41 protein-coding genes and 3 pseudogenes (2 of these 44 running past the window's edge) are annotated in these 57,671 nt (G+C 65.6%); 15 read left to right on the top strand and 29 right to left on the bottom strand.

The window, feature by feature from the left end:
- Window positions 1-386, bottom strand: a pseudogene (locus AC50YC_RS06065) (TadA family conjugal transfer-associated ATPase); its annotated part reaches 226 nt to the left of the window's first position; the annotation flags it as partial.
- 19 nt (window positions 387-405) lie between these two features.
- Between AC50YC_RS06065 and AC50YC_RS06070 the strand changes: the two are divergent.
- On the top strand, window positions 406-1,809 hold the full coding sequence (locus AC50YC_RS06070; protein WP_494952665.1) for a recombinase family protein: 1,404 nt from the start codon (window positions 406-408) through the stop codon (window positions 1,807-1,809).
- Window positions 1,810-1,990: 181 nt separating this feature from the next.
- Here the strand turns inward: AC50YC_RS06070 and AC50YC_RS06075 are convergent, their stop codons facing one another.
- The 5 genes and pseudogenes from AC50YC_RS06075 to AC50YC_RS06095 form a co-directional block, all read right to left on the bottom strand.
- Window positions 1,991-2,794, bottom strand: coding sequence for a rolling circle replication-associated protein (locus AC50YC_RS06075; protein ID WP_494952666.1), 804 nt, complete (start codon window positions 2,792-2,794; stop codon window positions 1,991-1,993).
- Between the two features lie 231 nt (window positions 2,795-3,025).
- Entirely contained in the window at window positions 3,026-4,204 is a 1,179-nt protein-coding gene (locus AC50YC_RS06080) for a hypothetical protein (RefSeq protein WP_494952667.1), read from the bottom strand.
- A gap of 141 nt (window positions 4,205-4,345) precedes the next feature.
- The gene (locus tag AC50YC_RS06085; protein ID WP_494952764.1) at window positions 4,346-5,197 is read right to left on the bottom strand and encodes an SRA domain-containing endonuclease; all 852 of its coding nucleotides are present in this window, start codon (window positions 5,195-5,197) and stop codon (window positions 4,346-4,348) included.
- Between the two features lie 44 nt (window positions 5,198-5,241).
- Window positions 5,242-5,553: pseudogene (locus AC50YC_RS06090) on the bottom strand (ScoMcrA-related endonuclease); the annotation flags it as partial.
- 67 nt (window positions 5,554-5,620) lie between these two features.
- Window positions 5,621-6,247, bottom strand: a pseudogene (locus AC50YC_RS06095) (ATPase, T2SS/T4P/T4SS family); the annotation flags it as partial.
- Between the two features lie 293 nt (window positions 6,248-6,540).
- Here AC50YC_RS06095 and AC50YC_RS06100 point away from each other — a divergent pair.
- The 3 genes from AC50YC_RS06100 to AC50YC_RS06110 all read left to right on the top strand — a co-directional run bounded on the left by AC50YC_RS06100 (window position 6,541) and on the right by AC50YC_RS06110 (window position 11,541).
- A complete protein-coding gene (locus tag AC50YC_RS06100) occupies window positions 6,541-9,252 on the top strand; it encodes a GH25 family lysozyme (RefSeq protein WP_494952668.1) in 2,712 nt (903 codons plus the stop codon).
- 97 nt (window positions 9,253-9,349) lie between these two features.
- Window positions 9,350-10,978 carry a DUF2142 domain-containing protein gene (locus AC50YC_RS06105; RefSeq protein WP_494952669.1) on the top strand — a complete coding sequence of 543 codons (1,629 nt, stop codon included), beginning with the start codon at window positions 9,350-9,352 and terminating at the stop codon, window positions 10,976-10,978.
- Window positions 10,975-11,541 carry a GtrA family protein gene (locus AC50YC_RS06110; RefSeq protein WP_494952670.1) on the top strand — a complete coding sequence of 189 codons (567 nt, stop codon included), beginning with the start codon at window positions 10,975-10,977 and terminating at the stop codon, window positions 11,539-11,541. The genes AC50YC_RS06105 and AC50YC_RS06110 overlap by 4 nt, the downstream gene beginning before the upstream one ends.
- 72 nt (window positions 11,542-11,613) lie before the next feature.
- Here AC50YC_RS06110 and AC50YC_RS06115 read toward each other — a convergent pair whose 3' ends face one another.
- Window positions 11,614-13,017 (bottom strand): sugar nucleotide-binding protein, encoded by a 1,404-nt coding sequence (locus AC50YC_RS06115; RefSeq protein ID WP_494952671.1) that lies wholly within the window; start codon window positions 13,015-13,017, stop codon window positions 11,614-11,616.
- 2 nt (window positions 13,018-13,019) lie between these two features.
- Window positions 13,020-14,018, bottom strand: a complete 999-nt coding sequence (gene rfbB / locus AC50YC_RS06120) for a dTDP-glucose 4,6-dehydratase (RefSeq protein WP_494952672.1) — start codon at window positions 14,016-14,018, stop codon at window positions 13,020-13,022.
- Window positions 14,019-14,075: 57 nt separating this feature from the next.
- On the opposite strand from rfbB, the gene rfbA reads away from it, so the two are divergent.
- Entirely contained in the window at window positions 14,076-14,945 is an 870-nt protein-coding gene (rfbA, locus tag AC50YC_RS06125) for a glucose-1-phosphate thymidylyltransferase RfbA (protein WP_494952673.1), read from the top strand.
- 116 nt (window positions 14,946-15,061) lie between these two features.
- Window positions 15,062-16,513 (top strand): DUF2142 domain-containing protein, encoded by a 1,452-nt coding sequence (locus tag AC50YC_RS06130; RefSeq protein ID WP_494952765.1) that lies wholly within the window; start codon window positions 15,062-15,064, stop codon window positions 16,511-16,513.
- Window positions 16,514-16,569: 56 nt separating this feature from the next.
- Here the strand turns inward: AC50YC_RS06130 and AC50YC_RS06135 are convergent, their stop codons facing one another.
- From AC50YC_RS06135 to AC50YC_RS06150, 4 genes are all read right to left on the bottom strand, one after another.
- Window positions 16,570-18,525, bottom strand: coding sequence for a DUF7657 domain-containing protein (locus AC50YC_RS06135; RefSeq protein ID WP_494952674.1), 1,956 nt, complete (start codon window positions 18,523-18,525; stop codon window positions 16,570-16,572).
- Between the two features lie 88 nt (window positions 18,526-18,613).
- Entirely contained in the window at window positions 18,614-19,051 is a 438-nt protein-coding gene (locus AC50YC_RS06140) for a DUF2304 domain-containing protein (RefSeq protein ID WP_494952675.1), read from the bottom strand.
- A gap of 2 nt (window positions 19,052-19,053) precedes the next feature.
- Window positions 19,054-19,755: a glycosyltransferase family 2 protein gene (locus tag AC50YC_RS06145; protein WP_494952766.1), complete on the bottom strand. Its 702-nt coding sequence runs from the start codon at window positions 19,753-19,755 to the stop codon at window positions 19,054-19,056.
- A 61-nt stretch (window positions 19,756-19,816) separates the two neighbouring features.
- Entirely contained in the window at window positions 19,817-22,045 is a 2,229-nt protein-coding gene (locus AC50YC_RS06150) for a hypothetical protein (RefSeq protein ID WP_494952676.1), read from the bottom strand.
- A gap of 227 nt (window positions 22,046-22,272) precedes the next feature.
- Between AC50YC_RS06150 and AC50YC_RS06155 the strand changes: the two genes are divergently transcribed.
- The 4 genes from AC50YC_RS06155 to AC50YC_RS06170 all read left to right on the top strand — a co-directional run bounded on the left by AC50YC_RS06155 (window position 22,273) and on the right by AC50YC_RS06170 (window position 25,773).
- On the top strand, window positions 22,273-23,328 hold the full coding sequence (locus AC50YC_RS06155) for a glycosyltransferase (protein ID WP_494952677.1): 1,056 nt from the start codon (window positions 22,273-22,275) through the stop codon (window positions 23,326-23,328).
- Window positions 23,329-23,338: 10 nt separating this feature from the next.
- Window positions 23,339-24,274, top strand: coding sequence for an NAD-dependent epimerase/dehydratase family protein (locus tag AC50YC_RS06160; protein WP_494952678.1), 936 nt, complete (start codon window positions 23,339-23,341; stop codon window positions 24,272-24,274).
- A 129-nt stretch (window positions 24,275-24,403) separates the two neighbouring features.
- A complete protein-coding gene (locus AC50YC_RS06165; protein WP_494952679.1) occupies window positions 24,404-24,916 on the top strand; it encodes a GtrA family protein in 513 nt (170 codons plus the stop codon).
- Entirely contained in the window at window positions 24,913-25,773 is an 861-nt protein-coding gene (locus AC50YC_RS06170; protein ID WP_494952680.1) for a glycosyltransferase family 2 protein, read from the top strand. Before AC50YC_RS06165 ends, AC50YC_RS06170 begins: the two co-directional genes overlap by 4 nt.
- Before the next feature lie 101 nt (window positions 25,774-25,874).
- Here the strand turns inward: AC50YC_RS06170 and AC50YC_RS06175 are convergent, their stop codons facing one another.
- The 5 genes from AC50YC_RS06175 to glf are packed head-to-tail and all read right to left on the bottom strand — an operon-like array spanning window position 25,875 to window position 32,902.
- A complete protein-coding gene (locus tag AC50YC_RS06175; RefSeq protein WP_494952681.1) occupies window positions 25,875-28,088 on the bottom strand; it encodes a glycosyltransferase family protein in 2,214 nt (737 codons plus the stop codon).
- Window positions 28,085-28,855, bottom strand: a complete 771-nt coding sequence (locus AC50YC_RS06180) for an ABC transporter ATP-binding protein (RefSeq protein WP_494952682.1) — start codon at window positions 28,853-28,855, stop codon at window positions 28,085-28,087. The genes AC50YC_RS06175 and AC50YC_RS06180 overlap by 4 nt, the downstream gene beginning before the upstream one ends.
- Before the next feature lies 1 nt (window position 28,856).
- Window positions 28,857-29,726 carry an ABC transporter permease gene (locus tag AC50YC_RS06185; RefSeq protein WP_494952683.1) on the bottom strand — a complete coding sequence of 290 codons (870 nt, stop codon included), beginning with the start codon at window positions 29,724-29,726 and terminating at the stop codon, window positions 28,857-28,859.
- Window positions 29,727-31,718, bottom strand: a complete 1,992-nt coding sequence (locus AC50YC_RS06190) for a glycosyltransferase (protein WP_494952684.1) — start codon at window positions 31,716-31,718, stop codon at window positions 29,727-29,729. It lies immediately after the preceding gene.
- A complete protein-coding gene (glf, locus tag AC50YC_RS06195) occupies window positions 31,715-32,902 on the bottom strand; it encodes a UDP-galactopyranose mutase (protein ID WP_494952685.1) in 1,188 nt (395 codons plus the stop codon). Before glf ends, AC50YC_RS06190 begins: the two co-directional genes overlap by 4 nt.
- 187 nt (window positions 32,903-33,089) lie before the next feature.
- Here glf and AC50YC_RS06200 point away from each other — a divergent pair, with 187 nt between their 5' ends.
- Complete coding sequence (locus AC50YC_RS06200) at window positions 33,090-37,073, top strand: FtsK/SpoIIIE domain-containing protein (RefSeq protein WP_494952686.1); 3,984 nt, start codon at window positions 33,090-33,092, stop codon at window positions 37,071-37,073.
- Window positions 37,074-37,122: 49 nt separating this feature from the next.
- On the opposite strand, the gene AC50YC_RS06205 is transcribed toward AC50YC_RS06200, so the two are convergent.
- A complete protein-coding gene (locus AC50YC_RS06205) occupies window positions 37,123-37,614 on the bottom strand; it encodes a hypothetical protein (RefSeq protein ID WP_494952687.1) in 492 nt (163 codons plus the stop codon).
- Window positions 37,615-37,854: 240 nt separating this feature from the next.
- Here AC50YC_RS06205 and AC50YC_RS06210 point away from each other — a divergent pair, with 240 nt between their 5' ends.
- A complete protein-coding gene (locus AC50YC_RS06210) occupies window positions 37,855-38,103 on the top strand; it encodes a WhiB family transcriptional regulator (protein ID WP_003804966.1) in 249 nt (82 codons plus the stop codon).
- Window positions 38,104-38,260: 157 nt separating this feature from the next.
- Here the strand turns inward: AC50YC_RS06210 and AC50YC_RS06215 are convergent, their stop codons facing one another.
- Genes AC50YC_RS06215 through AC50YC_RS06230 form a run of 4 tightly spaced genes read right to left on the bottom strand, consistent with a single transcriptional unit; the run spans window position 38,261 to window position 46,649 of the window.
- On the bottom strand, window positions 38,261-39,730 hold the full coding sequence (locus tag AC50YC_RS06215; RefSeq protein WP_494952688.1) for a sensor histidine kinase: 1,470 nt from the start codon (window positions 39,728-39,730) through the stop codon (window positions 38,261-38,263).
- A gap of 36 nt (window positions 39,731-39,766) precedes the next feature.
- Window positions 39,767-44,635, bottom strand: a complete 4,869-nt coding sequence (locus AC50YC_RS06220) for an NAD-glutamate dehydrogenase (RefSeq protein WP_494952689.1) — start codon at window positions 44,633-44,635, stop codon at window positions 39,767-39,769.
- Window positions 44,636-44,694: 59 nt separating this feature from the next.
- The gene (locus tag AC50YC_RS06225) at window positions 44,695-46,008 is read right to left on the bottom strand and encodes a CpaE/TadZ family protein (RefSeq protein ID WP_494952690.1); all 1,314 of its coding nucleotides are present in this window, start codon (window positions 46,006-46,008) and stop codon (window positions 44,695-44,697) included.
- Window positions 46,005-46,649, bottom strand: coding sequence for a CpaB family protein (locus AC50YC_RS06230; protein ID WP_494952691.1), 645 nt, complete (start codon window positions 46,647-46,649; stop codon window positions 46,005-46,007). The genes AC50YC_RS06225 and AC50YC_RS06230 overlap by 4 nt, the downstream gene beginning before the upstream one ends.
- A 148-nt stretch (window positions 46,650-46,797) precedes the next feature.
- Between AC50YC_RS06230 and AC50YC_RS06235 the strand changes: the two genes are divergently transcribed.
- A complete protein-coding gene (locus AC50YC_RS06235) occupies window positions 46,798-47,013 on the top strand; it encodes a helix-turn-helix domain-containing protein (RefSeq protein WP_056425852.1) in 216 nt (71 codons plus the stop codon).
- Between the two features lie 33 nt (window positions 47,014-47,046).
- On the opposite strand, the gene AC50YC_RS06240 is transcribed toward AC50YC_RS06235, so the two are convergent.
- Window positions 47,047-47,664, bottom strand: coding sequence for a hypothetical protein (locus tag AC50YC_RS06240; protein ID WP_494952692.1), 618 nt, complete (start codon window positions 47,662-47,664; stop codon window positions 47,047-47,049).
- Window positions 47,665-47,785: 121 nt separating this feature from the next.
- Between AC50YC_RS06240 and AC50YC_RS06245 the strand changes: the two genes are divergently transcribed.
- Together AC50YC_RS06245 and AC50YC_RS06250 are read left to right on the top strand one after the other, a co-directional pair.
- On the top strand, window positions 47,786-48,601 hold the full coding sequence (locus AC50YC_RS06245; RefSeq protein ID WP_494952693.1) for a LysM peptidoglycan-binding domain-containing protein: 816 nt from the start codon (window positions 47,786-47,788) through the stop codon (window positions 48,599-48,601).
- Window positions 48,602-48,726: 125 nt separating this feature from the next.
- Entirely contained in the window at window positions 48,727-49,218 is a 492-nt protein-coding gene (locus tag AC50YC_RS06250) for an Rv3235 family protein (RefSeq protein ID WP_494952694.1), read from the top strand.
- 155 nt (window positions 49,219-49,373) lie between these two features.
- Here AC50YC_RS06250 and secA read toward each other — a convergent pair whose 3' ends face one another.
- The 6 genes from secA to mtrB all read right to left on the bottom strand — a co-directional run.
- Window positions 49,374-52,112 carry a preprotein translocase subunit SecA gene (gene secA / locus AC50YC_RS06255; protein ID WP_494952695.1) on the bottom strand — a complete coding sequence of 913 codons (2,739 nt, stop codon included), beginning with the start codon at window positions 52,110-52,112 and terminating at the stop codon, window positions 49,374-49,376.
- Between the two features lie 69 nt (window positions 52,113-52,181).
- Complete coding sequence (locus AC50YC_RS06260) at window positions 52,182-53,441, bottom strand: winged helix-turn-helix domain-containing protein (protein ID WP_494952696.1); 1,260 nt, start codon at window positions 53,439-53,441, stop codon at window positions 52,182-52,184.
- Between the two features lie 32 nt (window positions 53,442-53,473).
- Entirely contained in the window at window positions 53,474-54,199 is a 726-nt protein-coding gene (hpf, locus tag AC50YC_RS06265; RefSeq protein ID WP_494952697.1) for a ribosome hibernation-promoting factor, HPF/YfiA family, read from the bottom strand.
- A 143-nt stretch (window positions 54,200-54,342) separates the two neighbouring features.
- Window positions 54,343-55,581, bottom strand: a complete 1,239-nt coding sequence (locus AC50YC_RS06270; protein ID WP_494952698.1) for a ComF family protein — start codon at window positions 55,579-55,581, stop codon at window positions 54,343-54,345.
- A 187-nt stretch (window positions 55,582-55,768) separates the two neighbouring features.
- Window positions 55,769-57,490 carry an LpqB family beta-propeller domain-containing protein gene (locus AC50YC_RS06275; RefSeq protein WP_494952699.1) on the bottom strand — a complete coding sequence of 574 codons (1,722 nt, stop codon included), beginning with the start codon at window positions 57,488-57,490 and terminating at the stop codon, window positions 55,769-55,771.
- Window positions 57,487-57,671: the final stretch of an MtrAB system histidine kinase MtrB gene (gene mtrB / locus AC50YC_RS06280; protein ID WP_494952767.1), read on the bottom strand. 1,627 nt of this gene lie beyond the right edge of the window; the window shows 185 of its 1,812 coding nt (coding positions 1,628-1,812); its start codon lies beyond the right edge, outside the window; its stop codon occupies window positions 57,487-57,489. Before mtrB ends, AC50YC_RS06275 begins: the two co-directional genes overlap by 4 nt.

The following is a 57,671-nucleotide window of genomic DNA, read 5'->3' on the forward strand; positions in this document are numbered from 1 at the left end:
GCGACCGTCGGGACCACAAAGGCACTGGAAATGTTCTCCCCTGCCAGCAGCGGGAGTGTGCAAATCTTCGTGACTGCGTCGCGGGCGGAATTCGCATGGACGGTGCACATTCCGGGCAGTCCGGAATTCAGGGCGATCAGCATGTCCAGGCTTTCGGCCTCCCGGACCTCGCCCACCACCAAACGGTCGGGGCGCATGCGCAGGGCCTCCTTGACCAGCCTGCGCATCGGGATTTCGCCGTCGCCCTCCAGATTTGGCTGCCGGCACTGCAGCCCCACGACGTCCCGCAGCGGGAACTGCAGCTCGAAGATCTCCTCGACCGTGATGACGCGCTCGCGGGTCCCGATGCTCGCCGCCAGACAATTGAGCATGGTGGTCTTAGCAGCGAATCGATAAGGTACCTACATGATTCGCACCGCTATGTATGCCCGCATTTCCGATGATCGATCCGGCGAACGATTAGGTGTCGAGCGTCAACGGGCCGACTGTCGGAAGATTGCGGAAGCCCGAGGGTGGACCATTACAGAGGCATACGTCGACAACGACATATCCGCCTACACGGGGAAGTCGCGTCCGCGGTTCGAACAGATGCTGGCTGATATCGAATCAGGACAGTTTGACGCTGTGGTGGCCTATCACCAGGACCGTCTGACACGGCAGCCCGCGGAATTTGAAAAGTTTCTACTGACCTGTGACGGCGCCGGCGTGAGGCACTTCGCAACTGTGACTGGCTACACGGAACTTGGCCACGGCGACGGGATCATGGTCGCGCGCATCTATGCCGCCGTGGCCGCCAACCAGTCCGACGCCGCATCACGTCGAATTCGACGGAAGAACGACGAGAGAGCGTCCGAGGGGCTGCCGCATATCTCCGGTTCGAGGGCTTATGGATACGAGATGGACCGACGGACGGTCATAGAGTCCGAGGCCGAAATTATCCGCGACGCCGCGGCAAGGTTCATCGCCGGAGAATCGCTGAATTCGATCACTGCGACGCTCGCGGCGGCCGGCGTCAAGACAGCCACAGGGCAGAACGAGTGGCGGACGCCTACGTTGCGCAATCTCCTGAAGTCCCCGAGGCTGGCTGGACTCCGAGAGCACCGAGGCGAAGTAGTGGGCAAAGCCGCATGGCCCCCGATCCTTACGCTTCAACAGCACGAGCAGATCAAACACAGGCTGACCGATAATGCGCTCGCCGGAAAGAGGTCGCCGCGCCGGTATCTCTTGTCAGGGAAAATCTTCTGCAAGCTGTGCGGTGGCAAAATGTTCTCCGCCTCTTCGGACAAAGGTCGCCGGAGATATGCCTGCCTGAGCGGACCGGACTTCGGAGGCTGTGGAAAGATTTACATCGCGGGTGAGAGCTTGGAAAGGCTCATTGCGGACGCGGTGCTGCTTCGCCTGGACACGGCAGAGATGGCCCAAACCATAGCCAACGCCCCGGATTCAGACGCTGAGTCGGCAACGCTCCGCGCCATGATTGCTGACGGCACCGAACAACTCGACGAGCTTCTCGGCCTCTACACCTCCCGTCAGCTGCCTGCCCGCGAATGGATCAAGGCTCGCGCGAAGATCGAGGAACGCGTCGAGACCGCCAAAAAGAAGCTCGGAAGGCTGGACAGAGGATCGTCCATCGTCTCCTATCTAGGTCAAGGAAAAGCCCTCGCCGAAGCGTGGGACGCGGACGACATGACTCTCGGCCGCCAGCGCGCAATCGTCGACCTAATACTGGATCGTGTCCTCATAGAGCCAGCCAAACGAAAGTCGAACCGGTTGGACCCATCCCGCGTGACCCCAATCTGGCTGCTTTGACGCCCGACGGTTTCGGGCGGTGCTCGCCGCTCCGCGGCGTGCGCTCCGTCCTAAACCGCACGGCCATTCAAAAGCGTGCCCACCTTACGCAGCACGAGGGGATCTGTCACAGCGATCTCGAAACCTTGCGCCGCCAGGGACTCACCGACCCACTTGGCCAGCGTTTCAGCATCCAAATGACTCAGGCCCACTGGTACCACCTAGTCGGGGGACCGTCCCAGCTCTCCTGCTCGTCCGAGCTCCAGGACTTCGCCGGTCGTGCGCCCATCAGCTCGCAAGCGGCGCCTAGGGTCTCGTGGGCGGTAACCCCTTCAAGACGCTCCGACAAGGGCTGAAACCCCTGTGCCACTTCGTACCGATGCAACCCACCAAGGTCCTCAGCGGAAAATGTCTTGGCGACGTACTTGGCGAGATAAGCGGCAGCAATACGCGCAGAATCTCGACGCCCGGCGCCCATGCGTTGACCCGTGATGCGCTTGATCGAAACGAAACCATGGCCCCATGCGTCGGCGATCACGGACTGGCGAACAAACTGGCTCAAAGCAAAATGAAGGTGCAACCCGTGGCCGGATTTATGCCACTCAGGAACCCAAATGTAGGGGAAGGGTTCTCCACCCAGTTCTGCGCGGAGACTTCGGAAGAAGTTACCCACGTCGACGCGCGCTTGGGCGGGATCGTGGCAGCCGCTCCCCCGGTACGTGAGTGTCCCGAACCTGTCCAAACAGTTAGCCGCAGCATACCGCCGCAGTTTTGACCTCGCACGCCGTGCGGCCTCTGCACGCGAACGCTCAGGATCAGCAGCCGACCCGGGCGGCACGTATAAGGATGGACGGCGATAGGAGCTTCTAAACGATCCGCCGGCTTCACCAGCGGTGGGATAGAGCGTCAGGTACCAGCGACCTTGACGAGGCAGAAGAGAAGAGAACAAGAGCGCAACCTCATAGACAGCAGGAAGAGATCCCAGTGTCGGCGACACAGGGACCACCTGAGGCCGTGGCCCCTTGTTCTTGCGCTGTCTACGTTTTCCGGCTGGCCCTGCGGTTGCTTTAACCCTCGGGAGGGGTGCGCTCTAATATCATGTGATTTGTCTGGCGCGGTGGAGCGCCAAACAGCCGGTCACCTTGTTCATTGTTCGTTATGTCCGCGTTCCGATCTTGGCATGAACCTCCCAAGAAAGTACAGAGAAACGCGAAACGAGTTACGTTGCTGATTCAAGTCAAGACGCACCGCTGCCCGCTATCGCGGTCAGCGCTGCGCCAACGGCGCCACCTCCAAGGGACGCACCCACTACAGCAACGATTTCCACGCTGTTCGAATGCCTGGCTGCGAGCAGCCCAGCCATTTCTCTCAGGTCAGAACGCCGATCATTCTGCATCTTCTTGAGTTCATCCATGATCCAAGGTTCAAAAGGCTTCATGGTGTGAAGCGCATAGTGCTCTTCAAGGCCATCCGAGAAACTCCGGTGGAATCTCGCAGCGCGATTTTCGGTGTGGAGTATTTGCAGGCTAAGGGAGAGAGAATTTTTTCCTGATGACCAAAGCCTCGTAAACCATGCCTTGATGCCTCCACGCTGCTGCAGTTCCAAAAGCTCTTCCAGCTGGTGGTTGTTCCAGGCGTCCTGGCTGAGCAGAAGGTTACGTTCAGATACGAGAGAGTAGAACTGAGCTAGTTCATGAACCACTTCTTCTTTTACACGATCAAGGAGCAATTGAGCAGAATCCGCCTGACCGCTAAACACCATGTCGTCGTATCCCTCTTGCCGTGTATGCTCCAGCTCAAACTCAAGAGCAACCTCGTTTCCAGTGTCCGCATCTTCCTCGGGAGTAGCCTCCACCCAACAGTCCACCCAGAAAGGGCTCGGACCTAAACAAGTAAAACTGATCGGAGCGACGAGCTCTTTCCGCTGCTCAAACTCCGACCTCAAGAACTCACGAACGATCATCACAGCAATGGAAGGGCTGTTCGCGTCACCATCCATGGAAACGAACGCGACTGGATATCGCCCTTCGAAACGGATATCCACATGGAACTCGGTCGTCGTGAATTCAGTGCCGCGTGAGAGCTTTTTTTGTATGTGCTGGGGAATCGTCACACGAAAAGTGACCTGGCCGTCTACTGGGTGCGGGAAAAAATGACCTCCCGGATGCAGCCCGTTGTCACTGCGAAGCACTTCGGTAGGGATCTGCAGGACGGACGCCCCACTGGCCCGCCCTGTGACCGCACGTGGCGTCTCAATGACAATCGAATCCACACTGGGAATTGCTTCCAGAGCCTTGCGTAAGTCTCGCGCCCAATCTGACGTTAGGTATTTGCCATCCTGATTATCAAGCCCAAGGAGATCCTCACCGTGCGCCTCGAACATGAAACAACCGATACCGAACGATACTGTTTGCACGGATGAAGGTACCTCTCTATTGACCCAATTTCGACCGTAGTTCCTAAGTCTAAGGGCGTAATTTTCCTAATTCTGCGAGACTCGTCGCTCTGTGACCGTTCGCGCTTCCCCCTGCAGTCGCTCATGCCAACTGGGAGGAACCTACCGCAGGGCGTTCTTGTGCGCCGACCTCACCACTTTCGCCAGCTCGGCTCGCCAACGTCTCGTATCGGCGCCCCTGGTCTTACATGCGTGGCAGTTAGGGCAAAGAGCAACCATGTTCGCGGGGTGATCGTCTCCACCAAGGCCTAGGTCCATGATGTGGTCCACATCCAGGATTGGCTCACCTCTGCGGTTCATCTCGGCCGGCATCCCGGTGCACCTGGCGCTCTCACAACGACCGCTTGACCTTGCCAACACAGCTTGACGGGCGGCAGCGCTACGCGCGAAGTCGGTGCGCACGACTCCGTCTCGGCGACGGGGTTGCCCGCGGCCTTCAACACGCATTAGCAAGTCCGCATAGGAGGACCCGGTCTTGGCTTCAGGCACCTCTGGCCCATCATCGGATGCCGAAGCGGCTTCGGCGAGAGCAGTAGTAACGTCCTCTGGCCAGCGGCCCAGTTTCTGCCCCGGCACTGCTTCCAATCGCCACTCTATCTCCGGCCGGGCAACCTTGTTTTCACCGATTCCTTGGACCCACGCACGGCCGAGGACCGCAGCCCACGTCAGAAAAGTAAAGGACCCCCCCAAAGGCTTGTACCAGAACCGGACGGCAGAGTGCGATACGCGAGCCTCCTCCAGTAGGGAGTTACCGCCAGCAGTCAGCCTATGAGGACCATTAAGTCCTTCGCCGCGGTACCCGAACTGTTCGGTCAATGTGGGAGGCTCATCTGCGTACGGCCCGGAAGCATCCGAGAATACGTTGACGACATTCTCCCCCGGGAATCTGACGATGCCGGCTTGTTTGTTGCCGCCGAAAGCCATGTAAATGTGAGTTCGGCTAGGGAACTCGATGCCGAGCTTGGGCGGGTTGAGCTGTGCGGGGAAACGACTTCAAAGCCGAGTCGCAGGAGTGCGCGAACCGCTCCCTGAGCTCCCCCGCTGAAGTCACCCGCTTTCAGTGGGCCGAGACCGGAGTGTTCGTGACCGAAGGCGGCCGCGACAATCGGCTTGGAGTCGAAGAGCTCTCCTCCCACTCTCAGGAAATAATCGCGCGACTCCCCAAACCCGTATTTCGCTAAAAATGCGGTGCGGCCAAGCAGGCGAAACTCCGAGATCGCCTCATGGACGGCATCCGGCTTGGTTAGCTGAGTAAGTCGAGCCACAACACTCCTATTTTCAAGTTCAGGCGCTGACAGCGGGGACGCCATGACTCAGCCCTGTAGCTTAGCCTACGACCTCCAACGAGCGGGGCGTCGAGTGGGTGTCTTAGCGATTTGTGGCCTTGCCCGCCTGCGTGGCGCCGGAGACCAGAATGTTCAGCCCACTGGCCACGGCGGCGCCGAGAAACCGCGCTGCCTGCGGCGTCAGCGTGCCCAGTTCCACCAGGTGTTCGAGCCGGCTGGCCTTCACCACGAACTTGCGGATATTGACGGCCCAGTGCCGCCGCGTCACGTCCGGGATGACGACATGCAGGCGGGAGCCGTCGGGCAGCGCGGCATCCACGAACGGGGAGGACATGTCGAGGCGGCGCCCCGAGCTCTTGAGCATCCGTTCCACGAGGTCCCGGACCTGCTGGTCCGTGAGCGAGACCGAGGTCAGTTCGGATTCGCCGTTCCGTGCCACATAGATTTCGTTGGGAGCATTAAGCCAGATTTCCTCAATGGCCGGATCGTCCAGCAGCGGCTGAAGGGCACCGAACCCGGCCACGGCGTCGAAGACGAACCTTCGGGCGGTTTCCAGCGGACCGATCGGCGGCAGGGGCGCCAACAGGGCCCGCTCGTCGTAATCCAGCACCGCTGCCTCAACGAGGCGGCGGACTTCACCGGTCTGCCTCAGGGGATCGAGTCCGCGCCGGCGGATCAGCTCGCGGACTTCGTCCTCGACAATGCGTACAGCCTCCACAATGGCCCCCAATATGACTGCTTGCCCTGTCCCCCGGGCGCTGCAATTGGGTTAAAGCTATGGGTGGGCGGGCCGCCGGACAAGGGCCCGCAGGGCCGCATGTGGAAAACCGCCGGTCGATTTCATAACAATTTTCACACCAGTAACACCAGGAACTCTGGTTCCGTTTAACTGGCGGTGTTAGGGTGAGCGCGACAAGTCAGACATTCTCACATCCGGGCAGCTTCGTCTGCTCTCCACCGGGCGCGAGATCACTATGACACTGCCATGAGCGTGTTGTTCCGGAGCGACAAATGAAGCGGACTTTCCTTCCCCCCAACAGTCACCTCGGCAGCCGGGTCGGGGCCACACTGCTGGCCGTCTCCCTGATCGCCGGTCCCGGCCTGGCCACGCCGGCAGCCGCCGTCGAGCCGGCACCAACGGCAACCGCGGCCGCGACGGGTGCCGCAACAGCGACTCCGGCGATGGCCACACCGACGGCTTCGCCTGCTCCGGCCCTAGCCACCACCGCGCCGGAACCCACACCCTCGGCGGGCAGTGCCCAGCAGACGGTTGATAAGTCATCGGAGGTTTACCGGAGCGCCATGGCCGAGGCCACCAAGGCCGGCGGGGCCGAGATGGGGCAGGGAACGCGCGCAGCCGACGCACCGGCCGACGGGGACAAGGCTGCGGGCACCGAGGCACTGGCCACGGAAGGCACCTGGATGCCCAGCTTCGGCGTCCAGGGACTCGACGTCAGCAAGTACCAGGCCGGAATCAACTGGCAGACCGAGTGGAACATGGGCGCCCGCTTCGCCTACATCAAGGCCACCGAAGGAAATTACTACACCAGCACCACGTTCAGCGACCAGTACCTGGGATCCAGGGCCGTTGGCATGATCCGCGGCGCCTACCATTTCGCCAACCCCGCGGCGTCCTCCGGCGCCGACCAGGCCCGGATCTTCGTTCGAAACGGCGGCGGCTGGAGCGCCGACGGCTACACCCTCCCACCCGTGCTCGACTTTGAGGGGAACCCCTACGCCGGCCAGACCATTGGCGGCTATTACCAGGGCAACACCTGCTACGACATGTCCCCCGCCCAGCTGACGTCCTGGGCCCGCGACTTCGGCAACACCATGCTGGCCCTGACCGGGCGGCTGCCGGTCATGTACACCACCACCACGTGGTGGAACTACTGCACCGGCGGACCCTCCGGTTTCGGCGACTGGCCGCTCTGGATCGCCCGCTGGCCGAGCTCGCCCAGCGACAGCCCGGGCGGCCTGCCCTCCAGCTGGGCCAACTTCAGCTTCTGGCAGTACAGCGAGTCCGGCCCCTTTGCCAACGGCGGCGACTCCAACGTCTGGAACGGGGACTACACCTCGCTCAAGCGCTTCGCCACGGGCACTGCCCCGGCTCCTCCCCCGCCCCCGCCCGCCCCGCCGGTCCCGACCGATCCGACCCGCAGGCTCGTCTCGCCCGGCGACTTCGACGGCGACGGCCTGGCCGACAAGATCCAGCGCAGGGCCGACGGCGAGCTCTGGTTCTACCCCGGCAACGGCGCCGGACAGTATCTGGCCGGACGGCGGATCGGTTCCGGCTGGGGAATCTATGACCGGGTCCTCGGTGTGGGTGACTACAACTCCGATGGAAAGAACGACCTGGTCGCGAGGAAACTGGACGGCTCCCTCTGGTTCTACGCGGGCACCGGACGGGTGTCGGCCACCGACGAGGGCTACCGCCCCGTCGTGAAGATCGGGGAATTCGGCTGGGATGCCTTTGACAGCCTCCTCGGCGTCCGGGATTTCGACGGCGACGGAAAGCCCGACCTGGCGGCACGCACTCCGGACGGAAGCCTGTACCTCTACTCGGGGACCGGCGCCGGCCAGACCGGGACGGCACGCAAGATCGACTACGGCTGGCAGATCTTTGACCAGCTCATCTCCATCCAGGACTTCGACGGCGACGGCACCAACGATCTGGCGGGCCGCCGGTCCGACGGCACCTTGTGGCACTACTCCAACACCGGCCGTGCCGTGATGGTCAACGGACGCCAGATAGGTTCAGGCTGGGGAATCTACGACGAGATCGTCGGGACCGGGGACGGCAATGGCGACCGGATGGCGGACTTCGTGGCCAGTGACCCCGCCGGGGCGGTCTTCTTCTACGCGGGAACCGCCATGAAGGACCAGGGCTACGAGGCCGCCCGGAAAATCGGCGAGTACGGCTGGGGTGCCTTCAACGCGCTCACGGCGGTCCAGGACTTCAACGGGGACGGAAAGGGCGACCTGCTGGCCCGCAAGCCCGACGGGACCCTGTGGTTCTACCCCGGCAACGGGGCAGGCGCCTACGGAACCCCGAAGAAGATCGGCGACTACGGCTGGAACGCCTTCGATGCCTTTGCCGGCGTCGGGGACTTCAACGGCGACGGCAGGAACGACCTCGTGGCGAGGAAACCGGACGGGACGCTGTGGCTTTATCCGGGGACAGGTCGCGTTGATGCGGGCAGCAACGGCTATGCCGGGGCAATCAAGATCGGTCTGGCCGGCTGGGAGGTCTTCGACACGATCACCGGGGTCGGGGATCTCAACGGCGATGGCCGGAACGACCTCCTCGCCCGCAAGCCCAACGGCTCTTTGTGGCTCTACAAGGGCTCCGGGAAAGTCGATGCCTCAAACAATGGCTACCAGGGTGCAGTAAAGGTCGGGGATTACGGCTGGGAGGCCTTCGATCAGCTCTGGGGCGCCGGCGACTTCAACGCTGACGGAAGGAACGACCTTCTCGCCCGCAGGCCCGACGGCACGTTGTGGCTTTACCCCGGAGACGGCAGCGGCAGGCCCGGTGCCACCATCCGGATCGGAACCGGCTGGAACGTCTACGACAGGATCCTCACCGGCTGGAACCTCAACAGCGACGGGAACCCGGATCTGGTGGCACGGCGGCCGGACGGCTCCCTCTGGGCGTACTCAGGAACCGGCATGAAGACCAGTGAGGGCTACCTCCCCCGCATTCTGGCCATGGTTCTCTGACTTAGACTACTTAGAGCCATGACTTGAGGCAGAGCCGTCGGCAGCACGGATGATGCCCGCCATTCCCTGAGGAGCCCGCACCTTGAAGCACGCCATCATGAGTCCACCGGACCGCAGCCCCGGTGCCAGATGGTTCTGGTGGCCGCTGCTTGTCATCTTCGTGATGGGCTCCGGATGGGCGCTGGCGTCGCCAATCTCATCCATCCCCGACGAACCGGCCCACATCGTCAAGGCTGCTGCGGTGGTCCGCGGCGAACTGGTCGGCACCCAGTCAGGTGAGGGCGGGCCGCTCCTGGCGGTCCAGGTCCCCCGTTTTATAGAGCACACCAACCAGATCACGTGCTTTGTGAGGGACCTCACGGCCACCCCGAAGTGCTCGCCGGCAATCCCCGGAGATCCCGCCGAAATAGTGTCGGGACTGACGACCGCCGGCCTGTACAACCCCGTCTACTATGCCGCCGTCGGCTGGCCTTCGCTGGTGGTCAGCGGCTTCAAGGCCGTCTATGGCATGCGGCTCGTGAGCGCCCTCCTTACCAGCATCTTCCTGGCGCTGGCGTTTTCAGCATTGTCCCGCCTGCCGCGGAACAATTGGGCCATCGCCACCCTGGCCGCCGCCGTCACCCCTATGACTCTCTTCCTGAGCGGCTCCGTCAACCCGAACAGCCTGGAATACGGCACAACAGCAGCCATTGCGGCGAACCTGCTGCTCCTGCTGAAGGGGTCCCTGCAGGGCCGAGCTCTCGTGGTGCCGGTGGTCGCCACGACGGTCGCGGCAGCGCTGCTCGCCAACACCAAGGCGCTCTCACTGCTCTGGCTGCTCGTCGTCGTGGTCGCTGTCCTTATCCTCGGCACCGCGGCCGAGCTCAAGGCCCTGCTGCGCCGGCCGGCGGTGTGGGCCGGCGCCGCGGTCATCGGGGCGTCGTGCGCCTACGCGCTCTGGTGGGTCGCCAGCCACAACAGTCTCGCCAGCAAGCCGTTCGACGGCGCCGGGCTGGGTTTTGATGCCGGGGCTGAAATCATGATCGATAAGACATTCCTCTTTATGCACGGCTACATCGGCCAGTTCGGCTGGCTCGAGCTGGACGCGCCCACCGGCGCCATGGCGCTGTGGACTGCGGTCTTCTTCTCCGCCGCCCTCGCGGGAATCATCTACGGCCGGGGCCGCTACCGCATCTCGACCATTTTCGTCTCCGCGGCCCTGCTCCTGCTCCCCATTGTGCTGCAGGCCGTTATCATCACCGACCAGGGAATGGTGTGGCAGGGCCGGTACATCCTGGCGATTTTCGTTCCCTGCCTCATGATCGCGGGCGTCGCGCTGGACAACGCGAATCCCCGGCCCTGGCCCGCGCCCGCCGTGCCCGCCCTCAACACCCTCATCGTGCTGCTCGCGGTGTGCCACGTCGTGACCTTCATCTGGGTCCTGCGGCGCTATGTCACCGGCCTGGCTATGGACATCCGGTGGGGTGAAATGTTTGACAACCCGCAGTGGCAGCCGCCGCTGGGGACCCTGGTCGTCGTGACAATCTTTGCCGCCGGCACGCTCCTCGGCGCGTTCTTGATGCTGCGGCATGTTCGCTCCAACTCCGTGCCCGCGGCCACCCCGGACGCCGCCCTGGCGGACCCGGCCGTTCCGGCCACGGACTCCCCCCTGCCCGACGCCCCCGGCGCGGCGTCCCCCGCCGGCGAGCGGGAACGCCGTGCGCCGGTCAGGCTGGGCAAGCCATGAGCCGGACGACTCCCGCCGACGCCACGGCCGCGAAAAAGCCCCGGGGGCTGCTGGCGAAATTCTTTGGCCACAGCGCCGTCCGTTACCTGATCGTGGGCGGGCTCTCGTTCGCCGTCGATTTTGGCCTCCTCGTTCTCCTGCGCGAGGTCTTCCACTGGGATGTCGGGATTGCCAGCGCCACGGCCTTCCTCAGCAGCCTTGTCTTCAACTTCCTGGTGAACCGGAAGTTCTCCTTCGACTCCGGGCACCGGACCCACGTCAGCATGATCCGCTACGGACTCCTGGTGGTGGCCAATACCCTGGCCACAGTGCTCATCGTGCAGCTGCTGACGCCAACGCTCCTGGGTTACATGGGCGGCAAGGTCATCTCCACAGCGGCCATGACGGTCTGGAACTACTTCCTGTACCAGCACTGGGTGTTTGGGGGAAAGCCGGCGCACCACGGCGCCCATGAGCACAAGCACCTGCTGGCGGAGGCTGACGACACCCGGTCCCAGGCCCCGGAGGCGGGAGAGCCGACGTCGGACGGGGAACCGGCGCGGACGCACCCGGAGTCCTCATAGGAGCAGCGGCCCAACGACGACGGCCCGGACTGGGATCCAGTCCGGGCCTTCGTTATGTCCAACGGCGTCGCGCTAGGCGGGGTTGCGCAGGTATTCCGCCAGCCGCTGCGAGGCGTCAGCCGGGGCAAACCCGGTCGCCTTGATCTTGTCCAGCTCCAGGACGCTGTTGAGCGGCCGGGGTGCCGCAGCCTTCCCCCGGAAGTAGTCTTCGGTGGAGACCCCGGTGACATCCCCGCGGGCCGCCCCCGCCAGCTCAAAGACGTCAGCGGCGATGTCGGCCCAGGACTGGGGCTCGCCGTCGTTGGTCAGGTTGTAGATGCCAAAAGGCGCCTTGACCTCCAGGAGATGCCTGATGCCCGCGGCCAGGTCATCGGCAAACGTCAGCCTGCCCACCTGGTCGTCGACGACCGTCGGGGTGACTCCCCTGGCTGCCAGCGACGCCATGGTGCGGACAAAGTTGTTGCCTTCCCCAATGACCCAACTGGTGCGGACGATGTAGTGGCTGGGAACAACGCTGACGACGGCGTCCCCTGCGGCCTTTGTCTGGCCGTAGACCCCCAGCGGAGCCAGCCCCTCGTCCTCACGGTGGCTCTTCATGGAGCCGTCAAACACGTAGTCGCTGGAAATGTGCACCAGCACGAGCCCGTAGCGCGCGGAAATTTTGGACAGTTCGGCGACGGCTGTGACGTTGAGGGCCCACGCCGCGCTCCGTCCCTCGTCCGTTTCCGCCTCATCCACCGCCGTGTACGCAGCCGCGTTGATGATGGTGGAGTACCGCTGCCAGTTCCGGCTGGTAAACGACGCAGGATCGGCCACATCGAAGTCACCGCGGTCCGCGAACTCCACGCTCGTATCGCCGGCATAGGCGGCCCGCAGTGCCTTGCCCAGCTGTCCGCCGGCTCCCAGCACCAGCGTGCGCCGGGCCGCCATCGGGACGACATCCTGCAGCCGCGGGTGGGCCTTGTCCTTGTCCGACAGCTCGGCCTGGTCCAGGGGAATGGGCCACGGGATGCTGACGGTCTCGTCCGCGAGGTTGAGGAAGGTGTATTCCGCGTCCGCGGACCAGTGATCGTTGACCAGGTAGACGTACGAGGTGTCGTCTTCAAGGGTCTGGTAGGAGTTGGCGACCCCGCGCGGAATGTAGATGGCCTTGCTGGCGTCCAGCTCGGCGGTGAAGACCGTGCCGAAGCTCGGGCCCTCCCGCAGGTCCACCCAGGCGCCGAAGATGCGTCCGCAGGCCACCGAGACGAATTTGTCCCAGGGCTCGGCATGGATGCCGCGGGTGGTTCCGGCCTTGTCGTTGAACGAGATGTTGTTCTGGACCGGCCCGAAGTCGGGGAGACCGGCGGCCAGCATCCGTTCGCGCTGCCAGTTCTCTTTGAACCAGCCGCGGTTGTCCCCGTGGACCGGGAGGTCGAAGAGGAGTACCCCCGGGATGGGGGTTTCCGTGACGGAGAGCTTTTTCTGGAACTCCATTCCTACTGGCCCTGCTCCTTGTACTTGGCTTCCGTGGCGGCCTTCTGCGGCCGCCACCAGTCCTCGTTGGCCCGGTACCAGTCAATGGTGTCCTCAATACCGGCGTCGAAGTTCGAGAACTGCGGCTGCCAGCCGAGCTCGTTGCGGAGCTTGGTGGAGTCGATCGCGTAGCGCAGGTCGTGACCGGGCCGGTCGATGACGTGAACGTAGGCGTCCCGCGGCTGGCCCATGTGCTGCAGGATGAGCTCAACCACGTCCTTGTTGTTCTTCTCCCCGTCAGCGCCGATCAGGTACGTTTCGCCGATCAGGCCCTTGTCGATGATCGCCAGCACGGCCGAGGAGTGGTCATTGGCGTGGATCCAGTCGCGGACATTCTCGCCCTTGCCGTACAGCTTCGGGCGGATCCCGTCGATCACGTTGGTGATCTGGCGCGGAATGAACTTCTCCACGTGCTGGTACGGGCCGTAGTTGTTCGAGCAGTTGCTGATCGTCGCCTGCAGCCCGAAGGACCGCACCCAGGCACGCACCAGCAGGTCCGAACCGGCCTTGGTGGAGGAATAGGGGCTGGAGGGGTTGTACGGGGTGTTCTCCGTGAACCGCTCCGGATCATCGAGTTCCAGGTCCCCGTAGACCTCGTCGGTCGAGATGTGGTGGAAGCGCTTATTGTGCTTGCGGGCCGCCTCGATGAGGGTGTACGTGCCGATGATGTTGGTGTCCAGGAACGGACGCGGATCCTGCAGGGAGTTGTCATTGTGTGATTCCGCGGCGTAATGCACCACGACGTCATGGGCTGCCACCAGTTCATCGACCAGCGGCTGGTCGCAGATGTCCCCCTTGACGAACCGGAACCGGTCGGCCGGAAGATGCTTGAGCGACTCCAGGTTGCCCGCGTACGTCATCTTGTCGAGGACAGTCACGAAGTTGTCCGTGGTGGACATGACGTAGTGGACAAAATTGGAGCCGATGAAGCCGGCGCCGCCGGTTACTAGTAGTCGCTGCATAGTTTCAAAGGTTACCGGATTTGGCCGATACACGAGTGAGCAGGAAAGATGGCCTGTATGCGCGGAATCATTTTGGCCGGCGGTACCGGCTCTAGGCTCCATCCGATTACACTCGGCGTCAGCAAGCAGCTGATGCCGGTCTTCGACAAGCCGATGATCTACTACCCGCTCTCCACCCTGATCCTGGCCGGCATCCGGGACATCCTGATCATCACGACCCCGCACGACGCGGAGCAGTTCCAGCGCCTCCTGGGCGACGGCTCGCAGTTCGGTGTGAACCTCAGCTACCTGCAGCAGCCCTCCCCTGACGGCCTCGCCCAGGCCTTCGTGCTCGGAGCCGAGCACATCGGCAACGAGCCCGTTGCGCTGGTCCTTGGTGACAATATCTTCTACGGCCCCGGGATGGGCACCCAGCTGCGCCGTTTCGAGAACATCGACGGCGGCGCTGTCTTCGGATATTGGGTGTCCGACCCGAAGTCGTACGGCGTGGTCGAGTTCGATGCCAGCGGCAAGGCCATCTCCCTCGAGGAGAAGCCGGCGAAGCCCAAGAGCCACTACGCCGTGCCCGGCCTGTACTTCTATGACAACGACGTCGTCGAAATTGCCCGGAACCTCAAGCCCTCCGCCCGCGGCGAGCTGGAGATCACGGACGTCAACCGAACCTATCTCGAACGCGAGAAGCTCCACGTGGAGATCCTTCCCCGCGGCACGGCCTGGCTCGATACCGGAACGTTCAACGACCTGAACGACGCGTCCAACTTCGTCCGGACGACGGAAAACCGCCAGGGACTGAAGATCGGCGCCCCTGAAGAGATTTCCTGGCGCCTGGGCTTCCTCAGCGACGACGAGCTCCGCCAACGTGCCGAACCGCTGATGAAGAGCGGGTACGGCAGCTACCTCCTCGGTCTGCTGGAAAACGGTCGTTGATCCAGGCGCCGGTGCGTCGACGGCAGGACTCTGACAGCGCAGGCGACGAACGCCCGGCTGACCGTACGACCGGGTCCGGCCGACGTCGAACGTTCTGGTGGGCTTTCCTGGTGCTGATGGGTCTTTCCGGCGCCTGGACCTTCGCCACGCCCCTGATGGGGGTTCCGGACGAACCCGCCCACGTCATCAAGGCTGCCGCCGTGGTCCGCGGAGAGCTGACCGGCCGTGAAATGCCCGACGGCGGCGCGTTCCAGCTTGTTACGGTGCCGGCCGGCATCGGCTATTTCGACACGTTCGGCTGCTTCGCCCAGAAGAAGGACACTCCACCGTCCTGCGTCCCGCCCTTCAGCGGCGACCCGAGCGCTCTGGTGGACGCCCGGACGTCCGCCGGGAACTACAATCCCATCTACTACGCAGTTGTTGGGCTGCCGTCCCTGGTCAACAACGGCGCCGCCGCCGTGTACGGGATGCGCCTCGTCAGCGCCCTGCTCAGCTGCCTGTTCCTGGCCTCGGCGTTCTCGGCGCTCTCACAGCTGCGGCGCCGGAAATGGGCCGTGGCCGCCACAGCCGCGGCCATGACACCGATGGTTCTGTTCCTCAACGGGGCCGTGAACCCGAATTCCCTGGAGTACGCCACCTCGGCCGCGCTGCTGGCCAACCTGGTGTTGCTGCTGGAGCGCTCCGCTGACCCGGGAGCCTACCGGCGGTATGTCCCCGTCATCACAGCGGCGGCCTGCGTACTGGCCAACACCAAGGGTCTGTCCCTGCTCTGGCTGGCCCTCATGGCCGCCACCGCCGCCATCCTTGGCACCTGGCCACAGATCAAGGCGTTGAGCCGCAACGCCTGGGTGTGGGCCGGCTCCGCGGCTATTGGCTTGTCCTGTGCCTTCGCCCTCTATTGGATCACCCGGCACGACAGCCTCTCCAGCAATCCGTTCGAGGCAGCAGGGTCCTCCCCGCTCACCGGAGCCGAGATCATGCTGGACCGGACGTTCGACTACGCCACCGGATACGTCGGACAGTTTGGCTGGCTGGAAGTACCGGCACCGATGGGCGCGTTTGTGCTCTGGCTGGGGCTCGGCACGGCGCTCGTGATGGCCGCCGTCGTGCTGGCCAGGGGCCGCGGCCGGACCGCAACGGTCGTGCTGCTCGCCGCCCTGCTGCTGCTTCCCCCGCTGCTCCAGGCCCAGGCCGTTGGGACGATCGGGATCGTCTGGCAGGGCCGGTACATCCTTGCCGTCTTCGTACCGCTGCTGATGGTGTGCGGCCTCGCCCTGGACCGTATGGATGCGCGTGGTTTCTCGCCGCAGGCCGCGGCGCTCCTCAATGCCACGGCGATCCTCGTTGCGGTCTTCCACTTCTGGACCTTCGCGCACACCCTGCGGCGCTACGTCACCGGGTGGGCAGTTGACCGCCGCTGGTTCGAGATGATCACCGAACCGTCATGGCAGCCGCCGGGCGGAACGCTGCTGAGCCTTGCCGGCTTCGCCGTGCTGCTGCTCGTGGCGCTGTGGCTGCTGCGCCGTGCCGTCCGCGCGGAGCTCCGCGCCCTCGAGCCGACGGTCTGAGGCCCTCCCCCGGCCATACGGTCGGGAGAGGACGGGTCCGGTGAATCCGCCGGACCTTATCGGACGGCGTAGACGTAGGCGGGTTTCCCCTCCCATTGAAGTTCAGAATCCAGGGTCAGGCACGCTGCTTCGAGCGGTAGCGAGGAGACGATCTTGTCCAGATTCTGCCAGGCACTCTTGAGCGTGCAGGGATCGATGCTCACCCCGACGGCGTCGAAGTCGTTGGTCACATAGGTCGTAGGGTGGCCGGGAGTCCAGGCGAAGAAGATGTAACCGCCCCCGCGGTTCCACTTGTTGGCGAAGGCCGACTCGGGATCCAGCTTCTGCCACGCCGCCACGTCCGGGCCGGAGCGCTGGAGGCCCGAGAGTGAAGGCATGCCGTTGGTCAGCAGCAGGGTGTTAAGCGCCGGGGTGTCCGCCGCCCAGAGCTTGCCCTCGGCCCTTGCCGCAGGTGCCTGGGCCGCCACGGCCTTGGCAGTCTCCGACGCCCGCAGGTCGCCCAGGCCGGCCAGCACCGGATTCGCCCGGGCAACGGGCAGCGCTGCCAGGACAATGCAGAGCGCCAGGGGCCACAGCCGCCGGGGATACTTCGTGACGGCGGCAACCGCCACGCCCACCGCTGCTGACACCAGGAGAATGACCGTCGTGGTCAGCGATGGCAAATCCGACGCCTTCAGCAGCGACGCCGCGTACCCGGTGGCAAGGGCGCACGCGGCACCGGCCACGAGCGGTACGCGCCACGAGGCAGGCGGGGTCCAACGGCTGAGCAGGAGGCCGAGGAGGATCACCGCGAGCACGCCCACCACCTGGCCCGCCCGCGGCGGCGTGACGAGGTTGAGCAGCGGGAACTTCTGGCTCATGGGGCCCAGGTCCAGGGTGATCCAGACAATCCACAATGCGGACCAGGTGCCGAACGTCCATTCGACGATGTTGTCCCGGAAGGTCAGTCGCCATTGCGCGGCCAGCAGGATGACGAGGATCCACACGAAGAACACGGTGAACGAGGAGGACAGCTCGCTGGCGTTAATGCCAACAGGTTCGCTGTACTGCAGCGGCCCAAGGGCTGGCGCCCCGAGAAGGCGGCCGAGAGGCTGGGGATCAGATTCGACCCGCCGCGAGCCCGGATAGACCGTGCTGAACAGGGCCTGGAGCCCTTCCCTGTTCTCAAGCAGGGTTCCGACGCCAAAGACCACGGCTGTGCCGCCGGTGATAAGGATGGACTTCAGCCGGGGTGCCCAGCCGCCGCCTCGAAGCAGGATCCACGCGGTCGAGGCAATCAGGACCGGGAGGCCGAGCAGCAGGGACCACGGCGCGTAGAAGCTGGGAAGGCCCGCGATCAGGATGCCCCCGAGGACCGCCATCGCCACGGGTGCGAACCGCTGCCCTTTTTGGAATCGCTGGAAAGCGGCGATCATCAGCACGCAGCCGCCGAGCGTGTAGGCGATCAGCGCCACCGGCATCAGGGACCACCACGCGCTCGACGGCGACAGCACGATCAGGATCGCAGCGAACCAGCCGAACCGGCGGGAGCGACCGAGCTGGTGGAACCAGGTCGGCATGGCGAGCAGCAGGATCAGCGACGGGAGCCACCAGTGCGCGGCGAACAGCATGTGCTCAGGAATGACCGCCGCGGCGCGGAGCATGGTCGAGTCGAAAAAGACGAACTGCTCGAAGAAACCGTCGGTCGGGAACCGGTGCACCAGATCGGCCCGGGCGGCGAGGGGACTGAGGCTCGGGGCGCCGTGAGTTGCCAGGATGGAGATGACAATGGCCGAAAAAGCGTGGATCTCATCGGACCGGATCGGCCGGGACTTGCCGAACTGCCAGCCCAGCGGGTTGGCGGGATCCTGCCGCAGGTCAGAAATGCCGACGTTCGACGTCGTAATCCCCAACAACACGAGGACCATGAAGCCCAGCCCCGCAATCAGGCGCGCCGCCCGGTCATTGACACAAACCCAACGGTGGAATCTGCGGCCTGCCTCGGCAACAGGCGTGGGAATTCGCGTTTTCAACTTAATTCCTCCATGCGCTCCACACCATCGCGGGCACGTCCACCCGGACGTGGTGCTGGGAGGCTGCTAGTCAGATCGATCCTGCAGATCAATCAGTTGGCCGCTGAGACTGCCACTCCGCCGTCGCCGACGGCACGTCCGGCGCGTTCCGTCGAGCCTCGCCGACCGCAGACGACAAAGCCTCAACCTTACGCTCGAGCTCTTCCAGCCGGACACGCCCAATGGCGGCCTCCTCGGACAGGGTGCGCGCTTCTTCCTCCAGGACGGAGACCTCCCACGAGAGGTGCAGGGCGACGCCGGTCAGGAAGATGATGCCCATGGCAAAGAGCAGATTGGACGGCACCTGCACGCCGATCAGGGCAGTCACCCCGCGCAGCATGCCCGGGATGGCCGTCAGCACCAGGCACGCGATGCCGACCAACAGCCACAAGAACGCGTACTTTTCACGCAGGCCCTTGCCCCGCAGCAGGAAGACGACACTGCCCAGGACAAGCAGGGAGAAGATCAGGGCTGCAATGCTTTCCACGGTCAGACGTCGCTTTCGTGAGAGGTGCGGGCCTTGCCCCGGGTCATGGCAAACAGGAGTGCCAACAGTGACCGGACCAGGTAGATTGCCGACTTCGCCGGGTTGTGGCTGGGCTGCCCGCCCTGACGGGGCCGCATCTCGACCCCGGTCTGGGAGACCACGCACCCTGAGCGGATCGCCACCACGAGCGAGTCGATGGTGTCGCCCAGGTATTCGGCGGGATAGTGCTTCAGGTACTGGGAAATGGCGCGGACGTTGCCGGCGCGGAACCCTGAGGTCACATCCGTCAGCTCTGTCCCCGCGATGCGGGAGATCACGGCTGCCAGCAGCCGCATCGCCCATTTCCTGGGGCCGCTGACGGTGTACTGTCCCTTGTCCGCGAACCGGGCACCGATCGAAATGTCCGAGTGCTCCAGGCCGGCAATGACCGACGGAATGTCCTTGGGGTCGTGCTGCCCGTCCGCGTCCACCTGGACGACGGCGTCATAGCCCATCCGGTGCGCGTATTTGAACCCTGCCCGCATCGCACCGCCGACACCAAGGTTGAAGGGCAGCCGGAGAACATGCGCCCCGGCAGCCTCGGCTAGTTCCGGGGTGCCGTCTTCCGAGCCGTCGTCGACGACGAGAACGTCGTAGTTCCGTCCGAGGTCAATGACTTCCCGGACGGTGTTGCCAATACAGGCCCGTTCGTTCCACGCCGGCATGATCACCAAGACCCTGGTCGCGGCTGGAAAACGCACTTTGCTCCCGACTTCTGTCATGTTGCTACTTCGTCCCCTCGTGTACTTTTTCCGGCTGCCCTGACGGATCCCGGCGTGAACGCCACACGGCCACCAGGCTCCAGCCCAGCATGCCTACGACCGCAACAGCCCATACGGGAATGCCGATCCGCCAGCCGGGCGGCTCAAAGCTGATGGTGATGAGCTCGCCCTGGGAATCTGCCGGGACTTCCAGTCCGAGCAGGTACCCGCCCACGGGACGCTTCATCAATTCTGCCCCATCCACGGTGTAGCCCGGCCACGGCAGCCGGCTCAGGGCAACGCGGCCGCCCCCTGCCGGGACCTCATCGACCTTCAGCACGATTTTCGTGTCGTCCCTGGAGACCTCGGTCACGCGGGTGCCGGGCTGGCTCCAGCTCAGGCCCCCGGCCGGGCCAAGCGGTACGTCCCTACTCCACAGCACAGTGCCTTCGCTCTCTGCGGCGACGTGCCATCCGGCAGGAACAGCAGGGATCTCCAGTTCTTCATCCCGCGTCACGTAGTTGTTGGACGCCTTGGCTACCTGCGGCTTATTAAAGGACTCCTTGAGAATCTGCACATTGTCGATGTGCAACTCATCCACGAGCATCAGGCCAGTCTCTGCCCTGCGGTTGAAGAGCCGCTCTGCCAGCTCCGGGCAGGTGCCCCCCAGGTAGCGCAAACACAGGAGCTCGTTGAACTTCGAAAAACCCACCAGCTGGTATCGGTTCATCACGTTGGCGTCGCTCAGGTACCAGGCATTGGCCATGAGGGTCTGCTCCCACGTCTCCTTCTCTTGGGGGTAGTCCAGGGCGTCGCCGACGACCAGCACATCGTTCTGGACACCCTCGAGCACGCCCTTGTAGGTGGAGACATCTGCCGGCTGGTTCGCGATGGAGAGGCCACTCTTGTTGGACGTCCGGTGCTGCAGCACGGTGGTCGCGGTCGTCGCCAACAACACCCCGATGGCAATCAGCGACAGCGAGCTCAGGCCGTATTTGTTCCACCGGTGGGTTTGCGCTTCAGGGTGATTCAGGAGCCACCACAGCGCCACGAGCGCTGCTGCGACGACCACGGCCGCAGCAAAAATTGTGAAATAGCGCGAGGGGACCTGAGCCCAGCCGAGGTAGGACCCGAGCACCACCAGGCCGAGCGCGAAGTACAGGGAAGGGCGCCCGATATGCGGCCGCCGTGCGCGCGCCAGGGACACGATCACCAACAGCACCGCCCCGGTTGCCACGTACGGCATGAACCGTGCGGGGTACCGAAGGGGCCCGATGGTCGTCGGCAGCAGGACGAAGGCGACGGCCGCGGCCAGGAAAAAGAAGAGGTCGCGCAGCTCGGGAGTCAGCTTCTTGAAACGGCTCCAGCTCACGAAAGCGATGGCCGGCAGGAACCACGCGATGTACGCAGCGGGGCTCGTGGCGCCGGTCCCGTCCCACCACCACGACAGCAGCTGCGGATACGCGGTGGCAATCGGGGCCATCAGCAGGCTGTTGAAATCGATGCTCATGTAATCGTCGTTCCAGATGCCCGTGGTTCCACGCGTCGTCACCGCCGCGGTCAGCACGCCAGGCAGGAACACGACAACCGCCACGAGCCCCATCGAAACGCCGGTCACCGCAATGCGGATGGCAGGCTGCCATGCCCTGCGGATCAGCGTCTCGATGCCAACTGCCAGCAGGATAAACCCGATCGCGACAGTGCCGGCCACATAGCCCACGGTGACAATCAGGTACCCGGTGACAAAAGCCCAGAACGGGTTCCTCTTGCCGGCCATCAGTTGCCGCAGCTCGGCCCAGAAGAAGGGGAAGATGGCCCATACCAGCGCGCCCGTCACCCACGAAGGGGCATCGAAGTACATCGTGAAACCGTTCAGCGGCACGGCAATGCCGGCGATGAACGCCCACTCCGGGGACAGCGAATAGCTCCGTGCCAAAACGAAGGTTCCCATGCCGGCAGCCACCAGAATGGCGACCTTCAGGATTGTGGTCAGGACCACCGTGTTCGGGCTGAGGTAGGCGAGCACGCCGAAAAGCATGACCAAAGGGTTCCAAGTGCCCCATTGCCCCTCAGCAATATAATTGCCGCTGGACCAGACGGAAGGATTGAGTACCGGCACTTCCCCCCGGAACAGGCTTTCGCCGAGGTGATACCAGACGCCGTAAGCACCATTTTCGGTATCGTCCTGAAAATAGAAGCGTCCGTAGAATACAAGCGGAATCAGACTCAGTACCAACACTGATCCGGCGGTCAACAATAGCCATTTCCTGTTGCTCGACGAGGACGATAGGGAAGGCTGCAATTCACGATCCGTTCAGTTTGGGCATGCGTCCACCGCAGGACGGCGCGCGAGGGACAGGTTCATATTACCCGAGTGGACTTTCCCGGTCTCCAAACAACGGCCGCGGCACGGCGCGGACCGGCCCCGCCGGAAGGCCCCTGCGACGCCGGTGATGACGGGAGCCGGTAGAATCTCCTGATATGACACTCGCTCAACCAGAGACCAACTCGACGCCCCATCGCATATCAGTGGTCATACCCGTATACCAAGGCGAAAAGACTCTGGTCGGAGTGGTCAACGAACTTCTCCCCTACCGGGACGTGTCCACCACCAAGGGTGGCCACGATTACGTGATCTCGGAAGTCCTGCTGGTCTTCGATCACGGACCCGACAACTCAGCCGCCGTTATCCGGTCCCTGACAACTTCCATCGACATCGTCCGTGGCGTCTGGCTGAGCCGGAACTTCGGGCAGCACGCGGCGACCCTGGCCGGGATGGCCTCGGCCGGCGGCGACTGGGTGGTCACCATGGATGAGGACGGACAGCATGATCCCGCGGCCATCGGGGATCTGCTCGACACGGCCATGGCCGAGAACGCGTCTGTCACGTACGCGATGCCCAGCAACCCCGCCCCGCATGGATTCCTCCGGAACATGGCGTCCAAGAGTGCCAAGCGGACAGTCCGATTCCTGCTCTCCAGCGACGACGCCACGAGCTACCAGAGCTTCCGTCTGGTCACCGGCGAAGTCGCACGCTCGGTTGCCGCCTACGCCGGCCACGGGGTTTACCTCGACGTTGCTATGGGCTGGATTGCCGATAAGACGGCAACCTGCCCGGTGATGCTCCGCGAGGAAGGCGACCGCCGCTCCGGTTACCGCCTGCGCTCGTTGCTCTCCCATTTCTGGCGCATGGTGATCTCCAGCGGGACACGTGGACTTCGCCTGGTTAGTTTCATCGGCGCCGTCTTCGCGCTCGCGGGCATAGGGCTCGCCATCTACTTCGTGATCGCGTACCTGACCGGCCACGGAGCCGGACAACAGGGCTGGACGTCGACCATGGTGGTCCTTCTCGTCAGCACCGGGGCAATTCTGTTTGCCCTGGGGGTCATCGCGGAATACGTCGGCGTGAACGTCAATATGGCCATGGGGAAGCCCGCGTACCTGATTGTGAGCGACCCGGCGTTAGGCCCGCTCGGCAAGACCGTGCACAAATCGCCGGCGACGTTGCCCTCCGGCCCGGTGGCCGATGCAGGCTAGGCCCACTTGGGTGATCGGCGCCGGTGGACTCCTCGGCAAAGCCGTCGTCAGAGAACTCCAATCCCGCGGCGGCGCTGTCCTGACCAGCACGATCCCATGGTCCGATCCGGAGCCTGCGCTCACAGCGTTCCGGGAGGGTGCCGAAAGTCTCCGTGAAGCTGCGGCTTCCGGGCCATGGACGATTGCATGGTGCGCAGGCGCAGGCGTCACCGGAACGTCGCTCGAGGCCCTCGAGGCAGAGCTCTCCCTGTTCGCCCGGGCACTTGAAGTGTTCGAGGAAATACTCGGCGACGCTGGCGGGGAAAACGGGGCAATGTTCCTGGCGTCCTCCGCCGGCGGAGTCTACGCCGGGGCCAGCACACCCCCGTTCACCGAGCACAGCCCTGTGCAGCCCCTGGCACCCTACGGCTTCGCCAAACTCCGGGCCGAAGCGACGGTCGCTGACTTCGCGCGGCGTACCGGGGTCCGGACCCTCGTCGGCAGGGTCAGCAACCTGTATGGCCCCGGCCAAAACCTGCAGAAGCCGCAAGGCCTCATCTCGGTGTTCGCCAAGGCACACCTCACGGGCGCGCCGGTTTCGGTCTACGTGTCATTGGACACCCTGCGGGACTATCTCTTCGTCGACGACGCGAGCCGGCTGGTCGCGGACGGGCTGGACCGCCTGGTCCTCCCCGACGTCCGCCCGGGTGAGACTGTCGTGAAGATCCTGGCGTCCCAGCGGGCCGACACCATCGGCAACCTCATCGGTGCCTGCCGTGCGATCTTCAAGCGCCGGCCGCTGATCATTCTGGGTGCCTCCCCGTTCGCGAAGGCCCAGGCGCACGACCTTCGCCTGAGATCCGTCGTCTGGCCTGAGCTCGACGCGCACCCCGTAACGCCGCTTGCGGTGGGGATCAACACCACTGTGCAGGAGGTCCAGCGGCTGGCCCTCTCCGGGCAACTCTGAGCCCGCCCGAAAGGTCTTCCCAACGCCCGGCCAGGCCGCCCTGTTGGCACGGCGTTGCCGCTCTTCGGTAGTCTAGAGTGTGTCTTTGCCGGTTATCGGCCCCAAGAGTTCAAGGAATAGGTGCGTACCATGAAGCAGCCCGAAAAGCCCGGGGAGGCTGTCCCCGAGGAGGCTGTTAAGGGTATCCATGGCGGCCCCCCCGGCCCCCTGCTAAGGATCATCAAGGACCAACGCGTGGCGTTTGTGCTGGTGGGCGGCGCCAACACCGCCTTCAGTACAGGCCTCTTCATCGCTGTTGCGTGGTTCTATCCGGACCTGCCGTCGCCGGTGGTTCTGAGTATCGCCTTCGTCATTTCCCTCGTCGCCGTATTCTTCGTCTACCGGAAGCTGGTCTTCCGGGTCAAAGGGCACTTCTGGCTGGATCTCGGGAGATTCACCCTGGTCAACCTCACGATGTTCTTCACCAACATGGCGTTGCTGCTGGTGGCGCACGAGGTACTCGGGTACCCCCAGATTCCGGCCCAAATCGCCATCACCTGCGTGACGGTCATCATCAACTACTTCGGCCACAAATATTTCTCCTTCCGCCGAAGCCCTGAACCCGTGTCCCCGAAGAAAGCCACCGAGGAAAGCACCCCATGAGCCCCAAAGTCTCGATCGTCATCCCGGCGTACAACAATGTCCAATACATCGAAGAGACCCTCCACTCGGTGTTGAACCAGACCTTCGACGATTACGAGGTGGTGATTGCCGACCATTCCTCAATCGACGGCACTGCTGACGTGATTGCCCGGTTTGCGGACAATCCCAAAGTACGTATCCTGACGCCCACGCCGACCGGCGGCGGCGCCCAGGCGAACTGGAACCGCGTCAGCCAGGCGGCCTCCGGTGAATACCTGAAGCTGGTCTGCGGCGATGACCTGATCACGCCCGACGCGCTGGAGCTGCAGGTCAAGGCTCTCAATGACAACCCGGGCGCCGTCCTGGTTTCGTCCCGCCGCGATCTCGTCGACGCCGACGGCGGGCTGTTCCTGAAGGGCCGCGGCCTGCAGGGCGTCAAGGGGCGCGTCACCGGACGCCAGGCCATCCGGGCGACGGTCCGCGCCGGGTCCAACATCTTTGGTGAGCCCGCCTGCTCGCTGTTCAAGCGTGAGCTGCTGGCCAAGGAAGGATGGTGGGACAACTCCCACCCCTATCTCATTGATGAGGCGACCCTGGTGCGCATCTGCCGCCATGGCGACTTCGTTGCCCTCCGGGAGACACTGGCATCCTTCAGGATCAGTGCAAGCCAGTGGAGTGTCCGGCTGGCCCGCCAGCAATCCGACCAGGCGATTGCGTTCCATAACCAGCTCCGGAAGGACGACCCGTCACTGTTGAGCCGGGTCGACGTCACGATTGGCAATGCCAAGGCCATTGCCATGTCGTACGCCCGCCGGCTCGCATATATCCGGCTGAACCGGCGTATGGGTCATCAGCACGCCGTGCAGAGCACGGTCTAAGCCGGCAGCACACTAAAAAGCACTCCGGGGCGTATCACGATGTGATTCGCCCCGGAGTGCTTTTTGTTGTGGCAATGTTTCCGCTGCACCGGGGTGACGGCCTAGGTGGCCACTCTCTCTGCTGCCACGGTGCCCGCGGCTCCCACAGCGGGCGTGGAACGCCTCCGCCGGCGACGCCGGACCAGTTCCGCGACACTCCACGCCGCGGTCACCCCCACGGCCAGAATGATGCAGGCGACGACAGCCGGCCACGCGGGCGGATCGAAACGCACGGTGATGGTTTTCCCTTCAGAACCGGCGGGGATGTCCAGTGCGAGGAGGTACCCGCGGAGCGGCGCCGCGACAGCAGCCCCGTCGGCGTCGTAGCCGGGCCACGCCAACCGGCTGAGCACGGCCTTGCCCGGCCCATCGTCCATCCGGTCCACGCGGATCACAACCTCCTGGCTGCTTTCCGAGACCAGTGAAAGCTCTGTTCCGCCGGATGTCCAGACGAGCTGCCCGGTGTTCAGCAGGGGTTGGTCCCGGACCCACACGACCGAGTCCGCGGACCTGCTGGCTTCGTGCCACCCGCTCGGAGGGGCGCCATTAAAGGCTTCGTTGGACGCGGGGTCCGGATCGCGGAGGAGCTGGACCGTGTCGATGGAAAGGAGATCCGCCAGAACCTTGCCCGTCGAAGCGTCAGTCTCAAAGAGCTTCCCGGCTGCCGCTGCGCAGGTCCATCCGTGGCTCGCGATGCACAGGTCTTCGGCGTATTTGGCAAACATGATGGGCGAATACAGGTTCTGGACTTCGGCCGCATTCAAATACCAGGCGTTCGATGCCAGCGTCTCGTTCCAGATCTCCGGTCCCAGCTTGGTCGGATCGCCGACGATGAAGGTGCCACCTTTGGCGTCCGGAAGCTGACGGGAGTAACTGCCCGGGTCATCAGGCATCCGGTAGTCAGGCAACGGCGAGGACTTGAAGGCCACGTGCTGTCCGGCGGCAACGACCATGCTCATGAGCACCACCCCCCCGGCCAAAACCACCGGCCTTTTGAAGCCGGACGGCAGGCGGGGGGAATACAGGAAGGTGAGGAGGGCCGCGATTCCCGCGACCGCCAGGACCCCGAAGAGCGCCGCCACGCGGAAGGACGGGAACTGGCTCCAGGCGAGGTACAGTCCGGAGAGCACCGTCGCCGCCGTGACGATCAGGCGTCCGCGGCTGAGGACGGACACCCTGAAACGTGAGACCATCACCGCCAGCGCCAGCAGGACAGCCAGGGAGACATACGGCATGATCCTGATGGGGAAGCGGAGCGGCCCCAGGTCGCTGGGCGCCAACGTGAGGGCCAAGGAGATCAGCCCGACAACCCAGAGCGCTGCCAGTTCCCTGCTGGCTGCCTTCACCTTGGAGTAGTCCACAATTGCGAGGACCGGGAGGAACCATGCCACGTACAGCAGGGGCACCGTCGCAAACCCGCCCCACCAGCCGGTGACCTGAGGCAGGCTGCCCGGCACCCAGGCGGTAAAAAGCCCGGTCAGGTCGGGCGTCAGGAAACCGCTGTTCGCGATCCCGCCGGAGCGTGCCGTCACGGGCGCTGTGAGAACACCGGGGAGGTACACCGCCGTCGCGATCAGTCCGCACACCAGTCCGGCGAGGAGCAAGCGGAGGGCAACCCTGCGGTCCCCGTGCAGCCAAGCCTCCAGCAGCAGCCCCGCGAAGACGATGACGAGCATCAGCGTCCCGTGAACGTAGCCGACGGTGATCAGCACGTAGGCCGGGGCCAGCGCGAAGAACGGATTGCCGTCGTCGAAAGCCATCCGGCGCAGTCCGTACCAGGTGAGGGGCAGCAGGCTGAACACCATCAGTCCGGTGACCCACGACGCCGCGTCGATGTACACGGTGAATCCGGTCAGGGTGACCGCGACCCCGGCGATGGCTGACCATTCCGGTCCGGCCTTGTAGCTCCGGGCCAGCAGAAACGTGCCGGCAGCCAGCACGCACAGGAAAGTGATCTTAAGGATTGTCGAGAAGACGACAATGTTGTCCGACCGGCTCGCCACCCAGCCGATGAGGAGGATGAGCGGGTTCCAGATCCCCCACTGCCCTTCGGCGGCATAGTTGCCGGCCCCCCATGCGCTGTCACTGAAGAGCGGCCACTCCCCTGCACTGAGTTTGGTTCCAATTTCGAACCAGATGCCGAACGCCCCGGCCTGGGTATCGTCGTAGTAGTAGAACCTGTTGTTGGTGATGAGCGGAATCAATGAACCGAGGAAGGCAGCGACCACCGTTGCCGTCAGCCAGGTGAGATCGCTGCGCTTGCGCAAGTGGGTCACAAACTGTCCTCGGACTCCGCGTGCGCCGAACGCCGCCTCAGCTCTGCCACAACGGCGTGCACTTCCCCGTCCATGACCACCTTGCCGTGCTCAAGCAGTACGCCGCGCTCACAGACGGTGGCGACCAGGTCCAGGTCATGGCTCACCACAAACAGGGTCTTCCCTATTTCCGAGAGTTCCTTGATCTTCGCGATGCACTTGCGCTGGAACGGCTCGTCCCCCACTGCGAGAATCTCGTCGATCAGGAAGACCTCCGGATCCGTGTGCACCGCGATGGAAAACGCCAGCCGCAGGTACATGCCGGAGGAATAGAACTTCACCTCGGTGTCGATGAACTCGCCGATTTCGGAGAATTCCACGATCGAATCGAACTTCTCATCGATCTGCTTCTCGGTCATGCCGAGGATGGCGCCGTTGAGGTAAACGTTGTCCCGCCCGCTGAGGTCATGGTGGAAGCCTGCGCCGACTTCGATGAGGCCGGCCACGCGGCCGCGGGTGCGGACCGTCCCGCCGTCGGGCTGCAGGACGCCGGAGATGAGCTTCAGGAGGGTTGATTTTCCGGAGCCATTGAGGCCCATGAGCGCCACGGTTTCGCCCTGTTTGACCTCCAGCGAAACGTGGTCGAGTGCCAGGAATTTCTTCGACAGGTCCCCCTTCCGGCCCTTGACGAGCCAGACCAGGGCCTCTTTGAGCGAACGGGTGTGGCGCAGGACGAACTGCTTCCGGAGGTCGATGCAGCTGATGGCTACCTGGCCATGCGAGGTCATGTCAGAGCTCCTGTGCGAAGTGGACGGCGAGCCGGCGGAACGTCAGCTGTCCGAGGAACAGCAGGCCGAGGGAGATCAGCATTGCGATCGGAAGCCAGACCGTGAGCAGGCCCGGCGGAATGGTTTCAATCACCAGTTGCTCGGCGGTGAGGGTCGGTTCCCAGAAGACCCAGTGGAAGACCTGGACGGCGACCGTCATGGGGTTGAGCTGGTAAACCCAGAACCAGGAGCCCATAACGTTCTCGACCATCGTCCATACGTAGAGCACGGGTGAAGCCCACGTCACCACCATGACGATCATGTCGACGATATTTTCGGAATCGCGGAAGTAGACGTTGATGGCACCGAAGATCAGGCCCAGGCCGGTGGCGAGCACCGCAACCATAAGGAAGATCAGGACCGCGGCGGCCACCTGGAGGATTGACGGCGTCCATCCCACCACGAGGCAGGCCCCGACCAGTACCAGGAGTTGCGGCAGGAAGTGCGCCGCGGACACCCAGACCGTGGCCACCGGGAAGAGCTCCCGCGGCAGGTAGATCTTCCGGATCAGATCCCGGTTGTCGACGATCGACCGTGTGGCGTTGGAGAGGCATTCCGTGAAGAAGTTGACCAGGACAATGCCGGCGAAGAGATAGATCGCGTAGTTTGGCGTGCCCCGCTGGAGGTCCATGAAGACGCCCAGCGCCACGAAGTAGATCAGGAACTGCACGAGGGGCTTTACGTACGACCACAGCAGCCCCAGGACCGAGCCGCGGTACCGCACCTTGATTTCCTTGCGCACCAGCAGCTTCAGGAGAAAACGGTCCCCGTAGACATCCAGGAGCCCCCGCCCGCTTCCGGGCTTCACCAGCTGGTCGGTCTGACCCACCATCTAGTCGCCGTCCTTGGAGTTCGCCTCGAAGGTCTTTTTCCACGCGTCGAAGGAGCTGATCTCCGCCACGGCGGACCTGTACTGCTGGGCAAGCTTGTCCCAGTCGCGGAAGAGCTGCAGGTGCAGCCGGGTGGTTTCGGTCAGCATTGATTTCAGCTTCTTGGGGTCCCGCTGGTACCAGGACGCGCCGGTGCCTTCGGCGTTGGAGACCACGACACTGTCGTAGTGGGCCACCCTGTACCAGCGGTTGTCCCGGTGGGCCAGATACCCCTGCGGCCTTTCGGCACTTTCGGGGCCGGGTGCTTTGATCAGCTGCCGCGCAACAGTCTTGATGCCCCACGGGATGAGCTGCTTCTTGCTGGGCAGCCCCACAACGGTCCCGCCCATCGGTCCACGGCCGATCTTGGGCGCCGGGAAGTCATCGACGTCTTCCTTCAGCTGGGCGTCCGGGTAGTCGGCCTTCAGGGCGTTGATTTCCGGCAGTTTGGTGCCGAGCACCTGGTGCAGGTCGTCGGGGCCCTTCAGGAGGTCGCGCAGCGCCTCGATGTGCCCATGTTCGGTGAAGTACTGCATCGACACGAGGTGCTTGACGTCGGACTGGAAAGATTCGCGCAGCACCCGTCCGCCCTTGGGGTACGGGCTGTGGATCAGGGTCGTGATCAGCCGGTTGCGCGCATGGAAGTAGGCCTGCCAGCCGACCAGGTCGTCCTTGTCGATCCATGACACGTGCCAGACGGCCGCGCCGGGCATCGAGACCGTGGCAAAGCCGGCTTCCCGTGCGCGCAGTCCGTATTCGGCGTCGTCCCACTTGATGAAAAGCGGCAGCGACAGCCCGATTTCCTGGATCACCTTGGTGGGGATCAGGCACATCCACCAGCCGTTGTAGTCCACGTCCACGCGGCGGTGCAGCCACGGGGTCTGGCGAAGGTTTGCGACGCTGAAATCGTGCCGCGTCTCCATGTCGGCGTGGGGCAGGGCAGGGACGATCCGGAAGGGATCCACGACCTCACCGAAGGTGTGCAGGACGCTGCGGTTGTAGAGGTCGAACATGTGGCCGCCGACGATCGTCGGCTTGCGGCAGTGATCGGCGAACGTCAGGAGCCGCACGATGCTTTCGGGTTCGACGACGATGTCGTCGTCGAGCAGCAGGGCATAGTCACTGCCGTTTTCGACGGCCTCGAACATGCCGCGGGCAAAGCCTCCGGATCCGCCAAGGTTTGCCTGGTTGATGATCCGGAGCTTGCCGCCGAGGGCATCCCGGACAGCGGCGAAGCCCTCCTGGTCCTCGACTTTCTGCGTGCCCTGGTCCACGATCAGGATTTCCTTGACGTTCTCAAGGACGTCCGGGTTATCCGCCAGGATGCGGGCGTTGTTCAGGCAGAAGTCAGGCTTGTTCATGGTCGTGATTTCGAGGGTCACCTGGCCCTTGGGGCCGTCGGTTGCCGCGGTCTCCCACTGGGCGCTCTCGAGCACCAGTCCGTCCGCGCTGGCGGCGAGGTCGAACCAGTACCACCCGCCGTCGCCAAACGGCTTCAGCGAAAGCTCGAACGCCGAGGTGGTGTCGCCGTCGACGTGGACACCGTCGACGCGCTGGACGGAGCCCCGGGCGTTCGACTTGTACACGGTGACCGTGCCTGTGCCGCTCGTCCGGACGACCAGCCGGATGTCCCGGACGGACGTCCAACGCCGCCAGTAGCTCGCCGCGAACGCGTTGAAGTAGGTGCCGAAAGAAATCTGCTCACCGGACCGGACACGCATCGAATGCCGGGTCAGGAGGTCTTCGAAGTGGGCCTGCTGGCTGCCGGAGCTGAACATCTGCAGTTTGTCTTCGGGAAGCTTGGGTGTCCGGGCCAGCTCATCGTTCTCGCGCAGGCGGATACCGCTGGCCGTCCCCGCGTCCGCGTACAGGGAAACCGTGTCCGGCTGGTCCGTCGAGGGCAGGATGACGCGCTGGATCGTGGCCCAGGCTGTGGTTCCTTCGGCGGCGCTCATGCGTCCACTCCTCCGCTTTCAATCGTGGCACCGGCTTCGAAATGCGGCCGGATCTTGTTGTCGAACATGGTCAGGGCAGAGCCGATGGCCATGTGCATGTCAAGGTACTTGTAGGTGCCGAGCCGTCCGCCGAAGAGGACGTCCTTCTCGGCCGCCGCCAGGTCGCGGTACTTGAGCAGGCGCTCACGGTCCGCGGCGGTGTTGATCGGGTAGTAGGGCTCGTCGCCCTTTTCGGCAGCCCGGGAGAATTCGCGCATGATGACGGTCTTCTCCGTCTGGTAGTCGCGCTCCGGGTGGAAGTGGCGCGGCTCGATGATCCGGGTGTAGGCAACGTCGGCGTCGTTGTAGTTGACCACCGACGTCCCCTGGAAATCGCCGACGTCGAGCACTTCTTCTTCAAAGTCGATGGTGCGCCAGGAGAGATCGCCCTCGGCGAAATCGAAGTATCGGTCAACCGGTCCGGTGTAGATCACGGGGATGTTCCCGACGACCTTGTTCTTGCTGTACTCCTGCGACTCGTCAAAGAAGTCGGTGTTGAGGCGGACCTCGATGTTCGGGTGTTCCGCCATCTTCTCGATCCAGGCGGTGTAGCCGTTCGTCGGCAGGCCCTCGTACGTGTCGTTGAAATACCGGTTGTCGTAGTTGTAGCGCACCGGGAGGCGGGAGATGATGCCCGCGGGCAGGTCCTTCGGATCGGTTTGCCACTGCTTGCCGGTGTAGTGCTTGATGAACGCCTCGTACAGCGGGCGGCCGATGAGCTGGATGCCCTTGTCGTTCAGGTTCTGCGGATCGGTGCCGGCGAGCTCACCGGCCTGCTCCTTGATCAGTTCCTTCGCCTGCCCCGGCGTCAGGTTCGCGCGGAAGAACTGGTTGATGGTGGCGAGGTTGATCGGCAGGGAGTAGACCTCTCCCTTGTGGACGCCGTAGACCTTGTGCACGTAGTTGGTGAACGTCGTAAAACGGTTCACGTACTCCCAGACGCGCTCATTGGAGGTGTGGAAAAGATGCGCACCGTAGCGGTGCACCTCGATGCCGGTCTGCTCTTCCTTTTCGCTGTAGGCGTTGCCGCCGATGTGATGGCGGCGGTCGATGACAACGACCTTCAAGCCCAGCTCTGTGGCGGCCTGTTCTGCGATTGTCAGGCCGAAGAAGCCCGACCCTACGATGACGAGGTCAGCGGTCACAAACTCTCCTGATTCGAATGCGGGCAGCGCAATGTTGCGCATTGTCTGCTGCTCTAGCCTACCCGAGCGCCCAACGGAATCGGCCACGCACGCCTTCGTCCACATAGGCCGAATCCCCCGCCCCTGGTCAGGGAAACCGCGCCTACCGTGGGATCCAAACGACGCGGCGGGAAAGGACTCTTCCTCGATGATGCTGCACTGCACCCTGGTTGCGGCGCCCGGGTCCGCTCTCCGCTCCGGGCCGGTGGAACTGGCGATCGAACTGCCCGCCGGGTGCCCCGGCACGGATCTCCAGGCGGCCATCTCGCGGCGCTACGGCACCGGGGCACTGTCGGTGGGCCGGGTGCCGGTGGCCGCCTTGACGGTCGGCGAGGGCCCCCTTCTCCAGGGTGCCGTTCTGGTGGACGGCGCTGCCCCGGCCGCCTCCCGGACGGTGGCACCGCTCGCCCTGGTTGTGCACAGCGGGCCGGGCGCCGGCCTGGTCTTTGCCTTGCGGCGCGGGCGGTTCCGGATCGGCCGGTGCGGAACCGAGGTCGTCATTCCGGATGCCGAGTTGTCCCGCGAACATGCGCTGCTGGATGTGACCGATTCCGCCGTGACCCTTTCCGATCGCGGCAGTGCCAACGGGGTCAGGGTCGACGGGAGGAGGGTCCGCGGGGCGGTCGTCTCCACGGATTCCCTGATCCGCTGCGGCGGTTCGTCGATGTCCCTGGTCTTTGGCGGCACCCTCGATCCCGGCAGCCGGGCCGCTGCCGGGGCAGACGTCACGGCACCATTAGTGGTCAGCAACCCTGCGGCGAACAGCAACAGAGCGGCGCTGCTGGTGGCTGCCGCGCTGCCGCTGGCCATCGGAGTTGGCCTGGCCGTCCTGACCGGAATGTGGATTTTCCTGGCCTTCACGGCGGTGTCAGCCGTATCGGTGATCGTGCCCGTCGCCGCGGGCAGACGGCAGCGCCGCGAACTCCGGGCTGCCGTCACCGCGGCAGCACACAAGGACAAGGAAAGACGACGGCGGGCCGCGCCGTCCGCCGGCGAGCTGTCGCTGGGAGTTTCGTCCGCGGAACCCGGCCGCCTGAAGGTTTCTGCCGGCACGGGCCCGGTCTGGTTGCGGCTTGGCCAGGCTCCGCAAAGTGCGAATATCCGGCTGGAACCGCCTGATCCCGGATGTCGGCCACCGTTCCTCGGCAGGATGCCGGTGACGCTTGATCCTTCGACGGCGGTGACGACCCTTCGTGGCCCGGAACCCGCTGTGGCCGGGCTGGTCAGATCCTTCGTGCTGCAGCTTGCCGGCTATCCCGCGGCCCGGCGGACCAGGATCCTCATTCACGGTCCGACCCCGCCGCTTCTTGCCGCCCGCTTCCTGCCGGCCGCAATTCTCTCCGTTCATGAGGCTTCCACGCTGGAGACCCTGGCCGCTGGCCCGGGCCGGGACTATGAGCGCGGGGTGCTCCTCATCGTCGCTGCCGCTCGAACGGCCGGACTGCGCGGCACGGCGGTCAGCTGCGGCTGGCAGGTGATCGACTGCGCCGGCGATCCGGCGCCGGCTGCCGGTGCGTCCCTGGTTCTCACTGAGCGCTCTGCGTGGCTTTCATCCGCCGGTTCGTCGCTGGAGTTCACTCCGGATCTGGTTCCCTCCGGTGTTTTCGACCGCAACTGCCGCCGGCTGGGGGCGCGGGCCCCCGTGTCAGCTCCCGGGACGGGCATCCCCGGGACCTGTTCCCTGGGCGGGCTCCTTCGGGTCTCCGCGGAGGACGTCTCCTCGCGTTGGGCCGGGTCCATCGGCTCGGGGGGCCTTCCCGTCCTGGTCGGGCTCGGACGTTCCGGCCCCCTGCGGCTGGATCTCCAGGCCGACGGTCCCCACTTCCTGGTGGCGGGCACCACCGGATCCGGCAAATCGGAGTTCCTCCGGACCCTCGCAGCGGCAGTGGCGGCCGCGCATCCCCCTGACCGCGTCAATCTGTTGTTCATCGATTTCAAGGGCGGATCCGGTCTGCGGCCGCTGGCCGGCCTGGCCCACTGCGTCGGGCTCCTCACGGATCTCGACCTTGATGAGGTGGCGCGCACCCTGGTGTCCCTGGGTGCCGAAGTCCGCCGCCGGGAGGCGCTCCTCGCCTCGCACCAGGCCGCCGATCTCGCTGCCTATGAGGCACTTGATCCGCACGGACCTCCGCTGCCCCACCTTGTCCTCATCATTGACGAATTCCGGATGCTGGTTGACGAGGCGCCGGACGCGCTGGCCGAGCTCATGCGGATCGCTGCCATCGGCCGCTCACTGGGGATACACCTCATCATGGCAACCCAGCGTCCCCAGGGGGCCGTTTCCGCGGATATCCGCGCGAACGTGACCAGCTGCATCGCCTTGCGGGTTCAATCCGAGCTGGAGTCCTTCGACATCATCAATTCCCGGCTGGCGGCTGCCATCCCGGTCACGAGTCCGGGCCGCGCCTATCTTGTCCGCGGCAACGCAGCGCCGGAGGAGTTCCAGTCGGCCACCCTCACGTCACCCGTTCCGGAAGCGGGCCGCAGCCCGACCGTCATGGAGGCGGTGGAGCTCCTCAACCGTCCAGCAGCCGCCCGGTGCCCCGGCCGGGCGGGCGGCGGCGCACCGCCGATGTCGACGGCGGCGGACCAATTGATGGAGGCGGTGACTGCTGCAAGGGCGGCAGCCGGCAGTCCGGCACCGCGGCGTCCGGTCGCAATGCCGCTCCCCCTGCATGTGCCGTTCCCCGGAGACGGGAACCGCAGCCGGATAAGGCTCGGGCTGCTGGATGTTCCCGAGGAACAGCGTGTGGCCGAGTTCGGCTGGAATCCGGGCATGCAGGGCCACCTGGGACTCGTCTCGGGGCTCGCCGGTGGTGCCGACACAGCCCTGGGGCTCATCGTGGACCAACTCCTCGACGGCGATGAAGAATCGCACGTGTATTTATTGGATGCCGCCGGTACTTTCAGCGCCGCAGCTTCCCGCCCCAGGGCCGGGGCAGTCGTGGGGCTGGACGACCTCCGCCGGTCCGCGCGGGTGCTGCAGCGCATCTCCGAAGAAATGATCCGGCGGCTGGGCGCTGCCGGCACGGCCGACCGGCCTGCCCTCGTCCTTGCTCTGTGCGGCTGGGGATCCTGGGTGTCGGCGTTTCGAGCCGGCCCCCTGGCGTGGGCCGAAGACCTGGTCCAGGACATCGTCCGCGACGGCGCACGGGCGGGGATCACCGTGCTGGTTTCGGGCGAACGCGAACTCGTCACGTCACGGTTCTTTGCGGCCGTTCCGAACCGGATCTTCATGCCCGCCGGTTCCACGGAAGAGGTGCGCCTTGCCTGGCCCCGGCTGCCGGTCATCGGGGCGGCTGCCGGACGGGTGGTGGTATTCGGGCCGATCTCCGCCGCATCCTCTTCGTCCGGCCACGTGGGGCAGCTCTTCGAGCCCGGCGCGCCCGCGGTCCCGGGCGGGACCGGGCTGGCCGCCCGGTCCCGGCCTTTCCGCGTCGAGCCACTTCCCGAGCAGGTGACAGTCGCTGACGTCCGGTCCCGCGCCGGACACACCATGGCCCGCCGCGGAGGCGCCCCGCTGTCCGGCGCCGGCATCCCATCTGGTCTTACTCCGCCGCCAGGGCATCTGTGCCTCGGCGTCGAAGGCGATGAACTCCTTCCGGCGTGCGTCCCGCTGCCTCCCGCCGCTGTCCTGGCCGTCCTCGGCGGGCAGGCTGCAGGGAAGACCACGCTGCTGTCGGCCCTGCCGGGCCTCAATCCCGGCGCACACTGGCTGCGGGGCCCGGCGGCCACGGAACCGGAGCGCTGGTGGACCGGGACCCACGAGGCAGCGCTCGCCGGCGCCCTGGACCCGTCGGCGATACTCCTGGTGGACGACCTCGATCTGCAGTCGCCCGAAACCAACAACCGGCTGCTCCTGCTCAACGCCCTCGGCTGGAGGGTGGTGCTGACGGCCTGCTTCAGCCCGAACCTTCGGCTGCGGGTACCGCTGATGCAGACTGCGGTGGGCCTGGGGCGGGGCGTGCTGATCGCCCCGCGGTCCTTAATGGACGGAGACGTGTTCGGAGTCAGGTTCGAACTGGAACAGAACCCTCCCCCGGGCCGCGCCGTCGTGATTTCGGACGGGCGGGCGCGGGCGGTGCAGCTGGCGTTCGATCCGGCCGCACCGTGCGGGGGCCGGGTACCGTAACCACCGGCCGAAGGGCAGGGCTACAGGGCTACAGGGCTACAGGGCCGGGCTACAGCGCAGGCGGTGCCCCGCCGGCGCGTGAAGCGAACGCGATGACCCGCTTGTCGAACAGCAGAACGATGGCGAGCACCGCCGGCACCAGCATCGCCAGGCCCGCCAGCGGGTACCCGCCAGACATTGTTGGAAAGCCGATCGTCAGCGTGAAGAGCTGTGCCACGAGGGCGCCGGCGCGCGGCCACCGGTAGCCGCGGAACAGGAAAGTGCACACCGCATAAAGCCAGGCGGAGAAGGCCAGGAGGAGCCCCAGCGTGAAGACGGCCCCCCAGAATGAGAGCACCGGGGCGCCCGTCAACAGTTGGCTTCCGTACCAGACGGCTGCCAGCAGCAGCGCGGTCGCCTCCAGTGCCACGATGACCGCGATCACCATGATGCCTGCGGGCCGTGCGGGCGCGCCGGTCCCGGCGCCACCTGCCGGCATCCCCGCGGGGTCGGCGTCGCGGTTATCGGCAGATTCGGAGGGGTCTTCAGGGGCTCTTGACACACTGGCACAGTACCGGACATAGTCGGCTGGATGTGCGGACACCGCCAGCCAATGTGATGCATCGCTCACGATCCCAAGGTATTTTGCAGCCAAGTACCCCTTGTTTACGCAGCGTTAACATGACACGCTTAATCCAGATGACCGAGGGGGCCCCAGAGGGCCCCTTTCTTATGAAGCCTCTAGTGAATAATTTCACAAAGGCCTTTAACGTGTGCCCAGGAAATGGAGTGACTGATCAGCATGGATTGGCGTAACCGCGCAGCGTGCCTTGACAAGGACCCGGAGCTTTTCTTCCCCGTAGGAAACACCGGCCCTGCCCTCCTGCAGATCGAGGAAGCCAAAAGTGTTTGCCGGCGATGCCCTGTCGTCGACACCTGCCTGCAGTGGGCCCTCGAGTCCGGGCAGGACGCCGGCGTCTGGGGCGGCATGAGCGAGGACGAGCGCCGCGCCCTGAAGCGCCGCGCCGCCCGCGCACGCCGCGCCTCCTGACCCCAGGTTCCTGAAGCCGGCCCGCGGCGATCCGCTTTGAGCGACAGGACAGCAATGGCCGCAGACCTCTGTCTGCGGCCATTGCCCGCTAAGCAAGCAATCTGACGGCCGGACGGACGGTGAGCCGAAGGATCGAGTCACCGTCGCCCGCCGGGCGCTACCTTTTGGCCAGGCTCAGGACAATCTGGACAGCAGTTCCGCCGCCCTGCCTCGCCTTCCACTGGATGCTGCCGCCCAATTCGCTCGTCACCAGGGTGCGCACGATCTGCAGGCCAAGTCCTTCCACATAGGGGGTGGCGGGGATGCCGACCCCGTCGTCCGCGACCGTCACGGTGAGCAGCTCCTCGCCGTCCTCGCTTTCGGAACGGTCCGCAATCAGCCAGACGGTGCCGGTCCGGCCCTCCAGGCCGTGTTCGACGGCGTTCGTCACCAATTCGTTGATCACCAGGGCAAGCGGCGTGGCAAAGTCGCTCGGCAGCTCGCCGAAGAGTCCGGAGCGCTCCGTCTTCACTTGCTGGGACGGGGAGGCCACCTCTGCCGAGAGCCGGAACTGGCGGCCAATGAGCTCATCGAAGTCGACGCTCTGGGTCAGGCCCTGCGAGAGCGTCTCATGCACCAGCGCAATCGTGGCCACGCGTCGCATCGCCTGCTCGAGTCCCTGCTTGGCCTCGTCGCTGACCATGCGCCGCGATTGCATCCGCAACAGCGCGGCCACGGTCTGCAGGTTGTTCTTTACCCGGTGGTGGATCTCGCGGATCGTGGCGTCCTTCGTCACGAGTTCCATCTCCCGCCGCCGCAACTCGGAGACGTCGCGGCAGAGCACCAGCGCACCAAAGCGCTGTTGCTCGTCACGCAGGGGAATCGCCCGCAGCGACAAGCTGACACCGCGGGACTCGATTTCACTGCGCCACGGCATGCGTCCCGTAACGACCAGCGGCAGGGTCTCGTCCACCATGCGGCGGTCCTTCAGCAGGCCCGCGGTCACCTCGGCCAGGCTCCTGCCTTCGAGGGACTCGCCGTCGCCAAGCCGGCGGAACGCCGAGACCCCGTTGGGGCTCGCGTACTGGACGATGCCTTCGGCGTCGAGCCTGATCAGGCCGTCACCGACGCGGGGGGCGCCGCGGCGGGACCCGGTGGGCGAGGCAAAGTCCGGCCAGAGTCCCAGCGTCCCCATCCGCAGCAGATCGTAGGCGCATTGCCGGTAGGTCAGCTCCAGCCGCGACGGCATCCGGGAGCTGGACAGGTCCATGTGGGTCGTGACGATCGCCAGCGTCCGGCCGTTGCGGACCATCGGCACGGCCTCGACCCGCAGGGCCATGTCGCTGCTCCAGTTGGTCTCGTTGGAACGCTCGATGGTGCGGCTCTCCCACGCCTTGTCAACCAGCGGCTGCAGATCCGACCTGATCCCCTCCCCCACGAAGTCGGCGTGGAACACCGTATGCGTGGTGGAGGGGCGGACGTGGGCCAGCGCCACGTAGCCGAACTCAGGGTGCGGAAACCACAGCGCCAGGTCCGCGAACGCCAGGTCCGCGACCATCTGCCAGTCGCCGACGAGGAGGTGCAGCCACTCGGCATCCCCCGGCCCGAAATCAGCATGCTCCCTGATAGGGTCCGTAAAGATTGCCACAGCACCTCCATTTGCGACGCCGGCAGCGTCAGCTGCCTAGCGTCTAACGATTGACCTCAAGAGCCTCAATGCTACCGACAGCGAGGCCATGTCATCGGCCTCGAGGGCGTTCACCTCGTCGAACATGCTCCTCGCCCGGTCCAGCTGCTCCACATTCTGGCCCTCCCAGGCTTCCAGCCGCTCCTCCGCCGGCATGTCCGGAGACGTTGCCTCCAGGACCGCCGTCGTCATATCCGAAACGGTCGAGTAGAGGTCGTCACGGAGGGCGGCCCGGGCCAGAGCCTGCCAGCGGTCCCTCCGCGGCAGTTTCGTGATGCGTTCGAGCAGCGAGTCGGCGTGGAAGCGGTTGAACACCGTGTAGTACACATGGGCGATGTTCTCGACGGGTTCCGGGCTGACGTGGACGATCTTGGCGATGTCCAGCAGCACGAAGCTCTCGAACAGTTCCGCCCAGCGGTGCGCCAGGTCATCGGGCAGTTCCCAGCCGCGCGCCTTCTCGAGCCATTCGGCCACCCGGGCGCGGTCCTCGCCGCGCAGGTAGTCCAGCAGGCGCGCCCGCATCGGATCCATCAGCGGCTTGAACTCGCCAACGATCTCGGCAATGGGACGGGAAGCGTTGCCCTGGCTCAGGACCCACCGCACGGCCCGGTCCAGCAGCCGGCGGATGTCCAGGTGCACGGTGCTCCAGTGCTCCGTCGGGAAGGACGCGGGCAGCTCGTTGAGTTCCCCGACCATGATGTTCAGTTCGTAGACCTCGCGCAGCGCCACGAAGGCCTTGGCGACGGCGGCCTCGGTGGCCGAGGTCTCCTCCATGGCGCGGAACGCGAAGGTGATGCCGCCCATGTTGATCATGTCGTTTGCCACCACCGTGGCGATGATTTCGCGCCGCAGCGGATGGGTGTCAAGCTCGGCGTCGAACCTGTCCCGCAGCTGCTGCGGGAAGTAGGCCCGCAGGGTCTGCCGGAACCACGGGTCCTCGGACAGGTCGCTGTCCCGGAGAGCCGAGGCAAGTTCGATCTTGGCGTAGGCCGCCAGCACCGACAGCTCGGGCGAGGTCAGCCCCTGGCCCTGTTCCAGCCGCTCGCGCAGTGTCTCCGTGGTCGGGAGCGCCTCCAGATCGCGCTTCAGATCGGCGGACTTCTCCAGCCAGTCCATCAGGCGCTCGTAGCTGGGGCTCCATTCGGAGACCCGCATCCGGTCGTTGAGCAGCAGGATGTTCTGGTCGATGTTGTCCTCCAGCACGAGCCGGCCGACCTCGTCGGTCATCGATGCCAGGAACTCCGAACGCTCCGCGGGATCCAGCTTCCCCGCGGCAACCATCCGGTCCACGAAGATCTTGATGTTGACCTCGTGGTCGGAGCAGTCCACGCCGGCGGAGTTGTCGATCGCGTCGGTGTTCAGGATGACGCCCTGGAGGGCCGCCTCAATACGGCCACGCTGGGTCATGCCCAGGTTTCCGCCTTCACCAACCACCTTCACGCGCAGGTCGCGGCCGTCGACCCGGATGGAGTCATTGGCTTTGTCGCCCACCTCGGCGTTGGTTTCGGTGCTGGCCTTGACGTACGTGCCGATTCCGCCGTTGTAGAGCAGGTCCGCCGGGGCGAGCAGGATCGCGCGCAGCAGTTCGGGCGGACTGAGCCGGGTGGTCCCGTCGGGCAGCCCGAGCGCGGACCTGACCTGCTCCGAGACCGGGATGGATTTGGCCTGGCGGGCAAAGACACCGCCGCCCTCGCTGATCAGTGACTTGTTGTAGTCGTCCCAGGAGGAACGGGGCAGCTCGAAGAGCCGCTGGCGCTCAGCGAAGGAGACAGCCTCATCCGGGGCGGGATCGAGGAAGATATGCCGGTGGTCGAAGGCCGCGAGCAGCCGGATGTGCTTGGAAAGCAGCATGCCGTTGCCGAACACATCACCCGACATGTCGCCGACGCCGACGACGGTGAACGGCTCGGACTGCGTGTCCAGGTCCAGCTCGCTGAAGTGGCGCTTGACCGATTCCCAGGCACCGCGGGCGGTGATGCCCATGGCCTTGTGGTCGTAGCCGACAGAGCCGCCGGAGGCGAAGGCATCACCGAGCCAGAAACCGTATTCCGCGGCCAGGCCGTTGGCGATGTCGGAGAAGGAGGCCGTTCCCTTGTCAGCCGCGACGACGAGGTAGGAATCAGCGTCATCGTGCCGTACGACGTCGGCCGGCGGCACCAGCTGCTCGCCCTCCGTCGTCGTAACGAGGTTGTCCGTGACGTCCAGGAGACCGCGGATGAACGTCTTGTAGCTTTCGACGCCCTCCGCCATCCAGGCGGTGCGGTCCGCCGCCGGGTCCGGAAGTTGCTTGGCGTAGAACCCGCCCTTGGCACCGGTAGGCACAATTACGGCGTTCTTGACCGTCTGGGCCTTGACCAGGCCAAGGATCTCCGTGCGGAAATCCTCGCGCCGGTCCGACCAGCGCAGCCCGCCGCGGGCGACCTTGCCGAAGCGCAGGTGCACCCCCTCGACCCGGGGCGAGTAGACCCAGATCTCGAACATGGGCCGCGGGAACGGCAGGCCCTCGATGGCGGAGGGGTTCAGCTTGAAGCTGAGGTGCGGTTTGTTCTGGTAGTAGTTGGTGCGCAGCGTCGCCAGGATCAGGTTCTTAAAGGTCCGCAGCACCCGGTCGGCGTCGAGGGTCGCGACTTTTTCGATCGCTGCGTCCAGTCCGGTGAGGACCTCGTCCTGCCTGAGCCGGCGTGCTTCCTCGTCCAGCGAGGGATCGAAGCGTGCCTCGAACAGGGCACTGAGTCCGCGGTTGACATCAGGGTTGGCCAGCAGGGTGTCGGCCAGGAATCCGTAGGAGTTGGTGTTGCCCATCTGCCGCATGTACTTGGCGTAGGCGCGCAGCACGACGACCTGGCGCCAGTGCATTCCCTCGCGCAGCACCAGCCGGTCAAAGCTGTCCGATTCCACCGCGCCGGACACCGCGGCACCGAAGGAGTCCGCGAGCAGCTGCCCGGTCTTGAGCGGGTCCACCCCGGCCGGGTACTTCAGGCCCAGGTCGTAGAGGAAGAAGTCACGGTGGTCCGCGGTTTCGATCTCAAACGGGCGCTCGTCCAGGACTTCCAGGCCCAAGTTGTGGAAGTAGGGCAGAATCTGGCTGAGGCTCTTGGGCTCGAGCATGTAGAGCTTGACGCGGGCGTCCTCTTCAAGCGTTGCGCCGGCGCCGTCGGGGAGGTAGACATGGACGCCGGGATGTTCCTGGGCCGCTTCGGCCGCCGGCGCGGCACCGTACTTCTCGAAGCGGGCGATGTCCTCCAGGGCATCCTCCACCTCGTAATCGACGCGGTAGCTCGCGGGGAAGGCCTCGGCCCACACCACGGCACGTCCCTTGGCGCCGTCGTCCTTGGCGCCGCCGGGGCCATCGGCGCGGGCGTGCAGGACCTCGGCGATGCCTTCGCTCCACGAGCGGGCCGCGCGGACCAGCCGCTTCTCGAGATCGTCGCTGTTGACGTTGCTGACATCGGCGTTCTTCGGAAGCCTGATCCGGAAGAAGAGCCGGGCCAGGGCGGATTCGGTCATCCGCGCCTCATAGTCGATGGACACGGCGTCGAAGGTCTCACGCAGTTCCTGCTCGATGCGCAGGCGCACGTTCGTGGTGTACCGGTCGCGAGGAAGGTAGACGAGGGCGGACATAAAGCGCCCGTAGATGTCCGGGCGGAGGAACAGCCGGGTCCGGCGCCGTTCCTGCAGCCGCTGGATGCCGGTCGCAATGGCGGCCAGATCGGGGATTTCGATCTGGAAGAGCTCGTCGCGGGGGTAGGTTTCGAGGATGCCCAAAAGGTCCTTGCCCGAGTGGGAGTCCGGCGGGAAGCCGGCCTCGCTCAGGACCGCGGCGACTTTCTCGCGGACCACCGGAATATCACGCACGGATCCGGCGTAGGCCGTGGTGGCGAAGAGTCCGATGAAGCGGCGTTCGCCGTTGACGTTGCCGGCTGCGTCGAAGCTCTTGACTCCGATGTAGTCCAGGTACGCAGAACGGTGGACGGTGGAGCGGGAGTTGGCCTTGGTGATTACGAGCGCGCGCTTTTCGCGGGCCTTCTTCCGGCCAGTCTCGGTGAGGTGCTGGATCTGGTGCGGGGTGTCGGCCCCGCCGCGCAACAGGCCGAGGCCGCTCTCTTCCCGGGGTTCCAGGACATCCTCGCCGGATTCGTTCTTGAGGTCATATTCGCGGTAGCCGAGGAAGGTGAAGTTCCCGTCGTCGAGCCAGCGGAGCAGTTCCTGGGCCTGGCGGAGTTCGGCGATCTGCGCCGGATTGGCGAGCTTGTCCAAATCCCCGGCGATCTGGATCGCCCGGTTCCGCATCTTCGGCCAGTCCTCCACGGCGGCACGCACATCGTCGAGCACCCGTCCGATGCCCTCGGTCAGCGCCGCACGCTTCGCGTCGTCGACGCGGTCGATTTCGACGGCGATCCAGGACTCCATGTGGGAGGCGTTGTCGCCCTCGGCGATCAGGTGCGACAGGTTCGGCATGGCCGCCGTGTCGCCGCTGGAGATGCCCAGGTGCGAGGGGACCCGTGCGACCCGGACAAGCTCACCGCTCTCACGGTTGCGGGTCACGACGAACAGCGGATGCATCACCAGGTGGATGGGGGCGTTCTGCCGGACCAGTTCGGCGTTGACCGAGTCAACGAGGAAAGGCATATCGTCGGTGACGATGAAAACGACACTGCGGTCGGCTTCGTCGGCGATGGTGATGTTGGCGTTGCCCGGGAATCTGCGCGCCGCCGTCTGGCGGTGCGTCTGCGCCCGTGCAGCGAGCAGCTCCCCGGGATATGCCCGGGCGTCTTCCCCGGCAAGGTGCTCGTAGTAGTCCCTCAGGTAGCCTTCTCCGGCACCGATCGAAACGGGTTGATCCTCCACGCTGGACCCAGACGACATCGACAAACGCCTCCATCAAGAAAGTTCATGGCCGCTTCGTTGCGGCCCTCATGGCGAGCCTAACCCTTTAGCCGACGCTTCGCTGTGGAAGAAAATACAGAGGATCGGCGGTTTTGCTGGTCGGGTGCACAAACTAGCGCGGCGATGGCCTTCCGGAGTGGAGAATCGGGTGCCGCCTCGAGCAGCAGCGACCCCGACAGCAGGGCGGCATCACTCGAGACCGGATCGGCCGGCAGGAACGCCCCCAGCGGGGCGGCGGGACCGTACCGTTCCCAGGCGTCGCGCAGTTGCCGCTCCGGGGAGCGGCCCACCGCGGCCTGGCGGACCTTGTTCAGCACTACGCGCGGGGACGCCTGCGGGACGGCCGATTCCAGTTCGGCCAGTCCCCGGACCAGCCGCGGGACGCCGATCGAATCAGCAGCCCCGACGGCGAACACGGTGTCCGCCAGTTCAAGGCTCCTCAGCGTCGCGGCGTTCCGGCGCGGCGCCATCGTGTCGAAACTCAGCTCTTCGTCGCTTTCAAGGCAAAAGCCCGTGTCGACGACGGTGACGTCCACGACCTGCCGGGCCCGCGCCAGCACGAGGGACAGCGCTGCGGCGCGGAGTTCAGTCCAGCGGTCCGCCCGGGTGATTCCGGTCAGCACACGGAAAGATCCCGCCCTGGTCGCCACCGGCGCGGCGATCCGGAAAAGCGCATCGGCGTCGAGGAGACCCTGGTCCGCAAGACGGCAGGCCTGCGCGAGCCCGGCGGATTCGTCCAGGAGTCCAAGCATGGCCGCGACGCTGGCACCGTAGCTGTCGGCATCCACCAGCAACACCGATTTCCCCTCGGCAGCGAGCTCCCCCGCCATGTTCGCGGCGAGCATGGTCCGGCCCGGCGAACCGGCCGGGCCCCACACCGCAATGATCTGCCCGGTGCCGGATCCTTCCGCGCCCTCCGCGGCAGCCCCGCCGGAGAGGCCGGGCACGGGGCCGGCGTCGGCAGGTCCGGGGCTGTCACCCGGCCGAAGCCTCCGGTCAGGTCCGGACAGGCGTGCCACAGCCCCCGTAATGCTGCTGGAAAGGGCCGCGGCGTCAACCCCGGTAAGTTCGGCATCCACGCCGATTCCCTGCAGCCGGGCCTTTTCCTCCGGACTGTCGGTCAGGGCCAGGACGGCCACACCGACGGCGGACAGCCGGTCGACCAGCGACGCCGTCAACTCCTCGCTGCCCTGCGCCACGACGGCGGCCCGGGCCAGGCCGCCCTGGCAGGCCGCCAGCAGTTCCGCCAGCTCGTTGCACCGCCGGACAACGGACACCGGTCCATGAAGCCGTTCCAGCCTGCCGACCAGGTCTTCGCGCGAGTCCCCGACAGTGACGACCGGGATGCTCATCGGTTTGCACCACGCGGGTTCCAGACCACGGAGATCTTTGCCTTGTTGGCCTGTGCGCCCAGCAGGTTGGGCATCTGCTCGTCCGTCACCAGCACCATCACGATGGTGGACCGCGCGGACCCGAGCGCGGTGCTGCCCTGGGTGATCTGGGCGATTTCGGCTCCCGGCAGCAGCAGGGTCGGCGCGGTGAACCCGTTCCGGTCATCGGGCAGCGCAACCCAGACGTCCACCCGCGACCCGGCAACCGCCTGGGGCGGCAGGGCCTCATCGATGGTGACCGCGACCGGTTTCCGGTCCAGGCCGTCGACCTGCCCGAAGCTCCCGCGCGGCACCAGCTGGTCCTTGCCGATTCTCTGGACGGCGACCAGCCCGTCCGGCACGCCGGACGCGGGCGTCAGATAGTGCTGCTCGACATCGCCCAAGCGGACCTTGACGCGGTTCAGGTTGTCGGCGGTCAGCTTTTCGCCGACGGCGATCGCTTCCCGGGCGGTGTAGGCCTCGGCCGTCTGGTCCGCAGCCCCGACCAGGGAGACCACTCCCGCGACGGAGGCCAGGACGAGCAGGATGCCGATGAGGAGCCTCGGATCTTTCCAGGATGGTTTCTTCAGCCGCGCCCCGCCGGCCACCGTGCTCCCACTCATGCGCCTGCTCCCCCCGTAGTCGCCGCCCGGTACTGGCCGGGCATCATCATTGTTACGTCTTCGCGCCCTGACCGGAAGATGCCGGAACAAAGAAGTGCAAACTGTGGATATCGGCATCAGATGAAGCCATTGGTGGCAAAATGAAGTCATGCCCCGATTCCTGACCCTTGCCGACGTCGCAGAGCAGCTCCAGATCAACGCCCCGGCTGCCTACGCGCTCGTGCGCAGCGGTGAGCTCAAGGCCATTCAGGTGGGCGGCCGCGGCCAGTGGCGTGTCGAGGAGAAGATGCTCGAGCAGTACATCGAGGAGCGCTACGCGGAGGCAAGCCGGATGATCGAAGAGGCAAAATCCAAGACCCGCTGAGGCCGGGGTCGAAGCGCAGCAGCGCCCCGCCCGTTATCCTGCCTGGTATCCCGGGGCCCGGGCCGACCTGATCCCGGCCAGCCCGGCAAAAGGGATGGTCGCCAGCTGCCGGACGTTGGCCGGCCGCCGGTCCTCGCCGTCGCCTGTGACCGCCAAGTCAAGATAGTCGCGGCCGACCCTGTCGATCACCCCGTGGAGCGTCTTTTCACCCGTTGAGCCACCCGAAATCAGGACGGCCAGGGTGGTTCTGTCCCGTGCCAGCCCGCGCAGGGCACTCGCCAGGCCCAGCCTCTGCCGGACCTTGGACGGCTCGGGCACGGCAAGCCGTGAGAGCCCGAGGTAACGTACCGCCGAGGCATAGGGAACCAGCACCTGGTGCCTGGGTTCATCCAGCACAAGCGCCTGGCTTCCGGCGTGGCTCAGGGTCCCTTCTAACATCGATCCGGACGCAAGTTCAACTACAATCAGCATCCCCAGCGAGCCGCGCAGTCGGTCCGCGAGTTCCACCGCCGCCGCCTCCGCCCGGGTCCGCTCCGCGATTTCCGCGTCGAGATCCAGCCGTTCGCTGGCGGCCATTTGTGTCTCCAGGTCCTCAAACAGGGCATCCCAGCGCATGGCGCCAGCGTAGGCGCGCCATGCACGAACGGTCAATAACACCCTCTTGAATCATCTCTAGACAAATGCCTTCGTTAAGGGTCAAACTATGTCTAAATGCATCAAACAGCACTAAAAGTTATCAAGTACCAGTCATTCCACGTGAGGCGGTCACAACATGAGTGCAGCAGACTTTCCGGACTCGAGGCGCCGGCGCGGACTCCACGCCGACGCGGCCATGACAGCCGCCATTTTGCTGCTCGGGTTCCTCCTCGCCGCAGCCGGCGGCAGCATCGTCCAGCGCTGGCGGTCTTCCCCGGAAGGGCGGCAGTCCCCCGGGTTCGAAGACCAGGTTGGCGTTGCGGCCAACATGGCCGGCCTGATCGTGGTCGTGTGGTGGGCCCTGTCTTTTGTCATTGCTGTCGCGGCGGCCCTCCTCGACCGCTGCGGCAACATCCGTGCCGCGTCGGCGGCCGGTAAGTTCGCCCCCGCCTTCATGCGCCGCCTCGCCCTGGCCTTGGTCGGGCTCCAGCTGATCACCGCACCGTTGGCCACAGCCTCTCCGCCCCGGGCCCTCCCCGGATACCCGGGAGCCCCCTCGGCAGCGTCCGCCGCGTGGACGCCGCCGGCGGGACCGGCCGTGACTGGGACCCCGCCGCCCGCCGGCCTCGCCACACCCGGGCCGGTGCCGCAGCCCGGCGCCCCGGCCGTCGTCGACCCGCAATGGCGGCCGCTCAGCCCGGTAGTCGAACCCGGTCCGCTGGCGCGGCGCCAGCTGCGTCAGCCGCACCCCGGAGGCCAGTCCACCCAGGTGACCGTCCGCCCCGGAGACTCATTGTGGAGCCTGTCGGCGGCCCGCCTGGGACCCTACGCCTCCGACGTCGACATCGCGGCGGACTGGCCCCTGATCTACCAGGCCAACAGGGACACTATCGGCGGGAACCCCAACCTCCTGCGGCCGGGCCAGGTGCTCCAGCTTCCGCCCGGGCACTGAAGCCGCAGGCACCGAATCACAGCGGCCGCCCCGGTATGCCGCGCACGGTTCCGCCGGCAACCACCAGCAACACCACGATCACCCAGCCATCCTTGAACCGCCAGCCCAACTGCAAAGGACACATCATGAGCGCCATGCCGAGCCCCCGCGCCGCCGCAGGAACCCCCGCCTCCACTGCTACGCCACTGCGTCTGGTCCCGGGAGGCGCCGCACCGGGCGCCCTCCCGTCCGGTCCTGGCGATCCGGCACCACCGCTCCGTGCGGCCGATGAGGACCGGGAGATCTGTGCGATCTGCCGCAGCACGGTGCAGGCCGCCATCGAGGTTCTGGCCGGCACCCGGCCGGCGCAGCAGCTCGCCAGGCGGCTCGACGAACGCTGCCTCGCAGCCCTGCAGCACCGGGCGGCGCTGACCCGGAGGGTGTCCTGCGGAGCGTCACCGACCGCAGGACGGATGCACCGCAACCCCTCCGTCCGCTCGGTCCGGGCCTGCCGGGTCTCCGCTGACGTGTATGAGGCCAGCGCCGTCGTGGTCGAGGAGTTGCGGGTCCGGGCGGTCGCCCTGAGGCTCGAGCGGAGCAGGCTGGCCTGGCGGGTCACCGTGCTGGAAATCGGTTGACAGCCAACAAACCTTGACTGCGAAACACGCAGGGGGCCAGCTAACAACACCGAGGAAAGGAGGAGGCAGCAACGAAAGAGGACCGGAGCGCACTCCGGTCCTCTTTTCGTTCCTGCGCCGTTCGGCCCGGCGGCTAAAAATTCAGCCGCAGCCGGCTAGCGCCGCTTCTTCTTGTTCGCGCGGCGCGGGGAGTCCTGCGCCGCGGCCTTGGCCGGGTTGCCGGAGCGGCCGGAGGTCTTGGCCTCGACGCGCGTCTGGGCCGAACCGTCCTCGCCCGGTGCCGTGTACTGCAGCTGGGCCGGCTTTTCGGGAGCCTCCAGCCCGGCTGCCCGGATCTGCGGTTCGTGGTGTTCGGTGTGCTGGCCCGCGGCGTCCGCCACGACGACGTCCTCGGCGGGGGTCACCTCGACCTCGAGATTGAACAGGAAGCCGACGCTTTCCTCCCGGATGGCCTCCATCATGGCCTGGAACATGATGAAGCCCTCGCGCTGGTATTCCACCAGGGGATCGCGCTGGGCCATCGCGCGCAGGCCGATGCCTTCCTTCAGGTAGTCCATCTCATAGAGGTGTTCCTGCCACTTGCGGCCGATCACGGACAGGACAACCCGGCGCTCGAGTTCGCGCATGCTCTCATGGCCGATGGCTTCTTCCCGTGCCTGGTAGACCAGCCGCGCGTCGGAGAGGACCTCCTCCCTGAGGAAGTCCACGGTGATCCGCGACTTTCCGCCGGCCTCGTCGATGAGGTCGCGCGGGGTGACGCTCACCGGGTAGAGGGTTTTGAGGTTGGACCAGAGCAGGTTGAAGTCCCAGTCGTCGCCGGTGCCCTCCGCGGTGGCTTCCTCGATGAACGAGTTGATCGTGTCTTCCAGGAAGAACTGGACCTTCTCGTGGAGGTCATCGCCCTCGAGGATGCGGCGGCGGTCGCCGTAGATGGCCTCACGCTGGCGGTTCAGGACGTCGTCGTACTTCAGGACGTTCTTCCGCTGTTCGGCGTTGCGTCCTTCGACCTGGCCCTGGGCCGAGGCGATGGCGCGCGAGACGAGCTTGGATTCGAGTGCGACGTCGTCGGGCACCGAGCTGTTCATCAGCCGTTCTGCCGCGCCCGAGTTGAACAGGCGCATCAGGTCGTCGGTGAGCGACAGGTAGAACCGGGACTCACCCGGGTCGCCCTGGCGTCCGGAGCGTCCGCGCAGCTGGTTGTCGATCCGGCGTGATTCGTGCCGTTCGGTACCCAGCACGTACAGGCCGCCGAGGCTGAGGACCTCCTCGTGTTCGTCCTTGACCGACTGTTTGGCCGCTTCGAAGGCTGCGGGCCAGGCCGCTTCGTATTCTTCGGAGTTTTCTTCCGGGTCCAGGCCGCGCTTCGCGAGTTCGGCGACGGCGGTGAACTCGGCGTTGCCGCCGAGCATGATGTCGGTACCGCGGCCCGCCATGTTGGTCGCGACGGTCACGGCACCCTTGCGGCCGGCCTGGGCCACGATCGCGGCCTCACGGGCGTGGTTCTTCGCGTTCAGGACCTCGTGCCGGACGCCTTCCTTGGCCAGCAGCCTGGAGAGGTATTCGCTCTTCTCGACGCTGGTGGTGCCGACCAGGATCGGCTGGCCCTTTTCGTGCCGTTCGGCGATGTCCTGGACCACGGCGTCGAACTTGACGGCCTCGTTCTTGTAGACAAGGTCGGCCTGGTCGATGCGCGTCATGTCGCGGTTGGTGGGGATCGCGACGACGCCGAGCTTGTAGGTGCTCATGAACTCAGCGGCTTCGGTCTCGGCGGTACCGGTCATGCCAGCGAGCTTGTCGTACATGCGGAAGTAGTTCTGCAGCGTGACCGTGGCGAGCGTCTGGTTCTCGGCCTTGATCTCGACGCCTTCCTTGGCCTCGATCGCCTGGTGCATGCCTTCGTTGTAGCGCCGGCCCGCGAGGATACGGCCGGTGTGCTCGTCGACGATCAGCACCTCGCCGTCGAGGATGACGTAGTCCTTGTCCCGCTTGAAGAGTTCCTTGGCCTTGATGGCGTTGTTGAGGAAGCCGATCAGCGGGGTATTGGCGGACTCGTAGAGATTGTGGATGCCGAGGTAGTCCTCGACCTTTTCGATGCCGGCCTCCAGCACACCGACCGTGCGCTTCTTTTCGTCGACCTCATAGTCCTCCTCCGGCTTGAGCCGGGTGACGACCTTGGCGAACTCGCTGTACCAGCGGTTCGTGTCGCCCTGCGCAGGGCCGGAGATGATCAGCGGGGTCCGTGCCTCATCGATCAGGATGGAGTCCACTTCATCGACGATGGCGAAGTGGTGGCCGCGCTGGACGAGTTCGGACTTGTCCCATGCCATGTTGTCGCGCAGGTAGTCGAAGCCGAATTCGTTGTTGGTGCCGTAGGTGATGTCCGCGGCATACTGCTCGCGGCGCACGGCGGGGTCCTGGTTGGACAGGATGCAGCCGCTGCTCAGGCCGAGGAAACGGTACACACGGCCCATGAGGTCCGACTGGTATTCGGCGAGGTAGTCGTTCACGGTGATCACGTGCACACCTCCGCCGGCAAGGGCGTTGAGGTACGCCGGAGCGGTCGCCACGAGGGTCTTTCCTTCACCGGTCTTCATTTCGGCGATATTGCCCAGGTGCAGGGCGGCGCCGCCCATCAGCTGGACGTCGAAGTGCCGCATGCCGAGAGTGCGGGAGGAGGCTTCGCGGACGGCGGCGAACGCCTCGGGCAGGAGGTCATCGAGCTTCTCGCCGTCTACATGGCGGGCGCGGAGACGGTCGGTCTCCTCGCGCAGCTCGGCGTCGGTGAAGGTCTGGAAGGAGCTTTCAAGGGCGTTAATGGAATCGGCATAGTTCCGCAGTTGCCTCAGGGTTTTTTTGTCACCCGTGCGGAGAAGTTTTTCGATAAGTGATGCCACGTGAAGTTGCTCCCAGTCTCAAGCTGCCGAATTCTGGCGTGTTTAGTCTACGGGAGAGACGCAGGCCGGTTACGCCTGTTCCCTCTGAGCGGATAGACCGCTCCCTGCCCCGGACACAGCGTCCGCGAGCGCCGGCGCCAGGTCCCCTTTCGGGGAGACAACCACCCGGTCCAGTTCCAACCACTCTGCCATGAGCTGCAGTTCCGCGGCGAGTTCGACGGCGGTGTCGGCGGGGGCGCCGGGCTCCGCGTGGGCAGCCCTCGCCAGCAGGAGGCCATTGGCCCGGTCGGCTTTGAGGTCGACGCGGGCCACGATCCCGTCGCGCAGCAGGAACGGCAGCACGTAATAGCCAAAGCGTCGCTTCGGCTCCGGGGTGTAGATCTCGATGCGGTAGTGGAAACCGAACAGGGCTTCAAGGCGCCGCCGCTCAAAGACCAGCGAGTCGAAGGGGCTCAGCAGCGCGCGGCCGGTGGCCGTGCGGGGCAGTTTCGCCTCGACGTGACGGTAGACAGGCAGGTTCCAGCCGGGCACGGTGACGGGCAGCAGCGTGCCGGCTTCGACGAGATGTTCAAGGGCGACGGCGGAGGCACGCATGGGCGTCCGGAAGTAATCAGCAAAGCACCGCAATGTGCCGATCCCGTGGGCCCGGGCGGCGGCATCGATCAGGCGGACCAGCGCGGCCGCCTGGTCCGGCCCGGTTTCCGGGGCTTCCGCAGTCGCCTCCGGCCGGCCGGGCAGGACCCGGGCGGTGAGCGTGTAGCGCCGTTCAAAAGAGTCCGTGCGGGAGGCGGCCGAAATGAGGCCCGCTTCGAAGAGGTGCTCCAGGACCCGCTTCACGACGTTCCAGTTCCAGCCCCAGTTGTCCTGGGTCCGATCCTCCACGTGGCCCAGCCGGGCGGTGAGTTCCGCGGCGGTCATCGGGCGGCCGGCGGCGAGCTCCTCAAGTACCCGGGCGGCGACGTCGCTGCGCAGTTCGGGGTCCATGGAGTGGGCCCCCACCCATTTCCGGCTCTGCCACAGGAGCAGGTCCTGGAAGTGCTCGGGCCGGATAAAGCTGGCCTCGTGGGCCCAGTACTCCATCATGCGGCGCGGGTGGTGCCCCGCCATTCGCTGCAGGATGGCGCGGTCGTAGTTCCCCAGGCGGGAAAAGAACGGCAGGTAGTGGCTCCGGGACAACACGTTGACGGAGTCGATCTGGACCAGCTGGAGGCGGGCAAACGTACGGCCCACCGCCCGTGCGGTCACGGGTCCGGCGGGCCGTACTTTGTCCAATCCCTGGGCCGCCAGTGCGATCCGCCGGGCCTGCTGGAGGCTCAGCGATTCCTGCACGTCAGTCCCTTCGTTGGATGGTCAGCACCAGCTTAGGCGCTGGCCGGCTCATCCTCGGAACGGTAAGCGATGATCTTCTCTTCCAGCGGGGCCTCACCGGGCTCGCAGGTCTGGTCAAGGGAGATCACTCCGTAGGTCCACCCGTCGCGGCGGTACACGACCGACGGCGCCTTGGTTTCCTTGTCCACGAAGAGGTAGAAGTCGTGACCCACGAGTTCCATGTTGTCGACTGCGTCGTCGAGCGTGAGGGATGCTGCGGGGAAAACCTTCCGGCGGATGAGCACGGGCGAGTCTCCGGCCGGGATATCGTTCTCGACCTCATACGGCGATTTCTCGGCGGGAGCTTCTTTGGGCTCCTGCCAGTGGTTTGCCTCTTCATAGATGGGCTCGCTGGTGCTCGCCGGCGGCAGGGTTGCCGTCGCCTCGGTGACGGACTTTGGGGTGTGCCTGCCGTGGTGGACCTTCTTGCGGTCCTTCGCCCGGCGCAGGCGTTCAAGAAGCTTGTTGTAGGCGAGGTCGAACGCGGCAAACTTGTCCGCGGCGCTGGCTTCGGCACGAATCACGGGACCCCGTCCCAGGACGGTCAGCTCAACCGTGAGCATCTCGTCGGTCTGCCGGGCCTTGGTCTCCTTGGAAACCTTCGCGTCCACCCTCTGGACCTTGTCCCCCAGCGACGCGATCTTCGAGATTTTCTCGTCGGCGTACTCGCGGAACCGGTCGGAGACCGTCAAATTGCGTCCGCTGATCATGAACTCCATGGTGCCCTCCAAATGACTTCGGTGACACGACGGCGGCACTTCCTGGGGCTGGTCTGACTGACAGTCGAGCCCCTTTCCGAGCCGCTATCGACAGGTACATCTATTCTTGGTACCCATCTCCGACGTTAGTTCATAGCCCCCTCTTATTCATCCTTTTTTGGTTTATTTTTTTCCTTGACGGCCCGTTCCCCTGCCAACGCGCGGCCCGCGTCGCCGAAGTCGATTGTGACGGGCGGGCGTGTCGCAGCGACGACGACGGCGCCCCTCACCACGGCGCCGGCCGCCCGCAATGCCCGGGCCGCCTCGGCCACGGTGGCCCCGGTTGTGAGCACGTCGTCGACGATGATGCACGGCCGGCCGTTCACTTCCGGAGCGAACAGCCCGCGGCGGACCCGCATGGATCCCCGCACGCGCTGGGCGCGGTCCCCGCGGCCCAGCCCCTTTTGTCCGCCGGGTGCTCCCCGGACTCCCGGGAGGCGGTACGCTGCCCCGGGCCACGCCCGGGAAACCCTGCCCGGCAGCCCGCGGGCGGACGCCACCTGGCTGGACGTCACTTGGTTCGACGCCGCCCGGTTAGGGCCGGGCACCGGCTCCCCTGCGCTCTGCCCGGTCATCGTGACACCGGCCCTCGGCCCGGTCTTCCGGAGCGCATGGACGGTTGCGAACCCGGAGTGCGGCCCTCCCCCCGGGGCTCGGATCCGCCGCATCCTGCCCAGCAGCACGTGGACCGGGCTGAATCCCCGTTTCCGGTACGCATTGCTGCTGGTGGGCACGGGGACGAGCAGCAGCCCGGGAGTTTCCCCGGCAGCGGCCCGAACGGCGCGGGCCAGGCCCTGCGACAGCACCTCCGCAAGCTGCCCCTGGCCGTGGCTCTTGAAGGACAGGACCGCCTGTGCCAACTCGGCCCGGTACGCCCCGGCGGCCACCACCGGAAGCAGCACGGAGCCGTCCACATCCATCAGGGCGGGTGCCTGGGCTTCTGCCCGGAACGGACGGCGCATCAGCAGCCGGATCTGCCGTTCGCACGCCGCGCAAAGCGCCAGATCCTCGGCGCCACAGCAGACGCAGTCCACTGGGGCGGCGAGGGCCAGCACTTCGGCCGCTGCAACCGCGGCCCCGTCCGCCAGCCGCGCCAGTGGCCGGCGGTAGTCCCCGCGGTGTCTCGCCGCGGCCGGCGCCGCCGGAGCCAGGTCGGGGTCCACCGGCCGCCGGGTTCGCCGTGCCGCGCGGCTGCGGGCGCGGCTGCGCCAGCGCGCGCCGTTTGCTCCTGCTCCGGGGGCGGCCGCGCCGGCATTCGCCCCGGCGGCGTCTGTGCCTGTGTCTGCGCCGGCGGCGGCATTGGCAGGGCGGTCGCGGTCACGGAGTTCTCTGGAGGTCCCCACAAAATCAGGTTCCCCCCGCTCAGCAGGTAACAGCAGTGCCGTGGCACGCCATGTGGAAAAGTCGCCGTCCCCGTCGGAAACCGGCACTGCCCCGGCCACGGGTCAGGACCGGCCACGTCGCCAGCAGGATATTCCCCGGCCGGACTTGTTGAATCCGGGCGCGCCGGATCCCGGGGGCCGTTGAGCGCTAGCCCGGATAGGACGGATCGATCGGTCCCTTGAGCTGCGGCGACCAGCCGTTGCCAAGCCGCTGGAAGATCCCCTCCGCGGACTGGGCGTAGATCTCCTCCCCGCCGTTCCCGGCGCTGAGCGCGGTCAGCCCCGGCCAGGGCGCAAGCTGCAGCGGCTGTGACGACGCGAGGGACAGCAGTTCGGGAGTGACGGATTCGCTCGGTGAGCCCTTCATGACGGCGACTGTAGTGTCATCCACCCACACGCCCTGGTCCGGATTGTTCGTCGCCAGCAGCGTCATCGGTACGGTGAGGTCTTTCGGCGTGCCGTCCGCGGCACGGACAATGCCCGCGATCTGGACCTTGGTCTTGCCGTTCTGCTCCGTGAGGATGAGGGCGCGGGTACCTTCGCGTGAGACCCGGAGCTCCTTGACGGCCCGTCCGGCGAGCCAGGCCGGGGACAGCGTCACCGCCGGGACACTTGAGCCTTCCGCCACGCCGAGGGGCCGGTGCGCGATGATTTCCGTGACACCGTTGGCCCCCGGCCCCGCCGTCCAGACCCAGTCGTACCGGTCGAAGGACGGGCGGGTCAGGGTGGAGCGGGTGGTCAGCGCCCTGGCGGGCTGCCCGGGCACCACCGAGTAGAGCGTGCCGCGGCCGGTGTTGAGGAAGGCCGCGGACTGCGAGACGGGAGACTCCGCCGGGACCCGCGGGCCCAGGGCAGAGACAGGCTGGATGTCCGGAAGCGGCGAGATCCGGTTGTTCTCATACCGGACCAGATCGTTGTCGCTGACCGCGATCTGACGGGCCGGGACGTTCTTGTCCCGGATCGGCGGGAGAACCGAACCGTTGTCCTCCACCCGCACCAGATCCTGGTTGGCCCGGAGCTCAACGTTGATGACATCGGGCTGGCTGCGGAAGGTCAGGGCCAGCTGGGTCTGCATCCGCAGCCGGTCCTCGTTGGACGCCTCCACGAGGTCCTTCGCCGTGAGGTCCACCTGTGCGGCGCCGGAGACGACCGGGACCGATTCGCGGGCCAGCTTGATGCCGGAGGGGAAGGCGCTGACGACGGCCCCCTTGAGGTACGGCGCCGGACCGCCGAGAAGGGCGCTGGTCATGGCCTTGACCGTTTTCTTTTTAATGAACCACCGGACGTCGGGCACCGCGTAGGTAAACGTGGGGTCATAGAAATAGATCGGATAGGCGCCGTAGATGACCTTGAATGTTTCTTCGGGGATTGCCGTGCCGTCCGGGAGTTCAGCGATCCGCCATTCACCGTCCACCTGGGTCAGGGTGGCGGGGATGTTCTCTATGGTGCCCTCCGGCAGCTGGGTCGCCACCCCGTCCGCGTCGACGGAGTAGGACACATCCAGTTCGTAGTTGAAGACGTTTTCAACGCCGGTCGGCACGACGCGCGCGGCGCGGAAGACCAGCACCCGCTGATCCGGCTTCCAGGTGACCGACGACGCCTGGGTCAGGTATTGGCGGGCCACCGCGTAGTCGTCCTCGTAGCCGCTGCCGGCAAAGTAGAAGTCCTCGATCACGGCTTCCGGCCCGGCCCCCTCGCGGGGCGCGGACGGGAAGAAAACCGGGGCATTATTGGGGTTCCCGGCGCTCTCGTCGGTGCTCCTTCCCACCGGGCCCGAGCGGGGGATCTGGGCGCACGACGTCAGCAGGAACAGCAGTACCGCCAGCAGCGCCGCCGCCGCGCGGGTGGCCTTCCGAGCTGAACCTTTCATGACCCGTCCTTCGTTCCGGTTTCCGCTGTCCCGGTTTCCGCTGTTCCGGGGACCGTGGCGCCGGAACCGGCCGTGCGGGCATCACGCGTCCCGCCGTCGGATTCGTCGGCGGCCTGGTTCCCGCTGTCCTCGCGCGGCGCCGGCGAGTGATCCAGCAGCAGCATGGTCCGTTCGCTGCCCG

The organism is Pseudarthrobacter sp. MDT1-56 (assembly GCF_059383555.1).

Excerpts from the sequence above, each read along its gene's own strand:
- AC50YC_RS06070 (WP_494952665.1), top strand. The coding sequence starts at position 406 with ATGATTCGCACCGCTATGTATGCCCGCATTTCCGATGATCGATCCGGC.
- AC50YC_RS06100 (WP_494952668.1), top strand. The coding sequence starts at position 6,541 with ATGAAGCGGACTTTCCTTCCCCCCAACAGTCACCTCGGCAGCCGGGTC.
- AC50YC_RS06105 (WP_494952669.1), top strand. The coding sequence starts at position 9,350 with ATGAGTCCACCGGACCGCAGCCCCGGTGCCAGATGGTTCTGGTGGCCG.
- AC50YC_RS06110 (WP_494952670.1), top strand. The coding sequence starts at position 10,975 with ATGAGCCGGACGACTCCCGCCGACGCCACGGCCGCGAAAAAGCCCCGG.
- AC50YC_RS06115 (WP_494952671.1), bottom strand. The coding sequence starts at position 13,017 with ATGGAGTTCCAGAAAAAGCTCTCCGTCACGGAAACCCCCATCCCGGGG.
- rfbB (WP_494952672.1), bottom strand. The coding sequence starts at position 14,018 with ATGCAGCGACTACTAGTAACCGGCGGCGCCGGCTTCATCGGCTCCAAT.
- rfbA (WP_494952673.1), top strand. The coding sequence starts at position 14,076 with ATGCGCGGAATCATTTTGGCCGGCGGTACCGGCTCTAGGCTCCATCCG.
- AC50YC_RS06130 (WP_494952765.1), top strand. The coding sequence starts at position 15,062 with ATGGGTCTTTCCGGCGCCTGGACCTTCGCCACGCCCCTGATGGGGGTT.
- AC50YC_RS06145 (WP_494952766.1), bottom strand. The coding sequence starts at position 19,755 with ATGCCGGCGTGGAACGAACGGGCCTGTATTGGCAACACCGTCCGGGAA.
- AC50YC_RS06155 (WP_494952677.1), top strand. The coding sequence starts at position 22,273 with ATGACACTCGCTCAACCAGAGACCAACTCGACGCCCCATCGCATATCA.
- AC50YC_RS06165 (WP_494952679.1), top strand. The coding sequence starts at position 24,404 with ATGAAGCAGCCCGAAAAGCCCGGGGAGGCTGTCCCCGAGGAGGCTGTT.
- AC50YC_RS06170 (WP_494952680.1), top strand. The coding sequence starts at position 24,913 with ATGAGCCCCAAAGTCTCGATCGTCATCCCGGCGTACAACAATGTCCAA.
- AC50YC_RS06180 (WP_494952682.1), bottom strand. The coding sequence starts at position 28,855 with ATGACCTCGCATGGCCAGGTAGCCATCAGCTGCATCGACCTCCGGAAG.
- AC50YC_RS06185 (WP_494952683.1), bottom strand. The coding sequence starts at position 29,726 with ATGGTGGGTCAGACCGACCAGCTGGTGAAGCCCGGAAGCGGGCGGGGG.
- AC50YC_RS06190 (WP_494952684.1), bottom strand. The coding sequence starts at position 31,718 with ATGAGCGCCGCCGAAGGAACCACAGCCTGGGCCACGATCCAGCGCGTC.
- AC50YC_RS06200 (WP_494952686.1), top strand. The coding sequence starts at position 33,090 with ATGATGCTGCACTGCACCCTGGTTGCGGCGCCCGGGTCCGCTCTCCGC.
- AC50YC_RS06210 (WP_003804966.1), top strand. The coding sequence starts at position 37,855 with ATGGATTGGCGTAACCGCGCAGCGTGCCTTGACAAGGACCCGGAGCTT.
- AC50YC_RS06220 (WP_494952689.1), bottom strand. The coding sequence starts at position 44,635 with ATGTCGTCTGGGTCCAGCGTGGAGGATCAACCCGTTTCGATCGGTGCC.
- AC50YC_RS06225 (WP_494952690.1), bottom strand. The coding sequence starts at position 46,008 with ATGAGCATCCCGGTCGTCACTGTCGGGGACTCGCGCGAAGACCTGGTC.
- AC50YC_RS06230 (WP_494952691.1), bottom strand. The coding sequence starts at position 46,649 with ATGAGTGGGAGCACGGTGGCCGGCGGGGCGCGGCTGAAGAAACCATCC.
- AC50YC_RS06235 (WP_056425852.1), top strand. The coding sequence starts at position 46,798 with ATGCCCCGATTCCTGACCCTTGCCGACGTCGCAGAGCAGCTCCAGATC.
- AC50YC_RS06245 (WP_494952693.1), top strand. The coding sequence starts at position 47,786 with ATGAGTGCAGCAGACTTTCCGGACTCGAGGCGCCGGCGCGGACTCCAC.
- AC50YC_RS06250 (WP_494952694.1), top strand. The coding sequence starts at position 48,727 with ATGAGCGCCATGCCGAGCCCCCGCGCCGCCGCAGGAACCCCCGCCTCC.
- hpf (WP_494952697.1), bottom strand. The coding sequence starts at position 54,199 with ATGGAGTTCATGATCAGCGGACGCAATTTGACGGTCTCCGACCGGTTC.
- AC50YC_RS06275 (WP_494952699.1), bottom strand. The coding sequence starts at position 57,490 with ATGAAAGGTTCAGCTCGGAAGGCCACCCGCGCGGCGGCGGCGCTGCTG.